Annotated in this window: 52 protein-coding genes, 2 tRNA genes and 3 pseudogenes (2 of these 57 running past the window's edge); 31 read left to right on the top strand and 26 right to left on the bottom strand. The window is 37.3% G+C overall.

Going from position 1 to position 57,671, the window contains the following annotated elements:
- The 9 genes from E4N78_RS07865 to E4N78_RS07825 all read right to left on the bottom strand — a co-directional run.
- Nucleotides 1–378, bottom strand: the start of a protein-coding gene (locus tag E4N78_RS07865) for an HD-GYP domain-containing protein (protein WP_370645031.1). Its footprint begins 642 nt before the window's first position; only the first 378 of its 1,020 coding nucleotides appear in the window; it begins with the start codon at nt 376–378; the stop codon falls past the left edge of the window.
- 138 nt (nt 379–516) lie between these two features.
- Nucleotides 517–1,173, bottom strand: a complete 657-nt coding sequence (gene tsaB / locus E4N78_RS07860) for a tRNA (adenosine(37)-N6)-threonylcarbamoyltransferase complex dimerization subunit type 1 TsaB (RefSeq protein ID WP_255810013.1) — start codon at nt 1,171–1,173, stop codon at nt 517–519.
- Nucleotides 1,174–1,248: 75 nt separating this feature from the next.
- Nucleotides 1,249–1,677 (bottom strand): tRNA (adenosine(37)-N6)-threonylcarbamoyltransferase complex ATPase subunit type 1 TsaE, encoded by a 429-nt coding sequence (tsaE, locus tag E4N78_RS07855; RefSeq protein WP_255810012.1) that lies wholly within the window; start codon nt 1,675–1,677, stop codon nt 1,249–1,251.
- Between the two features lie 8 nt (nt 1,678–1,685).
- Entirely contained in the window at nt 1,686–1,946 is a 261-nt protein-coding gene (locus E4N78_RS07850; RefSeq protein ID WP_255810011.1) for a hypothetical protein, read from the bottom strand.
- A gap of 23 nt (nt 1,947–1,969) precedes the next feature.
- Complete coding sequence (locus tag E4N78_RS07845) at nt 1,970–2,560, bottom strand: hypothetical protein (RefSeq protein ID WP_255810010.1); 591 nt, start codon at nt 2,558–2,560, stop codon at nt 1,970–1,972.
- Nucleotides 2,561–4,531 (bottom strand): flagellar filament capping protein FliD, encoded by a 1,971-nt coding sequence (gene fliD / locus E4N78_RS07840; protein ID WP_255810009.1) that lies wholly within the window; start codon nt 4,529–4,531, stop codon nt 2,561–2,563.
- A gap of 41 nt (nt 4,532–4,572) precedes the next feature.
- Nucleotides 4,573–4,944: a flagellar protein FlaG gene (locus E4N78_RS07835; RefSeq protein WP_255810008.1), complete on the bottom strand. Its 372-nt coding sequence runs from the start codon at nt 4,942–4,944 to the stop codon at nt 4,573–4,575.
- Nucleotides 4,945–5,133: 189 nt separating this feature from the next.
- Complete coding sequence (locus E4N78_RS07830) at nt 5,134–5,991, bottom strand: flagellin N-terminal helical domain-containing protein (protein WP_255810007.1); 858 nt, start codon at nt 5,989–5,991, stop codon at nt 5,134–5,136.
- A 283-nt stretch (nt 5,992–6,274) separates the two neighbouring features.
- The gene (locus tag E4N78_RS07825) at nt 6,275–7,135 is read right to left on the bottom strand and encodes a flagellin N-terminal helical domain-containing protein (RefSeq protein ID WP_255810006.1); all 861 of its coding nucleotides are present in this window, start codon (nt 7,133–7,135) and stop codon (nt 6,275–6,277) included.
- Between the two features lie 240 nt (nt 7,136–7,375).
- Here E4N78_RS07825 and E4N78_RS07820 point away from each other — a divergent pair, with 240 nt between their 5' ends.
- From E4N78_RS07820 to E4N78_RS07805, 4 genes are all read left to right on the top strand, one after another.
- Nucleotides 7,376–9,205 carry an NAD(P)-binding protein gene (locus E4N78_RS07820; RefSeq protein WP_255810005.1) on the top strand — a complete coding sequence of 610 codons (1,830 nt, stop codon included), beginning with the start codon at nt 7,376–7,378 and terminating at the stop codon, nt 9,203–9,205.
- Nucleotides 9,199–10,998, top strand: coding sequence for a [FeFe] hydrogenase, group A (locus E4N78_RS07815; protein ID WP_255810004.1), 1,800 nt, complete (start codon nt 9,199–9,201; stop codon nt 10,996–10,998). The genes E4N78_RS07820 and E4N78_RS07815 overlap by 7 nt, the downstream gene beginning before the upstream one ends.
- 100 nt (nt 10,999–11,098) lie before the next feature.
- Nucleotides 11,099–11,452 carry a hypothetical protein gene (locus E4N78_RS07810; RefSeq protein ID WP_255810003.1) on the top strand — a complete coding sequence of 118 codons (354 nt, stop codon included), beginning with the start codon at nt 11,099–11,101 and terminating at the stop codon, nt 11,450–11,452.
- Nucleotides 11,453–11,472: 20 nt separating this feature from the next.
- Nucleotides 11,473–12,459 (top strand): SPOR domain-containing protein, encoded by a 987-nt coding sequence (locus E4N78_RS07805; protein ID WP_255810001.1) that lies wholly within the window; start codon nt 11,473–11,475, stop codon nt 12,457–12,459.
- 5 nt (nt 12,460–12,464) lie between these two features.
- Here the strand turns inward: E4N78_RS07805 and E4N78_RS07800 are convergent, their stop codons facing one another.
- The 3 genes and pseudogenes from E4N78_RS07800 to E4N78_RS07790 all read right to left on the bottom strand — a co-directional run.
- A complete protein-coding gene (locus tag E4N78_RS07800; RefSeq protein ID WP_255810000.1) occupies nt 12,465–13,103 on the bottom strand; it encodes a tetratricopeptide repeat protein in 639 nt (212 codons plus the stop codon).
- A 14-nt stretch (nt 13,104–13,117) separates the two neighbouring features.
- Nucleotides 13,118–14,179, bottom strand: coding sequence for a uracil phosphoribosyltransferase (locus E4N78_RS07795; RefSeq protein ID WP_255809998.1), 1,062 nt, complete (start codon nt 14,177–14,179; stop codon nt 13,118–13,120).
- A 310-nt stretch (nt 14,180–14,489) separates the two neighbouring features.
- Nucleotides 14,490–14,762 (bottom strand): annotated as a pseudogene (locus E4N78_RS07790) (uracil-DNA glycosylase family protein); the annotation flags it as partial.
- A 75-nt stretch (nt 14,763–14,837) separates the two neighbouring features.
- On the opposite strand from E4N78_RS07790, the gene E4N78_RS07785 reads away from it, so the two are divergent.
- From E4N78_RS07785 to E4N78_RS07770, 4 genes are all read left to right on the top strand, one after another.
- On the top strand, nt 14,838–16,640 hold the full coding sequence (locus tag E4N78_RS07785; RefSeq protein WP_255809995.1) for an alanine--tRNA ligase: 1,803 nt from the start codon (nt 14,838–14,840) through the stop codon (nt 16,638–16,640).
- 98 nt (nt 16,641–16,738) lie between these two features.
- A complete protein-coding gene (locus E4N78_RS07780; protein WP_255809994.1) occupies nt 16,739–17,815 on the top strand; it encodes an MOSP complex formation periplasmic protein, TDE1658 family in 1,077 nt (358 codons plus the stop codon).
- Between the two features lie 14 nt (nt 17,816–17,829).
- Nucleotides 17,830–18,240 carry a transcription antitermination factor NusB gene (nusB, locus tag E4N78_RS07775; protein WP_255809993.1) on the top strand — a complete coding sequence of 137 codons (411 nt, stop codon included), beginning with the start codon at nt 17,830–17,832 and terminating at the stop codon, nt 18,238–18,240.
- A gap of 11 nt (nt 18,241–18,251) precedes the next feature.
- Nucleotides 18,252–19,916 (top strand): tetratricopeptide repeat protein, encoded by a 1,665-nt coding sequence (locus E4N78_RS07770; RefSeq protein WP_255809992.1) that lies wholly within the window; start codon nt 18,252–18,254, stop codon nt 19,914–19,916.
- Between the two features lie 20 nt (nt 19,917–19,936).
- Here E4N78_RS07770 and E4N78_RS07765 read toward each other — a convergent pair whose 3' ends face one another.
- The 4 genes and pseudogenes from E4N78_RS07765 to aspS all read right to left on the bottom strand — a co-directional run bounded on the left by E4N78_RS07765 (nt 19,937) and on the right by aspS (nt 25,992).
- The gene (locus E4N78_RS07765) at nt 19,937–20,467 is read right to left on the bottom strand and encodes a putative signal transducing protein (protein WP_002679344.1); all 531 of its coding nucleotides are present in this window, start codon (nt 20,465–20,467) and stop codon (nt 19,937–19,939) included.
- A 48-nt stretch (nt 20,468–20,515) separates the two neighbouring features.
- Nucleotides 20,516–23,053 carry a helicase-related protein gene (locus tag E4N78_RS07760; RefSeq protein WP_255809991.1) on the bottom strand — a complete coding sequence of 846 codons (2,538 nt, stop codon included), beginning with the start codon at nt 23,051–23,053 and terminating at the stop codon, nt 20,516–20,518.
- Between the two features lie 85 nt (nt 23,054–23,138).
- Nucleotides 23,139–24,221 (bottom strand): tryptophan--tRNA ligase, encoded by a 1,083-nt coding sequence (gene trpS / locus E4N78_RS07755; RefSeq protein WP_255809990.1) that lies wholly within the window; start codon nt 24,219–24,221, stop codon nt 23,139–23,141.
- A 7-nt stretch (nt 24,222–24,228) separates the two neighbouring features.
- A pseudogene (aspS, locus tag E4N78_RS07750) lies at nt 24,229–25,992 on the bottom strand (aspartate--tRNA ligase).
- Between the two features lie 126 nt (nt 25,993–26,118).
- Here aspS and E4N78_RS07745 point away from each other — a divergent pair.
- Nucleotides 26,119–26,610, top strand: a complete 492-nt coding sequence (locus E4N78_RS07745) for a hypothetical protein (RefSeq protein ID WP_255809989.1) — start codon at nt 26,119–26,121, stop codon at nt 26,608–26,610.
- Between the two features lie 205 nt (nt 26,611–26,815).
- Here E4N78_RS07745 and E4N78_RS07740 read toward each other — a convergent pair.
- Together E4N78_RS07740 and E4N78_RS07735 are read right to left on the bottom strand one after the other, a co-directional pair.
- Nucleotides 26,816–27,286, bottom strand: a pseudogene (locus E4N78_RS07740) (Rpn family recombination-promoting nuclease/putative transposase); the annotation flags it as partial.
- Between the two features lie 582 nt (nt 27,287–27,868).
- Nucleotides 27,869–28,618 (bottom strand): SIMPL domain-containing protein, encoded by a 750-nt coding sequence (locus tag E4N78_RS07735; protein ID WP_255809988.1) that lies wholly within the window; start codon nt 28,616–28,618, stop codon nt 27,869–27,871.
- Nucleotides 28,619–28,804: 186 nt separating this feature from the next.
- Here E4N78_RS07735 and ligA point away from each other — a divergent pair, with 186 nt between their 5' ends.
- From ligA to E4N78_RS07660, 15 genes are all read left to right on the top strand, one after another.
- On the top strand, nt 28,805–30,742 hold the full coding sequence (ligA, locus tag E4N78_RS07730; protein ID WP_255809987.1) for an NAD-dependent DNA ligase LigA: 1,938 nt from the start codon (nt 28,805–28,807) through the stop codon (nt 30,740–30,742).
- Between the two features lie 2 nt (nt 30,743–30,744).
- Nucleotides 30,745–31,353, top strand: coding sequence for a hypothetical protein (locus E4N78_RS07725; RefSeq protein WP_255809986.1), 609 nt, complete (start codon nt 30,745–30,747; stop codon nt 31,351–31,353).
- Between the two features lie 109 nt (nt 31,354–31,462).
- A tRNA-Thr gene (locus tag E4N78_RS07720) sits at nt 31,463–31,537 on the top strand.
- Nucleotides 31,538–31,543: 6 nt separating this feature from the next.
- Nucleotides 31,544–31,625, top strand: a tRNA-Tyr gene (locus E4N78_RS07715).
- Between the two features lie 76 nt (nt 31,626–31,701).
- Nucleotides 31,702–32,151, top strand: coding sequence for a YkgJ family cysteine cluster protein (locus tag E4N78_RS07710; protein WP_255809985.1), 450 nt, complete (start codon nt 31,702–31,704; stop codon nt 32,149–32,151).
- 39 nt (nt 32,152–32,190) lie between these two features.
- A complete protein-coding gene (locus tag E4N78_RS07705; protein WP_255809984.1) occupies nt 32,191–33,153 on the top strand; it encodes an MBL fold metallo-hydrolase in 963 nt (320 codons plus the stop codon).
- Complete coding sequence (locus E4N78_RS07700; protein WP_255809983.1) at nt 33,150–33,347, top strand: hypothetical protein; 198 nt, start codon at nt 33,150–33,152, stop codon at nt 33,345–33,347. Before E4N78_RS07705 ends, E4N78_RS07700 begins: the two co-directional genes overlap by 4 nt.
- 13 nt (nt 33,348–33,360) lie before the next feature.
- Nucleotides 33,361–34,383, top strand: a complete 1,023-nt coding sequence (gene mltG, locus E4N78_RS07695) for an endolytic transglycosylase MltG (RefSeq protein ID WP_255809982.1) — start codon at nt 33,361–33,363, stop codon at nt 34,381–34,383.
- A gap of 72 nt (nt 34,384–34,455) precedes the next feature.
- Complete coding sequence (locus tag E4N78_RS07690) at nt 34,456–35,571, top strand: glycosyltransferase family 4 protein (RefSeq protein ID WP_255809981.1); 1,116 nt, start codon at nt 34,456–34,458, stop codon at nt 35,569–35,571.
- A 58-nt stretch (nt 35,572–35,629) separates the two neighbouring features.
- A complete protein-coding gene (locus tag E4N78_RS07685) occupies nt 35,630–36,232 on the top strand; it encodes a phosphoribosyltransferase (RefSeq protein WP_255809980.1) in 603 nt (200 codons plus the stop codon).
- Nucleotides 36,229–38,442: a chitobiase/beta-hexosaminidase C-terminal domain-containing protein gene (locus E4N78_RS07680; RefSeq protein ID WP_255809979.1), complete on the top strand. Its 2,214-nt coding sequence runs from the start codon at nt 36,229–36,231 to the stop codon at nt 38,440–38,442. The genes E4N78_RS07685 and E4N78_RS07680 overlap by 4 nt, the downstream gene beginning before the upstream one ends.
- Complete coding sequence (locus E4N78_RS07675; RefSeq protein WP_255809978.1) at nt 38,442–39,038, top strand: ribonuclease HII; 597 nt, start codon at nt 38,442–38,444, stop codon at nt 39,036–39,038. Before E4N78_RS07680 ends, E4N78_RS07675 begins: the two co-directional genes overlap by 1 nt.
- Nucleotides 39,039–39,130: 92 nt before the next feature.
- Nucleotides 39,131–39,436, top strand: coding sequence for a YbaB/EbfC family nucleoid-associated protein (locus tag E4N78_RS07670; protein WP_010697334.1), 306 nt, complete (start codon nt 39,131–39,133; stop codon nt 39,434–39,436).
- Between the two features lie 17 nt (nt 39,437–39,453).
- Nucleotides 39,454–40,041: a recombination mediator RecR gene (recR, locus tag E4N78_RS07665; RefSeq protein ID WP_255809977.1), complete on the top strand. Its 588-nt coding sequence runs from the start codon at nt 39,454–39,456 to the stop codon at nt 40,039–40,041.
- Between the two features lie 12 nt (nt 40,042–40,053).
- Nucleotides 40,054–41,736, top strand: coding sequence for a diphosphate--fructose-6-phosphate 1-phosphotransferase (locus E4N78_RS07660; RefSeq protein WP_255809976.1), 1,683 nt, complete (start codon nt 40,054–40,056; stop codon nt 41,734–41,736).
- Between the two features lie 55 nt (nt 41,737–41,791).
- On the opposite strand, the gene E4N78_RS07655 is transcribed toward E4N78_RS07660, so the two are convergent.
- Nucleotides 41,792–42,787 (bottom strand): lipoate--protein ligase, encoded by a 996-nt coding sequence (locus E4N78_RS07655; RefSeq protein ID WP_255809975.1) that lies wholly within the window; start codon nt 42,785–42,787, stop codon nt 41,792–41,794.
- Between the two features lie 134 nt (nt 42,788–42,921).
- On the opposite strand from E4N78_RS07655, the gene lipA reads away from it, so the two are divergent.
- The 4 genes from lipA (at nt 42,922) to E4N78_RS07635 (ending at nt 46,933) form a co-directional block, all read left to right on the top strand.
- Nucleotides 42,922–43,773 (top strand): lipoyl synthase, encoded by an 852-nt coding sequence (lipA, locus tag E4N78_RS07650; protein ID WP_255809974.1) that lies wholly within the window; start codon nt 42,922–42,924, stop codon nt 43,771–43,773.
- A 2-nt stretch (nt 43,774–43,775) separates the two neighbouring features.
- Nucleotides 43,776–45,131, top strand: a complete 1,356-nt coding sequence (miaB, locus tag E4N78_RS07645; RefSeq protein ID WP_255809973.1) for a tRNA (N6-isopentenyl adenosine(37)-C2)-methylthiotransferase MiaB — start codon at nt 43,776–43,778, stop codon at nt 45,129–45,131.
- Between the two features lie 284 nt (nt 45,132–45,415).
- On the top strand, nt 45,416–46,270 hold the full coding sequence (locus tag E4N78_RS07640; protein WP_255809972.1) for a hypothetical protein: 855 nt from the start codon (nt 45,416–45,418) through the stop codon (nt 46,268–46,270).
- 3 nt (nt 46,271–46,273) lie between these two features.
- Nucleotides 46,274–46,933 carry a metallophosphoesterase gene (locus E4N78_RS07635; RefSeq protein ID WP_255809971.1) on the top strand — a complete coding sequence of 220 codons (660 nt, stop codon included), beginning with the start codon at nt 46,274–46,276 and terminating at the stop codon, nt 46,931–46,933.
- Here E4N78_RS07635 and E4N78_RS07630 read toward each other — a convergent pair.
- The 7 genes from E4N78_RS07630 to citD form a co-directional block, all read right to left on the bottom strand.
- Nucleotides 46,928–48,343 carry an NFACT RNA binding domain-containing protein gene (locus E4N78_RS07630; protein ID WP_255809970.1) on the bottom strand — a complete coding sequence of 472 codons (1,416 nt, stop codon included), beginning with the start codon at nt 48,341–48,343 and terminating at the stop codon, nt 46,928–46,930. The genes E4N78_RS07635 and E4N78_RS07630 overlap by 6 nt on opposite strands.
- Nucleotides 48,343–50,592 (bottom strand): TIGR03545 family protein, encoded by a 2,250-nt coding sequence (locus E4N78_RS07625; RefSeq protein WP_255809969.1) that lies wholly within the window; start codon nt 50,590–50,592, stop codon nt 48,343–48,345. Before E4N78_RS07625 ends, E4N78_RS07630 begins: the two co-directional genes overlap by 1 nt.
- A gap of 1 nt (nt 50,593) precedes the next feature.
- Nucleotides 50,594–51,112: a DUF2062 domain-containing protein gene (locus E4N78_RS07620; protein ID WP_255809968.1), complete on the bottom strand. Its 519-nt coding sequence runs from the start codon at nt 51,110–51,112 to the stop codon at nt 50,594–50,596.
- A gap of 37 nt (nt 51,113–51,149) precedes the next feature.
- The gene (glgA, locus tag E4N78_RS07615) at nt 51,150–52,625 is read right to left on the bottom strand and encodes a glycogen synthase GlgA (protein ID WP_255809967.1); all 1,476 of its coding nucleotides are present in this window, start codon (nt 52,623–52,625) and stop codon (nt 51,150–51,152) included.
- Nucleotides 52,626–52,754: 129 nt separating this feature from the next.
- Nucleotides 52,755–54,251 (bottom strand): citrate lyase subunit alpha, encoded by a 1,497-nt coding sequence (gene citF / locus E4N78_RS07610; protein ID WP_255809966.1) that lies wholly within the window; start codon nt 54,249–54,251, stop codon nt 52,755–52,757.
- A gap of 12 nt (nt 54,252–54,263) precedes the next feature.
- Entirely contained in the window at nt 54,264–55,133 is an 870-nt protein-coding gene (locus tag E4N78_RS07605) for an HpcH/HpaI aldolase/citrate lyase family protein (protein WP_255809965.1), read from the bottom strand.
- Nucleotides 55,123–55,386: a citrate lyase acyl carrier protein gene (gene citD, locus E4N78_RS07600; protein ID WP_253694748.1), complete on the bottom strand. Its 264-nt coding sequence runs from the start codon at nt 55,384–55,386 to the stop codon at nt 55,123–55,125. Before citD ends, E4N78_RS07605 begins: the two co-directional genes overlap by 11 nt.
- Nucleotides 55,387–55,570: 184 nt before the next feature.
- On the opposite strand from citD, the gene E4N78_RS07595 reads away from it, so the two are divergent.
- The 3 genes in view from E4N78_RS07595 to E4N78_RS07585 are tightly spaced (at most 3 nt apart) and all read left to right on the top strand, a layout consistent with a single transcriptional unit that may run on beyond the window.
- Nucleotides 55,571–56,605, top strand: coding sequence for a polyprenyl synthetase family protein (locus tag E4N78_RS07595; RefSeq protein ID WP_255809964.1), 1,035 nt, complete (start codon nt 55,571–55,573; stop codon nt 56,603–56,605).
- A gap of 3 nt (nt 56,606–56,608) precedes the next feature.
- The gene (locus E4N78_RS07590; protein WP_002671188.1) at nt 56,609–57,133 is read left to right on the top strand and encodes a tetratricopeptide repeat protein; all 525 of its coding nucleotides are present in this window, start codon (nt 56,609–56,611) and stop codon (nt 57,131–57,133) included.
- A gap of 3 nt (nt 57,134–57,136) precedes the next feature.
- Nucleotides 57,137–57,671, top strand: the 5' portion of a protein-coding gene (locus E4N78_RS07585; protein ID WP_255809963.1) for a TIGR00282 family metallophosphoesterase. The gene runs 269 nt beyond the window's last position; the window shows 535 of its 804 coding nt (coding positions 1–535); it begins with the start codon at nt 57,137–57,139; the stop codon falls past the right edge of the window.

The raw sequence follows: 57,671 nt of genomic DNA, 5'->3' as shown, positions 1-57,671 counted from the left end.
AAACATTACCCAGTATCCATTGAGCTTATTATTTTCAAAAAGAGGAAATATATTTGTCTTTGTATACATAGTTTTGCGGTATCTTGTTTTGTGTTTTAAAATACCTGACCATGAATAACCTCTTTTAGGGCTTTTTAATTTTCCTAAGAGGTCATCCAGTGTTGATTTTTCAAGGGTGTTTCCAAATATATTAAAAAAAGGCTTTTTTTCTATATCGTGATATCCTTCAAATAGGTGTTTGACTGCATCACTTATGTATAGTATTAAAAAGTTATTATCTAATAGCATTGAGCAAACTGTCGGAGTTGCAAGCAGTCCGACAGCGGTCTTAAATACTTCAGAGTTTTCACTACTATTTTTTAAATATAATGAATCCATAAGATCTTCAGTATCATCTTGAAAAATGTCATCGGTGAGTTCTTCTAAGTTTTCATCGATTTTATCCAGCGTTCCGATTTCTTCCGTACTTATAACATCTTCTTCGTTCATAATCCTGCCTCCTTTAATCCGTTATAATCAATACTCTGCATCACTTTTTCTCACATAAACAGGGCCGTCCCAATCCTCTACCTTTATATGGTTTTTGCCCGATATAAAACAATCAAGCATTAATTTTGATATAATCTCCGGATCAATTTCTATAAAAGTGAATTTATCCTCTTCAATCAACTGTATGATGCTTTCTTTAAATTTATCGGTTCCAAATCCGCAAATTAGGGTGTTTTTATTTTTATTTATTAGTTGAATGGTCTTTTCTGCAGATATATCGAGAGCTTGAGAAGACGGGATTTTGTCTTCAAACAGCTGAACATAAAAACAATCTCTTTTTGCATCGATGATAGATAAAAATTGTCCTTTTCCTGCATATTTGGAGCAGATAGCTTCCAATACGGGGATACAATAAAATTCGGCATTAGTTTTTAATTGAATTGCTTTTGCAGTGGAGTAGGCAAGCCTTAGGCCTGTAAAGCCTCCCGGTCCTTGAGGGCATACAATAACCTCTGTTTCATTTATGGAAAAGCCTGCTTCTTTTACTGCTGTTTCTATTGCAGGAATCAAAATAGATGAATGCCTTGCTCGAACCGGTGTAAAAATTGAGGTAAACACGCCTAATTCGCCTTGGGCTGTAATTGAAATAGATTTCCAACTTGTATCAATACAAACTATATTCATAAGTCTCCGTAGTCCCCAATAATAAACCGCTTCTTACATTATACTGAACTAATGCTGATATGACAAGGATAAATTTTAAATTATTTTAAAATAATTGCTATTTATTATAATTTTTCGTGAATTGTCTTCATTTACGATTATGTTTATATAAATCGTATTTGAAGGTAATACGGATTTTACTTTTTCACTCCACTCAATAACACAGACTCCTTCTCCGTATAACATTTCTTCAGTACCCAAATCTAAAAACTCTTCAACGCTGTCAAGCCTGTAAACATCCATATGATATAAATGAAGCCGTCCCGAGTATTCTGATATTAAAGTAAATGTGGGGCTCGTAACATCTTCTTTAATTCCTAAGCCCAGAGCGATGCCTTTTGTAAGGTATGTCTTACCGGCCGCTAATGTACCGTCAAGAGCTATAATATCTCCTTTTTTTAAGCATCTTCCTATTTTTTTTCCAAGCTCGATGGTTTCGGCTTCCGTTTTTACTATAAATTCCATGTTCTCTATTAAGGTAATTTCCTCATGTCAATCAAACGGCGAACACAGGCTTTTAATTCCATCATTATTTGCAATAGAGGATAATCTATCTTGTCTATCATCTGTACCTGTATTTCAGTTTCACCTGTAGGTTTATGCTCTACAAAAAATTCCACTTTCCCTTTTTGTTCTTTTCCCAATATCGTATAAACTGCTGTTCCGACATATTTTTGCCGGTAATATATGTGTGTATCTTCTTTTTCTATATTTTTTATTTCAGAAACAATCATCCTTTAAATCTCCGGTTAAGTTTTTAGCTTATTGATAATAAACTATTTCCAAGCTCTTTTACAAGCGGTGCTAATTCATATTCTGCAAGATCCGAAATCTCTACAGTATCCGTATTTTCTATTGCATTTATAATAGCATCTAAATTAGATGATATTTCTTTTTGATATTCACTTAATTTCTTTTCCCCAAAAGTAAAATCTTCGCTTATATCTGCAATATCAAATAATTTAGCCGTTTCATAAAATTTTGTTAAATTCAGTGAAAATTCTTCAATCACTTTAAGTACATCAGTACTATTTCCTGTTTGAACCTGTAAAGGTATGCCTTCAATTTTTTCCGCATCTTTTACAAACTCTTTTCCAAGTTCTTTTAAAAACTCTTTTACATCATTTCCGCTTGTGGTAAAAAGCTCAATATTAAGATCGTTTTGAATCGGTTTTTGAAAAAGCTCATCCAGTTCATTTATAGTTAATGCCTTTCCGTCTGCATATACTTGAGTAATGGTATTCTTTTTTTCCCTGCATGCAGCTTCTATATTTCCAAGCACGTCTCCTATAGTTATTTCATTATCGAATTTCAAGTCAAGTTCTTTTTCATTTAGCTTTATATTCATTTATTCATCCTTATTACTTTTTTTTAGAGAATCCGTAAAATTCTTCATTGTTTGAGATTGTTTTTGTAAACTTTTTAAAGTCCCATCCATTACGCCGTATTTTTTTTTAAGCGACTGCTCTTTTTCGGCCAGTTTTTTATCATAGTTTTCTATTCTTTTTTGCGAAGAGTCCATTTTTTGTTTGAGAGAGTCTGTTTGTATACCGAAAATACCGCCTCTTTGTGTATATGGGTTTATGTATTCATACATTGCATGAGCAAGTCCAGAGTCTATTAATATATCTCCATCCGAATCGAAACCGAAAAAAAGCTTAACCTCTTCCATGTTGTTGTTTAAAGCTTCATCAAGTTTTTTTTCATCGATTTCCAAATAGCCTCTCAGCCGGGACATATCTATTCCGCTTGATGAGTCAGACTTTGTAGAGATGCCCAACTGAGCCAGCATAAAAATTTTAGAATCATCATAAGGCTTGTAAGGCATGTTTATTGTTTGTCTTAAATTAGATTTTAAAGATGTTAATGTAGAATTTGCATACATTAAGCCAAGCTTTTTTTGAGCATCTTCGACTTCTGTTTCAGAAAGGTAGGTTAGCTCTTCTATTATTTCGGGCTTATTTTGTGTTAATATATTTATTTGAGCAAAAACACGGTTATATTTTGCTACAAGCTCAATAATGGCATTTTTGACGGCCTCTACATCCGGCTTTATGGTAAGTTTTTCCTGTTTTTCCGAAGATTCATGAGCATGAATGGTTACTCCGGGTATTAAGTCGTCTATATCATTTTTGTCTCTTTTAATTTGAATACCTTCAAAATTAACTATTGCATCCTGAGCTGTTGAAACGGGGTTTACAGGAGTACATTCTCCGGCTGCCTTTGGGTCTAATATTTTAATATTTTCAACAAAAATAGTCTTATTTGAGTTATTATTATTGATTGATAATGCTTTTACATCCCCATATTCAGCCAAAGGAATTGTAATTGTCTGAGTTTCTGCATTTTCAGAAAGAGAGGGTAGTGGAATAAAAACTCCGCGTGTAGATTCCAGCGATAAGATATTCATATCTACTTTAGAAGATGAGCCTACTGAAGAGCTTTTGATTTCAGCTTTATTTAAACCGTCTTGAGATGCTTCATTTTGTATTACTATACCCTTATAAGATATGGAGCCGATTTGTTCATAAATTTTACCGTTTTTTTCTTCGGTTTTTAGAGACTGAGGTTTTGCCGGATCTTTGACAGAGATTGTAAGTTCCATTATGTATTGGTCTTTAGCCTTTACATGTTCTGAAAAATCTATTTTTTGAGAAGATTCGGGACTTGTTTCAAGACTATTAACAGAAGTTTTTATAGCGGATGAATTGTTTTTCTTAACAAGCTCCATTTCAAGGGCCATGGATAAGGCATCATCTGCAAATTCCAGCCTGTTTTTTTCTCCGGTTATATTTGATGAAAATAAAAGGGATTTAGTGTCAGGCTTTACTTTTATTTCGCTTATGTTTAATATATCTTTTGCTTTGGAATTTACAAGATCTATAAAACCCTTATACTTACCGCCCTTCCAATTTACTGAAATGCTTTTTTCTCCTACTTTAAATGTGTATTTACCCTTTTTTATTTCAATATCTTTATTTATTTCTTTTGTTAAAAATTTATCGGCTTCTGCAATTTGAACTATATTGAGTTTTACGTTTTGATCCTTGGCTCCTCTTGATGCAACAGCTGTAAAGGATCTTTCATTAGATGATTCTGCTATTTTTTCTACGAATGGACTATTAAAGGAATATAAATCTCTTGCGGCATTACGTACTTCAAGTGAGAATTTATTAATTTGCCGCCATGAATCGTCCTGCAATTTCAGGTTTTCAAGCTTTTCTGCTTCTCTATCTCGAGGAATTCTTTCTTTTTTCATTAAAGCTTCAACGAGCTTTTCGTATGTACTGTTGACTCCGGGTATACTTAAATCGGACATCTAAACCCCTATATTTTAAAACAGTCCAGGGAAAATTCCGACTAAATGTTTTCATCAAATAAAAGGCCGACGGTTTCTCTTATTCTTGCTTGCAGTCTTTGTATTTCTTCTGATGGAATTTCCCTTATTACCTTGTCGGTATTTGTGTCAATTACCTTAATAACGATACGGTTTGTGTCTTTATTTACTCTAAATTGTAATTTTCTATCACACATATTACAGAGTTTTTGAATTTGTGCAACAGCTTTTGATATTTCATTAGGGTCAGCAAGAGCTTTTTGATCTTGGGTTTGTTCTGCTGCTTCCTTTTGTGCTATTACGTCGGATGCAGCCCTCATGGAGCCGTTAATTACGGTATCCCGTCGTGTTTGTAATGCTGCTTGGTGCCCTATGCCGCTTATTTCTATACTCATAAAAACCTCCTTGGTTTAAATAGACATCATCCGTGACATCAATAATATATTCAGCATCAACTCTTAGCAGTAAAAAAAGGAAGAAGAAGGGCGCATCTTCTTTCTTCCTAAAAATTCTAAAGGCTTTTAATTTTAAGAGATGACATCCGGTTATCTCTTATATCTTCGGCCTTTATAAGATCTGCTTTGTTATTGAAGAAGCCTAACAACGCTCTGGGGTTGTGCATTGGCCTGTGCCAACATAGCAGTTCCTGACTGGATCAAGATCTGGTTCTTTGTATAGTCTACAATTTCTTTAGCCATATCTGCATCTCGGACTCTTGATTCGGCAGCCTGCATATTTTCGGCGGCAATTGCGATGCCGTTATATGCCATTTCAAACCTATTTTGATATGCACCTAGGTCTGCACGCTGCTTGTTAATCTGTTTAAGAGCATTATCAAGGGTTCCCAATGCCATGTTTGCGCCGTCTACTGAAGACATTGAAATCATTGCATCTTCTCCGCCTTGCTGTGCTCCTATAATACCGAGTGCTGTAGCTGTCATTGTTCCTATATAGATCTTTTCTCTTTGATCCATATTTGCACCGACATGGAGCTGCATAGGTCCCGATACGGAATCTTGAGCGAAACGGCCTGTTAGGATATTCATTCCGTTAAACTGAGCATGGCTTGCGATTCTGTCTACTTCATCAACAAGCTGTGAAACTTCAACTTGAATCTGCATCCTGTCTTCGGCGGAATAAATGCCGTTAGAGGCCTGTATAGCCAACTCTCTTAATCTCTGTATTATATCTGTCGTTTCACCTAAGTAACCTTCAGTTGCTTGAATGAAAGAAACACCGTTTTGAATGTTCTGTCCGGCTTGGTTTAAACCTCTGATTTGGCTGCGCATCTTTTCGGATACGGCTAAACCGGAAGCATCATCACCTGCACGGTTGATTCTTTCCGCACTGGAAAGCTTTTCGATGTTTTTTGCGAGATGAAGTTCGTTGACTCCTCCCTGTCTCTGTGCAAACATTGCACTCATATTGTGATTAATAATCATATGACCCTCCCTGAAGTCCTATAGTTCAGCATCCTTTGCTGAAAAATACTCCTGTATTTTATAATTTTGCATAAAATTTTGCGCCTTTTATGTAAATTATAAACACAGTATTATTAACAATTTTATTCAAACTGCTAATAATACTGCGGTACAGGGCTTCATAAGGGCCGCCCATCAAGGGCATTTTTTCAAAGATCACTTAAGCGTGTAGGGGAAAGCCCCTGCACGCTTAACACATTATACTCTTATAATAAAAAAAATACAAGAGTATTTTACAAATTTGTTACCTTAAAAGAGACATTACAAGCTGGCTATTGTTATTAGCCTGAGCAAGCATTGCAACACCGGTATTTGCCAAGATTTGGTTCTTGGTATATTCTACCATTTGTTTTGCCATATCTGCATCACGGATTCTTGACTCGGAAGCTTGGAGGTTTTCAGCTGCGATATCAATACCGACAACCGTCAACTCCAATCTGTTCTGATATGCACCAAGATCGGCTCTTTGCTTGTTGATCTTTTTAAGACCTTCATCGATTGTTCCGATGCTCATGTTTGCGGCATCGGCTGTTTCGATAGTCATGATTTTTTCATCACCGACATTTCGGATACCGAGAGCTGCTGCCGACATTGTTCCAATGTATACACGCATTCTCTGATCCATGTTTGCACCGATGTGGAACCACATAGAACCTGTAACAACATTTTCACCTGTTTCGCGTGCAAAGCGGCCCGTAAGCATGTTCATACCGTTAAATTGGGCTGAACTTGCAATGCGGTCAACTTCGGCAACCAGCTGAGAAACTTCGACCTGAATCTGCATTCTGTCTTCGGCAGAGTAGATACCGTTTGAAGACTGAACAGCCAGCTCTCTGATTCTCTGCATGATGTCGGTTGTTTCCTGCAAGAAAGCTTCGGTTACTTGGATAAAGTTAATGCCGTTTGAAGCGTTTGCAGAAGCTTGGTTTAAACCTCGAATCTGGCTTCTCATTTTCTCGGAAACGGCAAGGCCGGAAGCGTCATCGCCTGCACGGTTAATGCGTAGACCGGATGAAAGTTTTTCGATGTCTTTACCGATGCGTACATTGGTAACACCCTGCGTTCTCTGTGCGAACATCGCACTCATGTTGTGATTGATAATCATAAGATATTCCTCCCTGGAATAATGTGTTTACAAAGCATCCTTGCTTTGTTTTGAGGATAAAAAACCCTCATTATCCATATTCGGCAGGGCTTATCTAAAACTTTAGCATTTTTTTGAAAAATATTTATTTTTTGTGACATTTAAAATAAAATCCTTGCTATTTTAATAAACATATTGTACAATTTAAAGGTATAAGTGGATTTAACTTAGGTTAATATATATTACATAAGGAGTATGCAAATGAGTAGACTTGAGATATTTTCACAAAATAGGTCTCAAATTATAATTGAAGAGCTATATAAAAATCTTCAGCATAGGATTGAAGCCAGTCCGCCCGGACTGTGTCCAGTTTACATAACACGAGCTTTTATTGAAATGTGCCATGCCCAAACTTGCGGAAAATGTGTTCCCTGCCGGGTAGGTCTTTTACAGTTAAAACATATTTTGACTGACGTTTTAAACGGAAATTCCACGATGGAAACGCTTACCCTTATTGAAGAGACGGCAAAATCGATAAGGGAAACTGCAGATTGCGCACTGGGCTATGAAGCTGCAGATATGGTTTATAAAAGTATAATCTATTGCCGTGATGACTTTGAAGAACATATAAAAAACGGAAGATGCGGCTGTATAACAACTCAACCCGTACCCTGTGTTGCTCTTTGTCCTGCAAATGTGGATATACCTGGTTATATTGCTCTTGTTAGAGATGAAAGGTATGCCGATGCAGTTCGTTTAATAAGAAAAGACAATCCTTTTCCTTCTACATGTGCTTTTATATGCGAACATCCTTGTGAACATAGGTGCCGTAGAAATATGGTAGATAGTGCCATAAATATACGCGGTTTAAAAAGAGTTGCTGTAGAATTTGCCGGAAAAGTTCCTCCTCCTCCAAGTGCCGCATCTACAGGGAAAAAAATAGCCATAGTCGGAGGCGGTCCTGCAGGGCTTACGGCTGCTTATTATTTGCAGCTTATGGGGCATCAAACAACGGTATATGAGATGCTGCCGAAATTAGGAGGTATGCTCCGCTATGGAATACCCAACTACCGTCTGCCTAAAGATAGGTTAGATGAAGATATAGAAGCAATCCTTGAAACGGGGGTTAACGTAGTTTACGGCAAAAAAATAGGAATTGATATAGATCTTAACGAGCTGATCAAGAATAATGATGCTGCTATAATAGCAATAGGAGCCTCAACAGACAAAAAATTAGGCCTTGAAGGAGAAGATGCCGAAGGCGTTATCTCTGCCGTTCAATTCCTTAGAGATGTAGGAATGGATAAAAAAATGGATCTGAAAGGTAAAAAAACTGCAATAATAGGGGGCGGAAACGTTGCTATGGATGCCGTACGCACAGCTGTACGCCTTAAATCGGAAAAAGTTACCTGCCTTTATAGAAGACGTATAGCCGATATGACGGCTCTCCCTGCAGAAATTGAAGGAGCTTTAGCAGAAGGTGTAGAAATGATGACCCTAAAAGCTCCTTCAAAACTTGAAGTAAAGAATGGAAAACTGGCAGGCGTTTGGGTTACTCCCCAGATGATCTCTAAAATAAAGGACGGCCGTGCTTCAGTTGTATCTACAGGGGAACCGGATATTTTTATTCCGTGTGAAGTGCTTGTTGTTGCAATAGGACAGGATATTGAGACTAAGCATTATGAAGCTTCAGGCGTACCGATTGATAGAGGTAAGCTTTTTACGATGCCCAGCGCAAGTTTCAGAGGAATGCCCGGTTTATTCTCTGGCGGAGACTGTGCTTCAGGACCTTCTACAGTTATAAAAGCTATTGCCGCCGGAAAGGTTATGGCTGCAAATATAGATGAATATTTAGGCTACAGCCACACTATAAGCTGTGATGTAGAAATTCCCATACCTAACATAGATGACCGCCTTGCCTGCGGAAGGGTAGAACTTGGCGAAAGAGAAGCCTCTGAAAGAATTAAAGACTTTGAAGGGGTTGAATTCTGTATGAGTAAAAAAGAGGCTTGTCAGGAATCGAACCGTTGTCTTAAATGTGATCACTTCGGCTTTGGAATATTTAAGGGAGGGCGTGAAAGATTATGGTAAATTTAACAATAGACAATATAAGAATAAATGTTGATAAAGACATGACAATTATGGAAGCTGCGGAGCAGGTAGGCATTCCTATTCCTAGGCTTTGTTTCTTAAAAGGAATTAATGAAATTGCAGCATGCCGCGTATGTGTTGTCGAAGTGGAAGGTAAGGAAAAACTTATAACTTCCTGTAATAATTCTGTTGAAGAAGGAATGGTTGTATATACCAACAGCCCTAAGGTTAGGCTTGATAGAAGAAGAACAGTTCAGATGATTTTGTCTCAACATGACTGTAAGTGTGCAACCTGTGTAAGAAGCGGAAACTGTGCCTTACAAACCCTTGCAAACGATCTTAATATTCAAGATATATTATATGAAGAACAGCTTGAACATCAGCCATGGGATAAGAATTTTCCTCTTATACGGGATTCAAAAAAATGTATTAAATGTATGCGATGTATTCAGGTTTGTGACAAGGTTCAAGGTCTTAATATCTGGGAATTGGAAGGAACAGGAGCCAGAACTACAATAAATGTTTCAGGCTCAAGGACTATAGCCGAAGCTGACTGCTCTTTATGCGGTCAGTGTATTACCCATTGTCCTGTGGGTGCCTTGCGGGAAAGAGATGACACGGAAAAATTCTGGAGGGCAGTTGCCGATCCTAATAAAGTGGTTGTTGTACAAGTGGCTCCTGCAATCCGTACTGCTTGGGGAGAACACATCGGCCTTGATCTAAAAGACGCTTCCGTCAACAAAATATTCGATGCCCTAAAAAGAATGGGGGCCGACTATGTTTTTGATACAAGTTTTTCTGCCGACCTAACCATAATGGAAGAAGCTTATGAATTCCTTGAGCGTTTTTCTAAGGGAGAGCTAAAAGATAAACCAATGTTTACCTCCTGTTGTCCGGGATGGGTTCGTTTTATAAAAAGCCAATATCCTCATTTGGTTTCTCATTTATCGTCGGCAAAGTCTCCTATGCAGATGTTCGGAGCTGTTATGAAGTCGTACTTTGCTGAGACACTTGGTAAAAAACCTGAGGATATTTTTTCCGTTGCAATTATGCCCTGTGTTGCAAAAAAAGGCGAGATTAACATGGAATTATTCTATGGTGAGTATGCAGGACATGATATGGACTGTGTTTTGACTACGAGGGAATTTGTAAGGATGATTAAGTCTGCTCATATTCTCCCCGAAACCCTTAAAGAAGCAGAACCGGATCAACTTTTCCATGATGTTTCAGGTGCGGGAATTATTTTTGGAGCTACAGGCGGTGTTATGGAAGCTGCCCTGCGTACAGCCTATTATGCAATAATGGGAGAAAATTGTCCGCCGGATGCTTTTAAGGTTGTAAGGAATTCCTCACAAGAAGTGTCTGGAATTATTGAAGCCTCTTTTACACTAAAAGAAAATAATTTGTGTATTGCCGTGGCCAGCGGGCTTGCCAACACCCGGCGGCTCATTGATTCTATCGAAGCAGGTGAAAAACATTATGATTTTGTAGAAATTATGGCTTGTCCCGGCGGCTGTGTAGGAGGCGGAGGACAGCCCATACATGACGGCTATGAATTGGCTTTTGAACGAGGGCAAAATTTATACTTTATCGATAAAAACTTAAAGCTTAGATATTCACATGAAAATAAGGATATAAAGAATTTATACAATAAATTCTTTGAAAAGCCGAACAGTCACAAAGCTCACAGTCTTTTGCATACGGATCATTTTTTATGGGAAATGCCTAGAAGTCCTAAACGGGATAGAAAAGGCTATGTTATAAGTAAAAATACAGTCATAAAGATACCGTAGAATAAGTGATTAAGAAAGCTGTTTTTTCCCTGTTGTTCTTTTTTTTATTTTATGTATACTATTCTTTTGAGCATTTTCAATGCTCAAAAGAAGGAACTATATGAACTGGAAACTGATTTATTTTTTGTTGATAGTATTATTTTTAGGCTTATTTGCAGGCTTTAACATGAAGCATTCTTGCGATGTTTCTTTGATTTTTTATACATTTGAAAATATACCCGTTTATGTAAGCAATATTTTTTCGTTTTTAATCGGGCTTATCTTAACAATTCCTTTTTTCTTTGGAGGTAAAAGGAAAAAAAATAAACCTACAAATGAAAAAAAAGAGACATTTACGGCAAGTGATGGTGTCGGAATAGATACTGTGGACTTGAAAAAGCCTAAAAAATCATGGTTTAAGCGTAAAAAAGAATCTAAAGCTTCAATTCCTGAAAATAATTCTGAGATCAAATGAGATAAGAGATAAAAGGGCTTATGGAATTTAATATAAAAAAAATATTATTTTTTTTATTGACTCTCTTTTTTTTAGATAGCCTGACTGCTCAAAATTCCTTGCCTCAAAATATTCAAAAGATTATCAAAAACGGTTTTACAAAAAAAACTCCTTTTGAGGCATCTTCGTTTATTGAAGCAGAAATAAAAAAGATTTCTTCAAATGAAGAAAAAATTATAGCTCTATCCGTTTTGGCCGACTATGAAGAAAGGTTCGATTTATTTTTACGAGCCGGAAGACACTATCTTGAAGCTGCGGAACTTTCTCCCGAGCCGGGAAGAAAGACTCTTTTAACCAAGGCTCTTGGTGCATATCTTTTAGCCGATAACATAAGCGAGTCATCCGAGCTTTGCCGGAACCGCTTGCTGCCTCTCATTGAAGCTCCATTTTCTAAAGAAGACATAAAAATTCTTGTTCTTTTTGAATGGCTTAAATTAAAATCGGATGAAAAGGCTTCTCTTGAAAATATAAAAAAATATGTTACCGATTCAAAATTCTCAGAATTTCATCCTGCCATGCTTTTAACTCTTTGGTGGGTAGATGGGGATAAGAAGGCTGAGAACACCCTCATAAAAAAATTCCCTAACAGTATTGAGGCGTCTGTTGTCCGAGGTGAGGCTTTTTTAAGCCCTAAAACATTTTGGTATTTAATGCCTCAAAATAGGGAATTTAAAGAATCTCTTGCAGATTCAGCTTCCGAATCCGTCTCATTAAGTCAAGGTGAAACCTTAGCTCAAAATAATGAAGAGCCGGCTGCAAAATTTTATCAAACCGGTTTTTTTAAAACCGAAAATTTTGCAAGAGGCCTTGCAGATGAGCTTAAAAAGAAGGGTTTTACGGTAACAATAAAAAAAGAGGAACGCGGAGAGGATGCTTTTTTTTCGGTTTTAGTAAAGGATGACGGCAAAGGAAACTTAATTACACGCCTAAAAAGCGAGGGATATGAAGCGGTTCCTGTTTTTGATTAAGTTTCTTACTTTTCTTCTTTAGGCTCTTTATCATCTTGCGTTGAATCTTTTTTTTCTGTTTTTTTATCTTCTTTTTTAATTTCAGGCGGATTTAAAAGTTTTTCTATTTCTTTTTCAAGTTCACTAATAGTTTTTTTGTCGTCATCTTGTGTAAATTTTTCTTTGGATTTATGAAGAAGTTCTTTTGCTTTTTCGTATTTTTTTACTAGAATTAAAATTCTAACATAGTTAAATAAATATTCGGGAGTTTCTTTATCTTCTAAATAAATCTTTTCATAAATTAAAAGGGCTTTTTCTTCTTTTCCGGATGAAACCAGAGCATAGGCATAGGCTGTAGATAGTTTTATGTTTTCGGGAGCTTTTTTATAGAGAGGTTCAATATATTTTAGGCAATTTTCCCATTCATTTTGAAGAGCATAAACTTGTGCCAAATTATATTGAGCTGCATTTTTATATTTTTCAGATTTTTCGGCTTTAAGATAATAATCTGCAGCCTTTGGGTAGTTTTTTATCTCTGCATAGCCTTGAGCAATTGAAAAATACTCTCCTGCAAGGTCCTCTTCAACAGCTCCCTTTGCAAAGGTTTTTGTAAAACAAAGAAAAAACAAGACTCCAAAAAAAACTATAAAAATATTTTTCCTCATTTTTTTAAAATCCTCTAGTTTCCTAAAACTGTTTTTTCTATCTGCCGCAGCTGAGAGCGGTAGAGCCCCGCAATATTTGAGCCGTAGTCTGCAAGGAGCTGAATAATGTTTCGGGGTGTTTCATCGGTATCGGTTCCATTTATCCTGTCTCCTGCATCGCCGAGGCCCGGCATGATATAGGCCGAAGCATTTAGGGCAGGGTCCATCCAAAGTGTGTATAGGGTACAGTTATCCAAAGCACGCACAATTCTCAGAGCACCCTTCAAGGCAGAAATTACATGAAAACAACTTATCGATTTCGGCTTTACGCCCAGTTTTTTTAGGTGTTTTACAACGGTTACGAGGCTTCCTCCGGTAGCATTCATAGGGTCGGCAAAGATAAGGTCCTTTCCGTCCAAATCTTTTAGGTTAAAATAAGACTTATCCAAATCAAGGATGTACTGCATATCGTCTTCCTTGCGGGAATCATCTCTTTTAATCTTAAAGAGGGCAAAGGGAGTTACATAGCCGTGCGAAGAATACTCTTCGATTTCTTTTGAAAGAATCATAGATGGGAGGAGGGCTCCTCTCAACATAACACACATAACAGTATTTTCAATTTTATGGTCAATGTCGGTTATCTTGTGAACGGCATAGTTTTGAACTGGAACCTTTACCGGAGTTTTTACTACAAGATAGTTTTTCTTGTCTTTTTGGTGTCCCTTATAAGCAAGCTTAAAAAGCATTTCAAAGGAACGCTGGGTATAGTATAAGAATTCGCTGTGTTCGGTTTTTATAGAGCGGAGTTTTGCAATAACTCTTGAAGCCTCGGCATGATTTTCATGTTCGGTATCAAAAGAGAAAACTTTAAGTTGAGGTATTTCCTTGCATATATTTTGCATAAGATGCCCCATCTCGGTATAAAGCCTTATAATCTCATCCTTGGCCTTTTCCTTTTTTTCGCCGTTTTCCTTTTCTAAAACAGTAAAATTTTCAATAGCTTCCTGATAAAGAACATTCATTTCGTTAAGATGCCTTAGATCGTCCTCAGTTAAATACCCGTCAAGAGCTTCTGCCCCCATAATTACCTTACCCATATCTACTCCCAGAAAAACTTTTTGCAGGAAGCCTCAGCTTCCGAAAAGAGTTTTTTCACGCAGTTTGTTTACAAACTGCATACAATATCGATAAACAGTGAGGCTGAATTTCTGCCGAACTGTTTATCACATCTCCTTAGTTAAAATCAGAGAAGTATAAAAGAAAATCGGTAAAAATTCAAGTACCATTTTTTTATTTAACCGCAAAGATACAAAGAGCGCAAAGAATTTTTTAATGGTGTTTTAATAATACATTCTTAAATTGACGCTAAAAATCGGACATCCATGTCCGATTTTTAGCGGGGTAAGATTACTTAGTATCGTTAAGTATATATTTATATAGTGCTTTTTTTATATCTATTGATACATTTTTTCTTGCAGGGCTGTGCAATGGAACAACACGGATTGGCCTTCCTTTAAAAGTATAATAATAGATATTTATTTTTTTACCTTGTTCTTCATGAGTTTCTGGTTCCTTGTTTTTATCTTGTTTTAAAATAGCATCGTCAGTTTTTACATAATATTTCTTAAAAAATTGTGTGTACATGTCTTTGGAAGTAAGTACAATTGTATCAATACCTTTTTTGTGATGCGGGTGCCCTGAAAATCATCAAAAGGTAATTGACAATTTCTGTTTTATTCCTTAAAATGCTTCCCTATGAATAAAAATATTACGATTGATGAACTGCGTTCAAAATATATAGACTTTTTTAAAAGCAAGGGACATGTGGAAATTTCGGGGAGGTCTCTTATCCCTGAAAATGACCCGACGGTTTTATTTACAACTGCCGGCATGCACCCGCTTGTCCCTTATTTAATGGGGGAGCCTCATCCTGCGGGAACCCGTTTAACCGATGTGCAAAAATGTGTGCGCACGGGCGATATAGATGATGTAGGGGATGCTTCGCACCTGACCTTTTTTGAAATGCTTGGAAACTGGTCTTTGGGAGATTATTTTAAAAAAGAATCAATCGCCTATAGCTTCGAATTTTTAACCGATGAAAAATATTTAGGTATTCCTATCGATAAACTTTCCTTTACGGTCTTTGAAGGAAATGAAGACGCTCCACGTGATGATGAATCCGCTTCTATTTGGGAAAGTCTTGGTGTTTCTAAAGATAGAATTTTCTTTTTACCCAAAGAAGATAACTGGTGGGGTCCTGCCGGTGAAACAGGCCCATGCGGTCCCGATACCGAAATTTTTATAGATACGGGAAAACCTGCCTGCGGTTCAAATTGCCGCCCAGGCTGTAACTGCGGTAAATATGTAGAAATATGGAACAATGTTTTTATGCAATATCATAAAAACATGGACGGCTCATATTCTCCCTTAAAAAGAAAATGCGTAGATACGGGAATGGGGGTCGAACGAACAGTCGCCATGCTTCAAGGAAAGCCTTCCGTTTATAATACCGAGGCCTTTACCTCAATTATTAAATCTATCGAAGACATAAGCGGCGTAAAATACGGCGATAACGAAAAAACCGATACCTCTATCAGAATTATAGCCGACCATGTCCGAACAGCCTGTTTTATTTTGGGAGACCCCAAAACTACGCTTCCGTCAAATATTGGAGCAGGCTATGTTTTAAGAAGGCTTATCAGGCGGGCTGTAAGGCACGGCAAAAAACTCGGCATAGACGGCAACTTTTTATCCGTTCCGGCTTCTGCCGTTATCGCTCAAAATGCCGGCTTTTATACCGAACTAAAGGAAAATGAAACTCTTATTTTAACGGAACTTAAGGCCGAAGAAGATAAATTCCTTGAAACCTTAAAAAAAGGCGAGGCCGAATTCGAAAAAATGCTTCCGAACCTTTTAAAAAATCCTAAAAAGATTATTCCGGGAAGAATGGCCTTTAAACTCTATGATACCTACGGCTTTCCTATCGAATTAACGGAAGAACTTGCCTCCGAATCGGGCTTAACCGTAAACAGGGAAGAATTTGATGAGGCTTTTAAAAAGCATCAGGAGCTATCCAGAGCCGGAAGCGAACAGGTATTTAAGGGAGGCCTTGCCGACCATTCGGAGCAGACGACGGCCTATCATACGGCAACCCATCTTTTGCACAAGGCTTTAAGAATGGTTTTAGGTGATCATGTTCAGCAAAAAGGTTCGAATATAACGGCTGAAAGGCTTCGTTTTGACTTTTCTCATCCCGAGCCAATGACGGATGCCGAAAAAAAAGAGGTTGAAAGGCTTGTAAATGAGGCTATCAAGGCCGATTTGCCCGTAACTATGGAAGTTATGCCTTTAGCAGAAGCAAAAAAAATAGGTGCGATGGCTCTTTTCGGCGAAAAATATGAGGATATTGTTAAGGTATACAAAATAGGAGATTTTTCTACCGAAGTTTGTGGAGGCCCCCATGTTGAAAGAACAGGTGTTTTGGGAAATTTTGTGATAAAAAAGGAACAGTCTTCTTCTTCAGGAGTCAGGCGTATAAGGGCTGTACTTGAACATTAAATGTAACTTATTGCCGAGCAATTTGTTAATAAGGCAAAACTTCGGCTTTGCCTTCTTTAAAATAATCATCCCCATATGGGATAATAGATGAGGATAAAATGAAAAAGAATATTTTTATTGCAGTTATGTTAGTTGGTTTTTTGGGCCTTTTGTCTGCCCAAAATGATTTACAGGTTATTGCACAGGTTAATCTTTTTAAAAAAGAACCTATTACCCTTGGCCAGCTTAAAAAGCAAGTCGCAAGTTTAGAGCTTGAAACTAAGCAAAAAACAAGTATTGAAGACCGTAAAAGTGTCTTAACAGCTTTGATGAACAGAACTATTTTGTTACAAGCTGCAGAAAAAGAAGGTGTGAAAGTTATGAATTCTGAGGTAGATGATTATTTTTCACAGGTAATAAGCCAAAATTTGGGTGTACAAATAACTGAAGCCGAATTTGCAAAAAAAATAAAACAAGAATATAATAAATCCTTAGACGAATTTACAAAAGAAAATACAGGAATGAATGTAAGTGAAGCAAAAAAGATGTTAAGAGAGCAGCTTTTAATTGAAAAATATGTTTGGTCAAAAAAATCCGCTGAAATTCAAAAACTTGCTACACCTCAAGATTCGGATATAAGAAAGGTTTATGACTTAAATGTACAGCAATTTTTACGTCCTGATATGATTAAGCTTGTTTTAATTAGCATTAAAAAAGATGGTAATGATGCTGCCGAAACTAAAAAAATCAATGAATTAAATGCCAAATTGAAAAAAAATGTTAAGGCCTTAGCTGAAATTGAAAAAAATGCAAAAAAAGAAGGGTATAATGTTCAATCAAGATATGCTTTAAAAAACGAATTGGGAGCACAAGCCTTAGGTCTTCAACATGAAGCTTTATTACAGATTTTTGAAAAAGATGTAAATTTCGTTTCAGATATTACGGATATGCCTGATAACCGTCAGTTTTTTTTAATAGCTGAAAAACATCCTGTAAAAATTTTAGGACTCAGTGATGTTATAGATCCTTCTCAAACTATTACAGTATATGAAGTTATAAAAAACCAATTAGTAGCACAAGGTCAGCAAAGGGCAATTCAAATAGTCAATCAAGAATTGATTAATGAGCTGCGCACCGATGATAATTGTAAAATTCTAAAAAAGGATGCAGATCTTGATGCTCTCCTTTCATGGTAATTGATAAATCTTAAATGAGTATAGGAAGACGCAGAGGACGGATTCTCGCTTTTCAAGCTCTTGTTGCTTGGGATATGGGCGGGGCCGTCCTTGATGATTTATTGACTTTTTCTTGGCAGACAGACGGATCAGCGCCCGGTTTGCATGATTATATTTTTCCTAAGATGATGGTTTTAGGAACGATAGAAAATATCTCCGAAATAGATAAGAAAATTGCGGAAAATCTGGATAACTGGGTCATTGAAAGGCTTAATTCTGTAGACAAAGCTATTTTACGCTTGAGTGTATATTCTCTTTTATATCAGAAAGATACTCCGGCCCCGATAGTAATAGATGAAGCTATCAATCTGGCTAAAGATTTTGGAACCGATGATTCTTATAAATTCGTTAATGCGGTACTTGACAGCATTAAAAATAAATCATAAAATTCATTAAGATGAAGCAATACAAAATAGTTATACAAGTTATTTTTTTAATTTTTTTAGTCTTTTCTTGTTCAGTAAAAACAAATGAGCAGACTTTTTCTGATGAGCTTTTAAAGGTTGATTCTTATATAATTAAAGGACAGTCTACAAAGGCCTTAAAAAGCCTAAGGCGTCTTCAAAAAAAAGCTGTTACTTCATCAAACTATATAAGTATTGTAAAAAGACAGTTAAGATTGGATTCAATTCCGGATGCTATAAACTGCTTGCAAAACGGTATAAAGAATTCTCCCGCTTCTAATGAACTTCCGGCCTTATTAATTTCAATTCTCATAGACGCCGGCCGTTATGCTGATGCTCTTCCTTATTGTGAACTTTTAAAAGGTACTCCATATGCTTCCTTGGGAGCCGAGGCTTCAATATTGTCGGACATTGCATTAAACGCTTTTAATTCGGATTTTTCTCTCTTAAAAGCTGCATACAAAAAAACCGAAAATCAGGTCTTTTTAAAAAATGCCGCTATTTCATTGGCTTCTGCAGGGCGTTTAAGGGATGCTTATAATTTACGCTACGAAATTTCTCAAGATAAAGCTCCGGAAAGTCCTTTTTTTTGGAGCTGTATTGCTTATGATTTAGGTGTTTTTGAGCCTATTTTCGGCGATTTATATTTTTCCCTTGTTTATGCGGATAAAGACGGCGGCGAGGGTAAAACGGCTGAAAATGCACGGCTTCATCTTATGCTTGCTGCCGATGCAGCCTTCGGTCAAGGTGATACGGAGAGGGCTAGAGCCTTTTGGCAGGCTGCGGCCGACAGAAGTCCCGAATCCTCTCCCATAGTATTTTATGATTTGGCATTAACGGCCCCTGATGAAAAAGAGCGTGTAGATCTTTTGATAGAATGTATAGACTTATACCCTAATTTTTATCCTGTAATTGCCAGATATGTTAGAGAAGCTCTTGCTATGAGAGAATTTGATAATCAAGACGAGATAACGGCTTACCTTGAATCTAAGGGGTTTTATTCACTCAAAATGGAAGAGACATATTTTTCTTCCCCTAAAATGACTTATGCACCGGAAGATTTGTTAAAAAGAGCTATGAGCTTTACAAATTTTGATCCGAAATTTATTTTAGAAGAATTCAGATATCATCAGATAAAAGACAAAAGCCCTTCTTCACAGGCTCGGGGAAAGGCGGACATGTGGAAAATTATTGAAAAGTATGGAAAAGAACCGATTATTCGTGAATATGCAAAATGGTATTTTGCTAAGTCCGGTGATTTTAACGCTTGTTTTAGTATTGCCGATATAGAAAAAAGGCCTGAAGATTCTTTTTATTCGGGACTGGCCTCAGCTATGAGCGGTGATTTTGAAAAGGCTGTTTCATACTTCGCCGTTTCAGCTCAAGTTCCGGCCTATGCTTATGCATCAACTGTAAATGCTGCCTATATGTATTATATGTCCGGTAACACGGAAGCAGCCGTTAATTCATACAGCTTTGCAGCATCTATGACCAAGGATAAAAAAAGACAAAGTATGCTGCACTATGAGATTGCTTCAATCTTTTATGAAAGAAAGGCCTATGACAGGGCTATGAGCGTCTTAGGTTATGCCTTGGAATTAAATCCTAAAAACTATCAGGCGGCATCTCTCTTAAAAAAATTAAAAGAGCTTAATTAATCTTTTTCGAGTTTGAAAGATTAATCTTCTTCTTCAAGTTTAAAAACCACTATCCCTGAGGTTTCATGTTTATCGGGTATAAAACTTGATGCAAATAAAACGGTAATTACAGCCCCCATTTTATCCGCCATTCCTGAAACCTTTCCGGATAAACGCTTGTTTTCTGCATATTCTTTTACGATTTTAAATGCATCATCATAATCTTCACGAAGAATATAAAAGTCGGTATGGTTAAAGCCTGTAACTCCGTATCCTACAAGAACCGAAGCTACATGTTCGTTTTCAACACGGTATGGAATATGTTCACTTTGAAATAATGATTTTATCATCATTAAGTCTTCTTGATAGAACAAGTGCATAAATTTGACAGCCTTTTTTCCCGATTGGACAGCTTCAAAAAAAGCATCTTCCATTTCAACTACATCATCTAAGGCTTCATCTTCTGCAGCAGTTCCGTCGTTTAATTTAACCCCTTCCGAATTCTCTTTCCACGATTTTTTTAAAAATAAAAACACAAAAATACCGCTCAAAACAGCAACTAACCACCACATAAAACCTCCAATCAGGCCTCAAAAAACCTCAGTTTTTAGAGGGTTTCATTAAATCATCTTATTCATTTTTCCGTAGATATTGCGGACTATTATTTTTTGGTCTTCGTTAAAATTTTCTCCTGCAAGGTCAATCAGGCTTTGGAGGGATACGAGGCTTTCGTGTAAGGCCGTATGAAAACCTCTTGAAGTTTTAAACCAAAAATGTCCTGTTCCGTCACAAAAGAGGGTTATAAAACCCAGCTGCTTTGTAGTCTTTTTTGCTATTGTAGTTCTAAATAAGAGGTTTAAGGAATTTACAAGGGCTTCCAAATCTTCTTCAATAAAATAATTTTTATTTTTGTCAAAGTGCTTTTCATCTTCGGTTTTTTCTATCTGTTCAATATTAAAATTATTTACCACATTTAAAATTAAGTCCATCTTTTCGCCTGAGAGGAGTTCGCTCTTATTGATTTCTATTTTTCCCCGCAAGCCCTTTAATTGCTCCAAGGCTCCGTTTTGATTTTCTTCACTGTATTTTTTGCGGAGAGTCTCGGCCGTAATTTTAAATTCTTTCCAAGGAAGAATAAGGTGTTTTTTGCCCTTTATTTTTTTGATAAGATAGCGAGTTCCTTCGATAAGAACGCTTTCTTCTTCCGGCTTTTTCTTTTCTTCTTTTTGTTCTGCCCTGTGTTCGTCTTTTTCTTTTTTTGACCTTTTATCCTTCCTTTCTAAAAGGGCAGGGGCAACCTCTTCAATTATCTTTTTTGAAAGAGGAGAAACCGACATGGCATACATGCGCGAAGTTCTGACTATTTCGCCTGCAACTATAAACTGTTCTTTTTCCTTGTACATGCAGGAGCCGGGGTGGATAAAAATCTTTTCTGTTGTGAGGGAGCGGTAAGAGTCCCTTCCCTGAGCCGAGCATACAAACTGAATCATTCCCTTGGCTATAGCCGTAAGGTAGTGTTCCATTTTTCCGCCCGAAAGAATCGGTACTCCCATATCCGAAACTATGAGTTCAAGCTGTTCTTTTATGTTGGCTATTTCGGCCATTACCCTGTCATCTAGATAGTGAATTTTACAAAACCTTTCTTTATCGAGGGCTTGAGAGTACATTCTAAAAACCTTTAAGAATGAGGCAAAATCTCCGAGGGGTTCATCAAAAAGGGCGTGAGCCTTGCGGGCTTCAATTTCTTCGCCTTCAGGAAAGATGACGGGGCTCCGTGCCGATAAAAAGGCCGCAGCGATTAAAACCTCTTCTACAAGGTCGGGGTATCTTGTAATTGCTTCAACTATGATTCGGGATTGCCTTGGAGCTAAAGGGAAAAGACACATCATTTTTCCTATGCTGCTTAAAGAGCGGTCGCTTTCTAGGGCATCTAGCATGTTTAGGGTGTCTATGGCTCCTATTATGCCTTTTTTACCCGGAGGCGAAATAAAGTCGAAATTTTCAAAGTCTAGAATTCCCAGTTCCGCCATACGCATAACAACCTCGGATAGGTCTGTACGGTAGATTTCTTCGAGGGTATAAAGCTGCCTTGTTTCAAAGTCCTTGCGGGTGTAAAGGCGGTAGCATACGCCTTCCTGAGTTCTTCCGGCTCTGCCCCGTCTTTGATTACATGAGGCCTTAGATATGAGGGTTTCATCCAAACTTGAGGTAAAGGTAAAAGGATTATAAAAGTTAAGTTTTGCAAGCCCCGAGTCTATAACGGCAGCAATGTCATTTATCGTTATGGATGTTTCCGCTATGTTTGTCGATATAACAATCTTCTTTTTTCCGAATGGCGGGGATTTAAAAACTCTTTCTTGTTCTTCTTTGCTTAAACGGCCGTAGAGGGGGAGAATAAAAAGTTTCCTGTACCACGGTTCTTTTGAAAGTCTTTCAATGCAGTCCTTGATAGCTCTTTCCCCCGGAAGAAAAACCAGAATGGCACCGCTCCGTCCTTCACTTAAAATGCGGCCTACAATCGAGGCTATCTTGTCCATCAAGGCCGTTTCCGCTTCTTGGGTATCGGTAGAAGCCTTAACCGCGGGGGGGTCAAAGATCAGGGTAACGGGGTAGGTGATGGCATCTATTTTGATTACGGGGCATCCGTCAAAGTACATCGAAAATAGATCTGTATTTATTGTGGCCGACGAAATTATAACCTTAAAATCCTTGCGCTCCGTTATTATCCGTTTTAAAAGTCCCAAGATAAAGTCTATGTTTAAGCTACGCTCATGAGCTTCATCGACCAAGATTACGGAGTACTTGCTGAGCCATGGATCAAGTTTTAGTTCCTGTAAAAGAATGCCGTCGGTCATTATTTTTATTTTCGTATCGCTTGAAGTCTTATCTTCAAACCTCATCTTATATCCGACAAGGCCGGGCATCGGCTCTTTAAGCTGTTTTGAAATAAATTCGCTCACCGAAAGGGCTGCAATACGCCTCGGCTGGGTAACGCCTATCATACCTGAACGGCTGTAGCCTGCTTCATGTAAAATAACCGGCAGCTGGGTAGTCTTGCCTGAACCCGTAGGGCTTTCTACAACGATTACCTGATTGTGCTCAAGCATTTCCAATATTCTGTCTTTTTGTTCGTATACCGGTAGATTTTTATATTTCATATATTGAGTATTATAGCTTATTTTGTAGGAGGCTTCAAGTATGATAAATTTACTATAAAATTTCTTAAGTTTAATTTAAAAAATATCAATCTTTTATCATTCCCTCAAAATAGTTTATTTTCATTGCAGAGCGTACTGAATGAGTTGTAGCTGCGGCTTTTTCCCTTGCTTTTTTGGTGCCTTCAATCAGGATTTGATAAACGGAAGGGAGGTCTTTTTGAAAGGCTTCTCTTCTTTCCCTGATGGGCCTAAGTTCTTCCTGTAAAATATTGTTTAAGAATTTTTTAATTTTAACATCGCCTAGGCCGCCTCTTTGGTAATGCTCCTTAACCTCATTCAAGCATAAATAATCGCTCCAAAACTCAGGAAAGTGCTCATTTCGGGCAAAGGCGTCAAGATAAGTAAATACCGGATTCCCTTCAACCTTCCCCGGATCTTCAACACGGAGGTGATTCGGGTCTGTAAACATTCCCATTACCTTCTTTTTGATTTCTTCGGGGCTGTCCGAAATATAAATACAGTTGCCGAGCGACTTACTCATTTTAGCCTTTCCGTCGGTTCCGGGAAGCCGTCCGCAGGTTTTGTTTGCAGGCAAAAGCTCCTTGGGCTCTACCAAGGTTTCCCCGTAAAGAGAATTAAAGGAGCGGACTATCTCGCGCGTTTGCTCAATCATCGGCATCTGGTCTTCGCCTACAGGAACCGTATTTGCCAAAAAGGCCGTAATATCGGCTGCCTGACTTATAGGGTAGGTTAAAAACCCTACAGGGATACCAGTGTTTCCGCCGGCGTTGGCACCTGTGTTAAAGCCTCTAAGCTTAATCTCATTTTTTACCGTAGGGTTCCGTTCGAGACGGGCCAGGGTAACGAGATTCATATAATAAAAGGTAAGCTCGCAAAGTTCAGGGATTTGAGTCTGCACGAGGATTGTCGATTTTTGAGGGTCTATTCCGCAGGCAAGATAATCCAACGCCACTTCGATAACGCTTGTACGCACTTTTTCAAGATTATCCGCATTGTCGGTTGTAGCCTGCGCATCGGCAATCATAATATAAATTTCGTCGTACTTGCCCGAATTCTGCAAGGCTACTCTGTTTTTTAAGGAGCCTACATAGTGCCCTATATGAAGTTTTCCTGTGGGTCTATCCCCGGTCAAAATAATGTTTTTCATTTAAACCTCATTCCTTAATAACCAAATGGAGTTCATCCAGCTGCTTTTGGTCTACTTCGCTGGGGCTGTCGTCCATGGGGCTTACTGCAAAGGAATTTTAAGGGAAGGCGATTACTTCTTTTATCGAGGTTTCGCCTGCCATAATCATCACTATGCGGTCAAGTCCCGGAGCAATGCCGCCGTGTGGCGGGGCACCGTATTTAAAGGCTTCCGTTAAAAAGCCGAACTTCTTTTCTGCTTCGCTTTCGTCAAAGCCGACAATCTTAAAGATACGCTTTTGCAGTTCGGGATTGTGGATTCTTATGGAGCCGGAGGCTACCTCATATCCGTTTAAGACCAGGTCGTAAAGATCGCCTTTTACGGGTTCTGGGTTTTCTTCCATTGTTGCAATATATTTTTCTTGAGGAGCCGAGAACATGTGATGAGCCGGATCCCATTTGTTTTCTTCCTCGTTCCATTCAAAGAGGGGGAAGTCCACAATCCAAGCAAATTTAAATTCGGCAGGGTTTAAAAGGCCTAAGTCCTTTCCGAGCTTGCTTCTGACGGCTCCCAAGGCCGTACAGGCAATCTTGTACTTATCGGCTACAAAAAGAATTAAGTCGCCTTTTTCGGCTCCGAGTTTTGAGCAAATTTCCGCTTCCTTTCCTTCAAAGAATTTGGAAATACCGCCTTCAAGCTTTGCACCGGCTTCCGTTACCTTAATCCAAGCCAAGCCCTTAGCCTTGTATATTTTGGCTGCGGCTTCAAGCTCTTCAATTTTTTTGCGGCTATAGGCTTCCGCCTGTCCTTTTACAACCAAGGCCTTGACGGCTCCGCCTGAAGAAATAGCATCTTTGAAAACTGCAAAGTTTCCGATTTCGGCCATAAAAGCTGCATCCTGCATCTTCATTTCAAAACGGAGATCGGGCTTATCGGTACCGTAGACATCGATAGCTTCATCGTAGCTTATGCGTTCAAAGGTTTTTGGAAGGTCTACATTTATGCTCTTTTTAAAAGCATACTGCATCATCCCTTCGGTTAAGCTTAAAACATCTTCGCGGGAAGCAAAGCTCATTTCAAGGTCGATTTGAGTAAACTCGGGCTGTCTGTCGCCTCGGGCATCCTCGTCGCGGTAGCAGCGTGCAATCTGAAAATATTTATCAAAGCCCGATACCATTAAAATCTGCTTATAAATCTGCGGAGATTGGGGTAGGGCATAGAATTTTCCCGGGTAAAGGCGGGAGGGAACCAGATAGTCGCGGGCTCCTTCCGGCGTGGACTTAATAAAGGTCGGGGTTTCAATTTCCAAAAATTCTTTTGAAGTTAAAAACTCGCGGACAGCAAAGGTAAACTTGGAGCGCAACATAATGTGTTCCTGCATAGCCTTTGAGCGCAAGTCCAAATATCTGTATTTAAGCCGTAAATCTTCGTTTGCATTTGTTTTTTCGTCAATCTGAAAAGGAAGCACCTCGCTTTTTGAAAGCACTTCAATCTTTAAGGCCTTAACTTCGATTTCTCCCGTTGCCATTTCCTTGTTTATCATAGAATCGGGGCGCGGCCTTACAAGCCCCTCAACGGCAATACAGAATTCCTGCTTGAGGCTTATAGCAAGAGCTTTTAATTCTTCGCTTGCATCATCGTCCACAACCACCTGAGTCAAACCGTAACGGTCGCGTAAATTTAAAAAAGTAATACCGCCGTGATCCCTTTTTCGGTGAATCCAGCCGTTTAAAACAACAGTTTTTCCTGCAAAATCCTTATTTAAGCCGCCGCAGGTTACGGTTCTTTGCATTTTTTCCATAATTGAATATTATAGTTAAAATACAAAAGCTATGCAAGAGGGAAAAAATCATAAAGATTTTTACTCTTGTAAAAGTTTTGTGTTTAGTTTATTATGAAAATATTGGAGAGAAGGTAAATGAACTTAAACATATTGATTATTTTATATCTTGTATTTTTTATATTGTTGATAGTCTTTCATTTTATTCCTGTAGTTTTTGGAAAGCACATAGCCGGTAAAGCAAAAGCGATGGGTAATAAATTGATTTCTTTTAAAGGGAAAATATCAAAAAAGCAAAATCTAAGCCTTGCGCTTTTTGCATTTCCTGCAATAACTTTTTCTTATAGTGCTATAAATAAAAATATAATTGTAGGCTTAATCGGTTTATTTTTAAGTATACTAATGCTTATTTATATAATGGCTAAGTATTCAAAAGCAGCCGGTGTTTACGAAAACGGGATTATTTACGGGGACTTTTTGACATGGGATAATATCCATTCTTGGAAAACTGAGAACAACGGAAAAATATCTCTTCTTTTACAAAACGGCTTTAGTATAACTATTGAAGAGAAAATAGATACCGAGGCCTTATCAAAAATTTTGACGGAAAAGTTGGACAGGAAAATATAGATTATTGATAAGTAAATCCTGTATAAAAAATATCAGCAAGGTAGTTCTTAAAAATGATAAGGAAAAACTTGATTACAGTTTCTTAGATTTATATGACCAATTTTTAATTGAAATCCCTATACCTATACTTTTTTCCGAAAGGGTAGTTTTGGAAATATATTTTTAAGGCAAAAAATAGCTGATGCCGCAAAAAGCCTTGATTAAATTACAGTTTTTCTATTTCAGATTCGGAAAGACCTGTCATTAATAAAATTTCAGAAATTGGATAGCCTCGTTTTTTCATAAGTTTAGCGGTTTGTTTTACGCCTTCAGAAAACCCTTTATACCTAGCGTCCATCTCAAAAGTAGACATCAACCTGTATTCTTGTCTTGCTTGTTCGTTTTCTTTTATTGTTTGTATCACTTCTTCTATCCTCCTTGTAAATTCACTCTTTGTTTTACCTGTTTTAAGGTATTCTAAAAATCCTTTTAATGCTTTATTTTTAGCGTTATTAAAGGCATCTGCATTTATTATAACCTTTCGTGAACCGTCTTGTAAAGGGGTGTTTTTATCCTCTATACAAAGATTTTCAAAGGTATAAATTGGCTTATTTTTGCCTATTGCATCAAAGGTACAGATAAAAATTATAAAGCTGTCATTTAAATTGTTATAGAAATTCCCCTTATTCAAGATAGTAAATTAGAAAAATATTTTTGTAGTCAATGCCATTAAAAAAGTCCTTTGCGGTATTTGTATCTTGGCGGTTAAATTATCAATAAAATTTAATTCTTTTTAAAATTTTTACTATCTATTGCAAACCGCAATGACTACGCTTTTAAACGAGTCTTAGGAGTGGAAGAAGGTTCAATACAAGCTCCTAAAATAAGCGTTGCTTGTATTGAACTTAAAGTTTTGCCATAGGCAAAACTTTTGATATTTTAAGAACTTTTTCATTTCATTACAAAAGTGTCTAAAAAATAATGCTCAGGATTTGAAAATCCTTGCGCTTATTTTTTATAGGAAAACAAAGATATTCTTCAGAACTTGCTGGAATGTATATTGAACATTCCGCCTGAGGATATCGAGAGAATGGGTATTGATATCGAAAAAATAGCTGAAGGAACTGGGCTAAGCAAAGAAGAAATAGAAAAGTTATAATTTATTAGGGGAAGAAGGACTAGCCGTTCAGAGCAGGCTTAGCCTCGAAGCTCCGCTGGCTGTAGGCCTTGAAGCTTCGCTGGCTGTAGACCTCGAAGCTTCGCTGGTTGTACTATATAACTACTCCAATTCAAAGACAACACTTATTTCCGCAGAAACTTCAATCTGTCCCATGGGAGAAAAATTTCCTCCTGCTGCCTCATAATCGGCGGCTTCTTTCATATTTTGGGCAGCATAATTATAATAGTTTCGTTGGAACATACCTGTAGGTTCCTCGCTTATGCTGATTATTTTTCCTAAAGAAAGAGGTTTTCCGCCGTTGGGGGCTGCCTTACAAAGAAGGAGAGCTTTTTCTTCAGCTGCTTTTACGGCCTCAGCCCTTGCCTCATCCATTAGTTTTCTCATATCGGCAACCGAAAAGCCTACATTGTAGATTCTATCGACCCCCGTATTTAAAAGGTCGGTTAAAAAGACTTCGTAATCTTCAATCTTTGTAAGAAGAACGGCTATGTTTTGTACCACCTCATAGCTGTCAAAATATTCATCACCGTTGTCTCTATATCTGGATCTAGGGTTAATATTTACGCGTTCAATACTTATATTTTTTTGTTCGATTTTATATTTTTCAAAAAGTTCCTTTAATTTTAAAATTGCCGCATCATTTTTCTTTTTTGCTGCGGATAAGTCCCTATCCTTAGAAAAAACCGAAAACGAAATTGAAACCTGATCAGGAGATTTTGAAATAGAGGAACGTCCTGTAACGCTTATAAAACGCTTTTCGCTTGCTTGAGGACTGCATGCTCCAAATAAAACAAAACCGATACATAAAACGCCGATAAGTTTTATGCCCTTAATAATAGAATCTTTCATAAAAGCCTCCAAAAAAATCAAGCACTTACAAAAAGGCAAAAAAGCCCTTTATTAAAGTACACTAAAAATAACAAAGGATTCGTATTTAAGGTTACTGTTTTTTAAATCGTCAAAAGCTAATTGTCAATTTTAATTTTTTTTGATAAAATCAAAAAGGATTGACAAGGTTATCCTTGGAGAAAAATTATGGCAAAAGAAAAAAAAGTTTTAGACCTTGAAAAGACTATAAAAAAACATCAAGACCTTTATTATAATGCCCAGCCTGAAATTTCGGATGCGGAATTCGATGCTCTTTGGGATGAATTAAAAGCACTGGATCCTCAAAATAAACTTTTTTTTACGGTTCCGCCGGAATCTACAGATGGGTTTGCAAAGTCGGAACATATTATTCCTATGGGAAGTCAGGAAAAGGCTGCCGATCCGCCTTCATTTGAAGCTTGGGCCTTAAAGATGCCCTTTAAAGAATACATAGTTCAATATAAAATGGACGGAGCAAGTCTTGAGCTTCAGTATGAAGAAGGCCATTTTGTGCGAGCTGTTACCAGAGGCGACGGAAAAATCGGGGACGATATAACCGATAATGTACTTAAAATGAAAGGGCTGATAAAAGATATTACTGTAAATGCAGGGCCTGCCGATGGGGCTAAACCCTTTTCAGGGGGAATAAGGTGCGAGGTTATAATGCTCCGTTCCATTCACAAAAAATACTTTAAGGATAAGGCTAATTGCCGAAATGCCGCCAACGGGCTTATGAAAAAAAAGAACGGAGAATTGTGCGAACATATAAATCTTTTTGCCTATGATGCCGTTCAAGGAAGTATAGGCCGCCCTTTTACGGGAGATGCCCCCTTTAAAACCGAGTCCGAAAAACTCGTCTGGCTTAAAGAAGCGGGCTTTAATTGCGTTGAAGTAAAATACTGTAAAAGCATTGATGAAGTAATAGAATATAGGGCTCATGTTATGGATATCCGCCCTTCATTGGACTATGACATAGACGGCCTTGTAATCAAAAACGATACAATCGATCCCGAGGACATGAAAAGAGCCCGCCCAGAAAAACAGATAGCCTTTAAGTTCAGCTTGGAAGAAGCGGTTACCGTCCTAAAAGAAATCGAATGGAGCGAGTCGGGGGCTACCTATACCCCCATAGCCCTTATCGAGCCTGTACGCCTTGCAGGCACTACGGTAAAAAGAGCAAGCCTTGCAAACCCTAACATAATCAAGGCTCTAAACTTAAAAATCGGAAGCAGGGTAGTGGTAACCAAGAGGGGGGAGATAATCCCCAAGATAGAAGCTCTTGCAGAAAATCCTCCTAATGTTAAAGAAATAGAATATCCAGATACCTGTTCCGTATGCGGCACACCTCTTAGCAATGAGGGTTCAAGGCTTTATTGCCCCAACATGAGCTGCCCCAAACTTATTCATCACCGAATAGAAAAATGGATAAGCGTTCTCGATATAAGGGATTTCGGGATAACCCTTATAAAAAGGCTTTTTGAGATGGGACGGGTTAATTCAATCACCGATTTATATACCCTCACTGTCGAAGAACTGGCAGCTATAGACCGCATGGGAAAGCTCTCTGCAGAAAAGGTTTATAAGGCTCTTCATTCCAAAAAAGAAATAAGCTTAACCGAATTTATTGCAGGCTTCGATATTGAAGGAATCGGCGAAACAATGGTCGAAAAGCTTGAAGAAGCGGGTTTTGATGATTTGGATAAAATCCTTGCAGCCTCGGAAGCCGACTTTGCAAATGTTTATCAGTTCGGGCAGGTTCTATCCCATACCTTAGTAACAAACCTTTCGATCTTAAAAGATGAGATGAGAGGATTGATAGATAAGGGGTATATAAAAATTAAACCTCCTCTTACATCGGAAGAGGGGGCTGTTTTAAAGGGGATGAGTTTTTGTTTTACAGGGGAACTTAACAAGATGAAGAGGGCTCAAGCTGAAGCCTTGGTAAAAGAAAAAGGCGGAACTGTAAAATCTTCCGTTGTAAAGGGTTTAAGTTATCTTGTAACCAATACACCCGATTCTGGTTCATCTAAAACCAAAAAAGCCCAAGAATTGGGAACAGCCATCATAACCGAAGAGGCTTTTTTAAATCTTATTGGGAAGGTCTAGCCTTGTTAAAGAGAAAAAAAAGAGTTTTAATTATTTTTTTATCCGTTTCTCTTTGGTTTTTTTTAATCTTTGGACTGACGGACTTTTATAATTATAAATTAGGTTCTATCAAACAAAAACTGTCTAAAACAAATTTAAGTATTTATAATACGGGAACAGTGATAAAAACATTCGGACAAAATGCCGAAACGGTAAGCGCCGTTATTTCTTTTTTTACACCTAACGGAAATCTTATAAACAGTTACGAAAGAGCTTGGCATGGATGGGAGCTTAATCTTGAATGTATAGTTTTTACTTTTGAATCGGGTTCAATAGTATTTCCTTACCGGCTTTTTTCGAATGAGTCTAAATACGGTACCGGTCTAAAACTTTTCGATTATTATAACCGAAAGGGCTATCCTGCGATTTATGATTATTCTTTTTTTTCGAATGAAGAAAAAGAACTTATAAAAAGCCTTTACGGATATGCAGTTTTTTCTCCCTATCTTTTAAAAGTTTTTTCTTATGCAAAGATAAAAACCATAAGTTTACATAATTTTAAGCCTGATACGGAATATCTTTTATATGCCGGCTCTGATGGAGAAATAAAATTTATAAAGGGCTGCCTTTAAAAATAGCGGTTTTTATAATACCCCAAAATTAAGGAAAATTATCTGAAATTTCGGGTAAAACCTCTTGACAAAATCCGGCATATCGAGTAAACTTGCTCTTGTTGTCTATGCCAACTTAGCTCAGCTGGTCCAGAGCACGTGATTTGTAATCTCGGGGTCTAGGGTTCGAATCCCTAAGTTGGCTTTTTATGGGGAGTTTCCCGAGCGGTCAAAGGGGGCAGACTGTAAATCTGTTGGCTATGCCTTCCAAGGTCCGAATCCTTGACTCCCCATTTTAGGGATTGTTTTAAATCTTTTGATAAAAAAGAGCTTGAAACAATCCCTTTTTTGTTTTATACTATTAACTATATGGATAATAAATTCTGGAAAGACGGTTTAAATTTTTCATGCACAAGGTGTTCGGCCTGTTGCCGATTCGATCCGGGATTTGTGTTTTTGTCCGAACATGACCTTTCGAGATTACTGGAATGGATTTCTATGTCGAAAGATGAATTTATAAAAGTGTATTGCCGCTGGATTCCTAAGGAGGACGGTTTTGAGTACCTGTCCTTAAAAGAAAAATCCAATTATGACTGTATACTTTGGGATCAGGGTTGTAAGGCTTATACTGCCAGACCTCGTCAATGCTCGGATTTTCCGTTTTGGAATTCGATTTTAAGTTCAAAGGATATGTGGGATATAAATGCCCAATATTGTCCCGGTATGGGGAAGGGTGAATTTTATTCTGCAAAAAAGATTGAAGAGATTCTTACAAGGCGTAAAAATGAGTCTTGTATAAGACGTAAAACAGAATCTTGAAGAAATGAGGATTAATCTAAGGAGCTTTTTGAGGTATTTATGCTTGTAAAATTTTGGGGTGTTAGAGGCTCTCTTCCGGCTCCTCTTACGCCGGCTCAGGTTCAAAGTAAGATTTCGGCTGTAGTTCAAAGGATAACTCTAAAAGACATCGAAAGTCAGGATTCAAGGGAGCGTTTTTTAGCATCTCTTCCAAAATGGCTCTTCGGTACAATCGGTTCCAATACATCCTGTGTTGAGGTTGAAACCAAAGACGGTGAACATCTGATTTTTGATGCAGGAACAGGAATAAGGGAGTTAGGAATCGATTTAATGAAAAGACCCGATTACGGAAAGAATACGACATATCATTTGTTTGTTTCACATTTTCATTGGGATCATATTCAAGGGCTTCCCTTTTTTAATCCCGCCTACGATCCTCGAAATAAGATAATTGTTTACAGCACTCGAAAAAAAGCAAAAGAGTTTTTAGAAGATCAAATGAAATACCCGTATTTTCCTATTTCGATGCTTGGGGAAGACGGTTTCGGTGCTTCTTTTGAGTTTAAATATATTGAGCCGGATCAAAAATATGTTGAAATAGGAGATACGAAGATAGGCTGGCATCGAGTACGCCATCCGGGAGGATGTACTGCCTATTCCATAATCGAAAACGGGAAAAAAATAATTTATTCCACAGATACGGAACTTCGTCCGCGGGATTTTGAACGGAATGAACAAAATGCCGAATTTTATACCGATGCCGAGATGTTAATAATAGATGCCCAGTACACCCTTAGCGATTCAATTTTAAAAGAAGGTTGGGGGCATTCTACTTTTTCTGTTGCAATAGATTTTGCAGCCGGCTGGAATATAAAAAGCATTGCGCTATTTCATCATGAGCCTACATATCAGGATAAAAAACTATTTTCGCTCAAACAAGCTGCCGACTGGTACAGAGATTGTTCCAGTGCACCGGATATAGAAATTTTTATAGCTCAAGAAGGAAAATCGTTTTTAATATGATTGAACCGGAATTACCCTCATATGTTTTTTCAGATGATGAATTAAAGTATTTGGCTCTTTATTTTAGAAAAAACTCCGATTCCATTCCTAAGGTATTGGAAAGGCTTTCCGAATTTGCCGAATCATATGTATATTCAACAATGACAATAGGGGAAGCTGAATCTTTTTGTGAAAAAGCCCTTATTGGAGGTTAAAGGATTTTACTCTATGAAAACTAAAATAAAAATAATAATTATACTATTGGCCATTGGTATTATCGCTGCAGGAGGGATTCTTTTTGTATTAAGTTTTAATAAGCCTCCTTACGGTATTACAGAACCAATCGTAATATTTAAGGTAAACCGCGGTACATCTGCAAAAAAAATCATAGATGATTTAAAGGCTAAAAATCTTATACGCTCGGAATATTATGCTTATGCATATCTCCGCTTTAAAAAGCTTAATTTAAGGGCCGGAACTTATCAAATAAAACCGGACATGACAACACAGGATATTTTACATAAACTTACAGAAGGTTCCCAAGCCCTAAAAAAAATCACTCTGCCTGAAGGCTTAACATTAAAAAAGACAGCTCAAGTTTTTGATAATGCAGGCTTTATAAAAGCTGAAGAATTTATATCCATAACAACAGATCAAGCCTTTTTGCAGCAAAATGGAATTATAGCAAATACGGCTGAAGGTTTTTTATATCCTGATACCTATTTTTTCGGAGAAGAAGATACTCCTGAAATGATGATAAAAATGATTATCAAAACTTTTTGTGAAAAAACTTCATCTATTCCGAATTTTCCTAAAGATTTTAACGAAATTTATAAAAAGGTAATTTTAGCCAGCATTATTGAACGGGAATATCAAGTACCTGAGGAAGCCCCTATAATATCAAGCGTGTTTACAAATAGGCTTAAGATAAACATGGGACTTCAATCATGTGCAACAGTTGAATATATAATTACCGAAATTAAAAATAAAAAACATCCTAAGCGTCTTTTTTATGAAGATTTGGAAATTGAAAATCCTTATAATACCTATATTTATGCCGGGCTTCCTCCGGGACCTATTTCAAATCCAGGTTTTACGGCTTTAAATGCAGCATGTAATCCCGCTAAAACGGATTATTTTTATTTTCGGTTAATAGATCCGGATACGGGAAAACACATTTTTACTAGAAGCGTTCAAGAACATAATAAAGCCGGAGAAAACTTAATCTTAAAAAAAGCGGCAGGGCAGTAAGATTGAAATTTTAATACTTATAGAATAAAATTATTATATGTGGTATAATTCTTAAGTTCGGAGGAATTTGTTTTGAAAATTGGAGTTGACACATTCGGATGTGATCATGGCCGCTCAGGAATAGGCTCTTATATATTATCTATTGTAAAAAATTTACCCAAAAATGATTACGAGTTTGAGCTTTTCGGCCCCGAACTTGATAAATATACTTATACATCGGATATAGATTACGTTTCGTTTACAGGAGTGGACATTGCAGATACAAAATTTTCCGAAAAACTTTGGCACTTTAAGAATTTAAATCCGTTTATAAAAAAACAAAAATATGATGCCGTTATTTATCCTGCGGGTATTGATTTATTGCCGCCTATTTTTACCGTACCGTCAATTTTAGTTATACAAAGCCTTTTATCAGCCGATTTAGGTGCAGTTGCAAAAATAGGGGTAAAGCGGACTTTAAAAACTTCTTCAGGAATTATAAGTCCTACAAAATATATTAAAACCGATTTAGCTCAATTCGGCGTTCTTGATTCAAAGGTCAGGGTTATATACAATGGAATTGATAATTCGTTATTTAAGCCTATAAATAATGATAAAGACAGCGTTTTAATACAGCCCTTTGCTATTCAAAAACCTTACATCATTTATGCCTCCCGCATAACACATAGCCAAAAATGCCATGTAGAATTAATAAAGGCCTTCGCCTTATTTAAAAGACAAACAGGTTCTCCTCACCGGCTTGTAATTGCGGGCGCGGATGGCGATAATTCAGAAGCTGTACATAATGCAGTAATACAGTCCGGTTTTTCTTCAGATATTTTGCTTACAGGCTATTTTCCGCATGAAAGCCTTCCTCAGCTTTATTCTTCTGCAGATCTATGCGTTTTTCCTTCAATGATAGAGGGAGTAGGTTTGCCCGTTATCGAAGCTATGGCTTGCGGTATTCCCGTTGCTTGTGCAAAAGCGGGAGCCCTTCCTGAAGTAGCCGGAGACGCTGCAATATTTTTTAATCCGAAAGATCCTGAAGAAATAACAAGAGCGATTTCTTCTTTGGTCGATTGCGATAAAAATGCCTCCACTAGAAAAAAGGTAATCGATAGAGGGCTTGAGTGGGTAAAACAATACAATTGGGTAAGTACTGCTCATCAAACAATTGAGTATATGGACTCTCTATTAAAAAATAACTAAAAATATATTGAAAAATATGCCGTAAAGTGATATAATCTCCTAACTATATGAGGGTTCTATGAAAGAATTTTTAACTTACAATACGGTAAGAGATAACGGCTTAATTCTCGCAAGAAAGATGTATGATGAGGGATATATTCCCGATATTATTTATGCTTCTATGCGCGGAGGCGCATATTTGGCTAATGTAATAAGTGAATTTTTTAAAATAGCCTATAAAGATGAGAAAAAAATTTTATACTCTACAGTTGTTGCTCACTCATATTCAGGTGTTCATGATAATGCAGATGTTATACTTGACGGCTGGACATTCCCGCCGAGTAAGTTAAAACCGGATGCTTCCGTTTTGTTGGTAGATGATATTTTCGATTCTGGCGCAACGGTAAATTATCTTGTAGCTGATTTGATTAAACATGGATTAAAAAGAGAAAATATAAAAATTGCAGTCCATGACTATAAGTATTTCCACAATAAAAATGAACAGTATGAATATCATCCGGATTATTGGTGCCGAAAACATGATATTTATACCGAAAAAGACAATATATGGATTCATTATATGAGTCATGAATTAGTAGGTTTATCAGTTTCGGAACTTGAAGAAAACTATTATTCAAAAAATCCGTTATTGCGTTCCGTTTTTAAAGGATTGATAAATTGAAGATAATAAAAGCTCCTATTACTTTAAAAATAAGTTTTATTATAACCTTTTTTTTATTTTTTTCATTTAAGCTATGCTGCGATGAATTTGAAGATTTTGAAATAAGACAAAATTATCAAGAAGATGGGATAAATATTTCAGTAAAATACCCTGAAAATATAAGCGAAGATCCTGTTTCCGCTTTTTACCGTTTTTTTATTCCTGTAAATAACTTATATAAAAGCGGAAAAATAAAAAAAGGGGAATCTATTTTTATTCCTTTTGGAGCCGAGCTTTGTGTTTGGGCTCAGAGCAGCTCTGGAAAATTAAGCGAAACTTTTCATTTAATTGCTGAAGCTCCGGATCAGCAAAAACTTTTAAATGTTTTGAGTCCTCAAGAGGGTGTTTGGAATGAAGTACAAAAACTGATAATCAAAGCTCCGGCCAAAACACAAATTATGTATTCAATTGATGGGAGCGACCCTTCAGAATTCGGTCTTTTGTATACTGAGCCTATAATTCTTGAAAAAGACGGTAAAATCGATTTAAAAATCAGGGTAGTGGGAGAATCAGGGCTTATAACCGAAAAAGAAATAAAATATACTGTTGATCCTTCAGGTTATCCTTCACCTAAAATATCTGATATGGACTATAATGAAGATAATCTGCAAAACGGTAATTCTTATGATATCTTAAATTGGTATTTTATAAATTTTTATTTTGAATCTCCGGTTTATTATTTGATAAAGGATGACGAAAAAAATGATGAACCGTCTTTATCAGAACTTTTAAATGTTTATGACGGCCCTATTTTTACAGATAGGACTAAAGACCGGTTTTTATACTGGACAAACAAGGATTTTCAAGACGGAAAAATAAATAAAATATTTTTACCTCGAAAACCTTTATTATCTTGGGTTCCAAATGAACCTGTAAATAGAAATATTGAACTTAATTTCGATGATAACCGTTATACATATTTTTTTGAAGTAGGAGACGGTAAAACATTTTTATTGCCTACAAAAAAATCCGAACGATTTACAAAAGACGGTTCAATGATTTTCGACTCCGGAATAAGACAAGAACGTTTTTTTGATGTAAAAATAAGAGCTTTTTATGAAGACCGTTTTCATGGTGAATTTAAAACGGCTTTTACTATCGATAAACTTCCGCCGGAAAGACCTGAAGCCGTTTTTAATCCTCCGGTGTCTCCTACAAATACAAGCGTAAAAATAAATTTAAAACCGGTTTCGGATGCCGAGATTGTTACCGAAATAGAGCCGCCCCTTTTTACCTCATTAAAAAATGAAATTACTTTAACAGGAAGTTTAGGAGAAAAAACCGTTTATTCGGTACATATTTACAGCAAAGACAAAGCAGGAAATAAGAGTGCGCCTATCACAAAAGAATTTATCATCGATAGAAATGCCGTTTATGTTGATTATAATTCTAAAGTAAAAAACTCCGATGGAAATCCCTTAAAACCGTTTTCTTCCATTTATGAAGCTGTAGATTCTATAAACAATATTTCATTTTTAAAAACAAATACAGTGAGTTCAGAAAAATGGAAAATTTATGTAAGAGGGGATTGTATTTTAAATGAACCTATTTTAATTACCCGTAATATAAAAATTTCTTCAGCAAGCTCACGGTCTTCAATCCATGTTTCAAAAAATGCCGGCTTTATTGTAATAGGCGCCAATTTTGAAATTGAAAACTGTGATATTTTTAGAAGGGAACCCAGTGAAGAACCGAGAGAAGTTCCCGTACTTTATGCAGATAAGGCAGAAATAAAATTAAATAATGTAAAACTTCAAGCCGTTGAAGGCGGACCTATTTTAAAATCATTTTATGCTCATTTGGATATTTCGGATAGTACAATCATTTCGGAGCAAAGTAACCATTGCCTTATTTTTAATATAAATAATTCTTCAGCTGTCTTCAAAAACTTAGATTTTACAGGAGCCGGATTTTCCATTGCTGCAATTTCTTCAGTCAATTCAATTATTGAAATGGATGATATAAGATCTTCATTTACGCCTGAGTTTACAGCCCGTTTTTTAGAAGCTTGGAATTCCGAAATATCTTTAGGAAGGCTTAATCTTATCCGTTTACCTGAAGCCGAAGCAAACAAGGATACCGCTATTTGGTATAATAAGAATTCAAAAATGGATATAAAATATCAGCCTATTATACAAGGTTTTTCAAAATCTATTATGAGGGAACCATAATGTTATGCGGTATAGATGAGGCAGGAAGAGGCCCCCTTGCAGGCCCTGTTACGGCAGCTGCCGTTATCCTTCCAAGCAGCTTTGATTTTTCAATTTTAAAAGATTCAAAAAAACTGACAGAAAAAAAAAGAGAAGAAGTGCGTAAAACCATATATGCCGACCCAAATGTTCTTTGGTCTATCGGCTGGGCATCCAATTACGAAATAGATGAGATAAATATCTTGCAGGCAACTTTTTTGGCAATGGAAAGAGCTTATGAAGGCCTTTATTTAAAACTTCAAGAATTCTGTAAATTAAACAGTGATAAATTTATAGAACCGGATATTATTGTTGACGGTAACTTTATTCCAAATATTAAAAATTGTTCTTCGATTAAGGCTCTCGTAAAGGCTGATGATTCCGTTTATGAGGTTATGGCGGCTTCTATTTTAGCAAAGACTGCAAGGGATAAAATGATGATACGCTACTCTTGGATTTATCCGGAATACGGATATGAAAAACACAAGGGGTACGGAACCAAAAAGCATATAGAGGCAATTAGATTTAACGGCTATAGTCCGATTCAGCGCAGATCTTTTTTTGTAAAAAATTTGTAAAAATATTTATAAATAGCTTACTTGTATTATTTATAAAAAAATGTTAATCTATTAATGGTATTATATAAAAAGTATTTGTGAGGAGTAACAAATTGAATCCTTTTGATATTATGAAAAATGCAAAAGAAATCCAAGCAAAAATTGCTAATATTAAATCCGACCTTGATCAAGAAGTTGTTGAGGGGGTATCAGGCGGAGGTCTTGTAAAAATCCGTTTAAAAGGCAGTTTTGAAGTTGAATCTATCTTCCTCGATCCTATAGCTGTAGATAATCGTGATGTTCCTATGCTTCAGGATTTAATCAGGGCTGCTCATAATGATGCAGTGGCAAAACTAAAAGAACTTTTACAAAATAAACTTGGGCCCCTTGCAAGTCTTGCAGGCGGTTTACCTTTTTAAAAAGAGGTATTAAATTAGTGAATGCTATTGATTCCGTTATAGATTCATTTTCCCGTCTTCCGGGTATCGGTCATAAGAGTGCTGCCCGCATCGCCTATCATCTTCTAAAACAGGGCCATGCGGATGCCTTGCGTTTAGCGGAAGCTGTTTCTACCTTGCATGATAAAATTCATCCTTGTAAGGTCTGCGGTTCTTATACCGAAGATGAGATTTGTTCTATTTGTGCGGATGAAACAAGGGATAGAGCAACTATCTGTGTAGTAGGCTTTCCTCAGGATGTGAACACAATTTCTTCAATCCCTGAATATCGAGGCTTGTTCCATGTTCTGGGCGGACTTATAGCTCCCCTTGAAGGTATAGGCCCCGATCAATTACATATAAGCGAGCTTATAAGACGTATTCATGAAGGCGGAATTACCGAGGTTATTCTTGCAACCAACCCTACGATTGAAGGCGATACCACAGCCCTATACATTCAAAAAATATTGCAGGACTTGCCTGTTAATATAACGAGGCTTGCCTCAGGCTTACCTGTCGGAGGCGATTTGGAATATGCTGACCGTTTGACCCTTGCAAGAAGTTTAAACGGGCGCATTAAATTTTAAAGGAGAATAAAAATGAATGAATCCACAATGCAGAGATTGCGCTATCATTACGAACCGAAAATCCCAAAAGTATTTGCGGAACCTTTGAGTTTGATTAAGCCGGAAATAGGAGAGGCTACACATGCACAATCTGACCAGGCGGAATTAAAAGAGATATTCCCACATACTTACGGAATGCCCATTATCAGATTTGTAAAGGGAAAATCGGAAGTAGAGCATAAGCCCTTAAAATTCGGTGTAATTCTTTCGGGGGGACAGGCTCCCGGAGGTCACAACGTAATTTCCGGTCTTTTTGATGCCCTAAAAAAAGGCAATGCAAATTCCAAACTTTACGGATTTTTAAGCGGCCCTGAAGGTTTGATAAAAGGACGTTATGTCGAAATAAAAAAAGCCTTAATCGATAAGTACAGAAATACGGGCGGCTTTGACATAATCGGCTCAGGAAGAACAAAGATAGAAACTGAGGAACAGATTGAAAGTTCGATTCAAAACGTAAAAAAATTAAAGCTGGATGCCCTTATCATAATCGGAGGAGATGATTCGAATACAAATGCGGCTTTTTTGGCAAAATACTTTATTCAGGCAAAGTTAAATACAAAGGTTATAGGCGTTCCTAAAACAATAGACGGCGACTTAAAAAATCAATACATCGAAACTTCCTTCGGTTTTGATACTGCAACAAAACTCTATTCGGAGTTAATCGGAAACATTTGCCGAGACGTAAATTCCGCACGTAAATATTGGCATTTTATAAAACTCATGGGCCGCTCCGCAAGCCACATAGCCCTTGAATGTGCTTTAAAAACTCAGCCCAATGTCTGCTTAATCGGTGAAGAACTGGCCGAAAAAAAAGTTACCTTGAAGCAGGTTACGGATTACATTGTGGATATAATTGTAAAAAGATCTCAAAAAGGCGAAAACTTCGGGGTTGTTTTGGTTCCGGAAGGAATTATAGAATTTATCCCTGAAATGGATGAATTGATTGAAGAAATAAATGATATTATGGCCGAAAAGACTTCAGCCTTTTCAAAGCTAAAAACCTTTGCAGGAAAAAAATCTTGGCTTCAAAAACACTTGTCCAAAAAAGCTTTTGCTCTTTTTGACAACCTTCCTGAAAACATTTCTTTACAGCTTTTAATGGATCGAGACCCCCACGGAAACGTTCAAGTTTCCCGTATTGAAACTGAAAAGCTTTTGATAGATTTGGTCACCAGAAAAATAACCGAGATGAAAAAGGAAGGTACATATAACGGAAAATTCAGTACCTATGCTCATTTTTTCGGATATGAAGGGCGCTCTGCCTTTCCTTCAAACTTTGACTCGGACTATTGTTATACCTTGGGCTTTACAGCCTTTTTATTGGCACTTAACGGCTTTTCAGGCTATATAGCTTCGGTTAAAAACCTGACTGATGAGGTAGAACATTGGCTTCCTTGCGGCGTGCCTCTTTCCATGATGATGAATATGGAAAGAAGAAAGGGTAAGATGACTCCGGTTATAAAAAAATCCGTAGTCGATCTAAATGGTAAACCTTTTAAAACCTATGAAAAAAATAGGGATAAGTGGGCTGTCGAAACCCTTTACCGATTCCCCGGAGCAATTCAATATTTCGGTGACCTTGAAGTATGCGACATACCTACTAAAACCCTCTTACTCGAAAAAGGAAATTTAAAAGAAAAGAGGAAGAAAAAATAAATTGATTAAAAAAAAGCACCGATTAAAAACCGGTGCTTTTCTAATTTGGAAGTTTTTACTTAAAAAACATTCCGATAAAATCTTTTTTTTCCAGATTTCCGAAGTAGGGTGTTAAATCAGTGTTTCTAAGTTTTTCTGTTAAAACACTTTCGGAATACTCGCAGCCGTTTAAAAGTTCTTCCAGTTCTGCCTTATCGGCTGTACCGAAAAAATCCCCGTGAATTTTTAAAGAATTTATTTTCATGTTTTCGACATTAAAAAATACTTCGATACTGCCTATTGGAAAACGCTCGTAGTGAGAATATTCTGCCTTGGGAGATGCTCCGTAATTCCATTCTTTGCGAGAAAATCTTTCCTCATAAATTTTCATAACACCTTTAAGTTCTTCTTCCGAAAGTTTATATTCGATAGGCTCTTGGTTTTCAACTTCAAAGATTGCTTTTAAAAGTTCGTCTTTAAATTGATCAACTGTAATATCCCGTTTTAAATAGGGCTTTATGTTTGTTACCCTTGAGCGGACGCTTTTTACGCCTTTAGATTCAAGTTTTTCTTTTCGGACAGTCAAAGCTTTGGAAAGGGCTTCCATTTCCACATTAAAAAGAATGGAACCGTCGCTTAAAACCCGTCCCTGCCAAACTGATTGAGAGGCACCGATACATTTTTGTCCTTCAATCGTAACATCGTTTCTGCCTGAAAGCTCTGCATCAACTCCGATTTTTTTTAAAGCATTTACAATCGGGATATAATATTTTTTAAAATCAATCTTTTCGTTTCCTTTTGTTTTTGTAACAAAAGAAAAGTTTAAGTTTTCGAGGTCTTGATAGATGGCCCCTCCGCCCGTAATGCGTCTGACAACCTTTATACCGTTTTCATTTATATATTTTTCGTTTATTTCCTGATAGGTATTTTGATTTTTACCTAAAAGAATAGTAGGGCTGTTACTCCATAAAAAAACATATTCCTCATTTTCCAAAGGGAGGTTTCTAAAGCAGTACTCCTCAAAGGCCATATTATATTCGGGGTCATGTGAATTGTTCACTATGTATTTCATGGAAAGCTATTATAATAAAAAAATAATTTTATGCAAGAGATTGATAAGTCAATATTTAGAATGTTCCAAGTACCTAGACTTTTTTATGATTTTAACCTATAATCAATAAAATTATAAATTTTAAGGCTGGGTTTATGACTTGTAATCAAAGAAAACCTGATTGGTTAAAAATAAAACTTCCTACCGGAGAACTTTCACAAGAAGTGTCGAATACAATAAAAATACATAAATTAAATACTATATGTACCAGCGGCAAATGTCCCAATCAGGGAGAGTGTTGGAGGTGCGGAACTGCAACTTTTATGATTTGCGGAAATATCTGTACGCGTGCATGTAAATTCTGCAATGTGCCTACCGGTTGCCCATTGCCCCTAAATCCTAATGAGCCGATGGAAATAGCTCAATCGGTTGAAGCTTTAAAATTAAAACATGTAGTTTTAACCTCGGTAGATAGGGACGATATAAAAGATTTCGGAGCTTCCCACTGGGTAAAGGTTATAAGAGCCGTAAAACAAAAAACACCGAATGTTACTATGGAAGTTTTGATTCCCGATTTTCAAGGCCATGAAGATTTGGTATCGATGATTATCGAAGCAAAACCGGAGGTAATTTCTCATAATCTTGAAACGGTACGCAGGCTTTCTCCCCATGTCAGAAGCAGGGCTACATATAACACCTCTCTCAAAGTTTTAAAACAAATTGCAGACTCCGGCTTGGTATGCAAATCCGGTATTATGTTGGGGCTTGGTGAAACAAGGGATGAAATTTTAGAAACGATGGACGATTTACGCAAAATAAACTGCAAAGTTATGACCATAGGCCAATACCTTAGACCCTCTGTAAAAAATATTGAGGTTAAAGAATATGTAAGGCCTGAAGTCTTTGAAGAATATAAACAAATAGGCTTGGAAAAAGGCTTTTCTTTTGTGGAAAGCGGACCCCTTGTTCGTTCCAGTTATCATGCCGAAAAACATGTGTTGAGCTAAATATGACTTACTTTTTTGAAACATACGGCTGTCAGATGAATCAGGCTGAATCCTCATCAATGGAACAGATTCTGCTCGAAAAGGGGTGGACGAATTCCTCCGATGTCGAACACTGCGATTTACTTATAATAAATACTTGTTCCGTACGCATAACTGCCGAAAACAGGGTTCTGGGAAGGCTGGGACATTTTTCGGGCTTGAAAAAAAAGCGTAAATTTTTTGTGCTTTTAATAGGCTGCATGGCTGAAAGGCTTTATACAGAAATACAAAAGGAATTCCCGCTCATCGATTATGTTGTCGGAATGTTTGAACGCAATCTTCTTCCTCAAATTTTTGATGAAATTAAAGCCCGCCTTAGAGATGATAATTATATGGCGGAGTTTACTCATAACAATATCGAAGAAAAACCCGTGTCGGGTTATTATTTCGCGCCTCTTTCCCATTCGCCGAAGTCCTTTCAAAGCTATGTGCCCATTATGAACGGCTGCAATAATTTTTGCACTTATTGTATTGTGCCCTATGTTCGGGGCAGGGAAGTTTCTCGTCCCGTAAATGAAATATTGCAAGAAATTACCGAGCTTTCATCAAGGGGAGTAAGGGAAATTACCTTGCTCGGCCAAAACGTAAATTCCTATAAAGGAGAAGACGGGGAGGGTAGAGTAATCGATTTTCCAAAACTTTTAAGTCTTATAGCGAAAGAAGCGGATAAGACAGATATGATAAGATGGATACGCTTTATGTCGAGTCATCCTAAGGATATGTCCGATGCCTTAATCGACACAATCGCTGCCGAAAAAAGACTTTGCAAACTTGTTCATCTTCCGGTTCAGCACGGCTCCGATACAATTTTAAAAAGAATGAACAGGATTTACACGGTTGAACATTATAAGAACAGAATAAAACGCTTAAAAGAAAGCATACCGGATATAGCCTTGAGTACCGATATTCTGATGGGCTTCCCCGGTGAAACCGAAGATGATGTAAAGGCTACATTGGATTTGATGCAGGAAATAGAATTCGATTCGGCCTTTATGTATCATTATAATCCGCGTGAAGGAACAAAGGCTTTTAATTATCCTGACAGGATTCCTGAAGAAATAAAAATAGAAAGATTGGGCCGTGTAATTGACTTACAGTTAAAAATTACGGCAAAAAAAATGAAGGCAAAGCTCGGCAAAAAGGTAGATATCTTGGTTGAATCCCATTCGAGAAATGAAAGGTCTGAACTTTTCGGACACACCGAACAAGGAGAGATGACCGTAATTCAGGGCAATCCTCCCGAATCCTTAATCGGAAATTTTGCCCATGCAGAACTAAAAGAACTAAAAGGAAAAACATTTAGAGCAAATCTTAATTAGATAAAATCTTAACATGTATACATTTTTATACTGAATTATTAAATTATTGTAGAAATAATAATACATCTTAATAAAAAATATGGCTAACTCTCGACTAAATGGACTCACAAAACACCTCTATAAGACTTCCTATAATGTATGTTCTGTCTACTTGTATAGGATTTTAATTGAATTGGGGTGATTTTAAAAGTTTTTATCTCCTCTTTTCTTTATCTTAAAATTTTGATATACTTTTCTTTGTATTTATAAGCCCCTTTCATTAAAAGGAAAATTGGAATTTTATTATGAAGAAAAAGCTTTTATTTTTTTTGATTTTTATAAGTATACTGTTCTCAACCTTTATTACTTCTTGCAGCAATAATAAAGAAAAAGAAATCGTTTACGAAAAAATAAAACCTAAAAGGATTATAAAAAATAATATCCTCATTGTTCTTGGAAAAGATTATTATGAACGGAAAGATATTTTAAAATATCTTGAAAATGAATATGCTCTTGGGAGTTCCGATTCTCATGTTCAAGTTTTACCCTATTCCGATATGGTAAAAGCGGCTAAACAGCCCCGTCTTAGAATGATTAACGAAAAGATTGAAGAACAAAAAACCACAATACTTATTTCTATAGGTATACCTGAAGGCGGAGGCCGTTACCTGATTCAGGCTGCGGAGAATAATCCTAATCTTTCAATAATAAACCTTTTGCCCATGGACGAAATTCTCCCATTAGAAGCGGCTTCGGATATTGTAGTTGACTTTCAAATTCCTAAAGAGATAATGAATGAGGAAAAGGATTTTTTGATAAGCGATAATGAGGTTATGCTCTTACTTGTAGCAGCTATTTTTGCCGGTGAAGATATAAATGCTCATAACAAAAACATAAAGATTTTTCCGATTGAGGAATTTCAACAGGCTTTTTTTACGGCACAAACAATTTTGGGCAAGGAGCTTTTTACTAATCATTATACAATTAAACCGTATACTGATTCCGATACGGGACTTCAATCTCATAGATACCTTTTAATTTATAAGGATTTTGATGAAAGTCAAGAAACGGATGTTTCGGATGATAAAGAAAACTCAGGAGAAAATGAAACGGAAAATGACGGCATTATAAATCCGGATAAGCTTGAGGGAGGTGCTTAACCGGTGAATTCTTTGGAGTACTTTAATAAAGGGATTTTTGCATCTCCTGAAGCTCTTGAAAAACTAAAATCCGCCGAAAAAGCACGCCTTATTTTAATTTCGGACACACACGGTAATGTAGATACTATAATCGATATTTTAGGCCGCGAGGGAAAAAAATCCGATGCCGTTTTATTTTCGGGAGACGGCCTTGCAGATTTTTTAAATTATATAACGATTTCACAATATGAAAAAGAGCTGATGGAATGTATGCCTCCTGTAGCAGCCCTCGTTATGGGAAATTGCGATTCAAAAAAATATGTTCTAAATTTAGATGCCGTAAAACCGGGAGCGGATTTCGGCTTTAAAAAAAATCCCGAACAATATTTGGAATTTTTTGAATTTATTTTTTTAGAGGCTTGCCGTAAAAAAATTCTTTTAACCCACGGGCATGAATTCTATGTAGATTTTGAATTAAATACCCTTTTAAATTTTGCACGGCAGCAAGACTGTTCGGTTGCTGTTTTCGGCCATACCCATGTACCATTGAGTAAAGAAATAAACGGAATATTTTTGATAAATCCGGGCTCTGCCTCAAGACCTAGAATGGGCTCAAATAAGAGTTATGGAATTTTGACAATGAGCAAAAATACAAAACCGTCAATGGAATTTAAAAATTTATAAAGCCGATATTTTTTCTTCTTCCAATTGTTTTAAGATTTTTTCATCCAGTTTTATGGAAAGATTTTTTTCATGGGTAGGAAGAACGGTTCCTTTGGGTGCATTTTTTGCTCTGCGTAAATGTTTTACCTGAGTGGTATACAAATCTGCTTGTCCGTTTTTTCTCGCCTTTGAATAAAAGACTGCGAGGTTTCCGGCCTTAATCAAAACAGACAAAGGTATACTCTTCCCTGCCCTAGCCTTTATAAAAACATAGCCGCCTGCATAATCCCTTGTGTGAAGCCAAAGGTCAGCCCCCTTAACAAAATGACGCAAAAGCTCATCATTTTCGGCTGCCGTTCGGCCTACTAAAATAGTCCACCCTTCCGAAAAGAATTTTAAGCCCGGAGCGGTTTTCGTATTTTTTGCTTTTTGCTGAACCGGAATTTTTTCTTTTTGAAGAATTTTTTGAATTAAATAAGGGTTTTCTTCCGTTTTAATTTTTTCTATTTTTTCTTTTAGTTTTTCTATTTCTTTTTCGGCCGATATAATATCTTCTTCCAAGGCATCTAAACCCGAAACGGCTTTTTTATATTTTTCGTAATATAGATTTGCATTTTCTTGGGGTGTTTTTAGAGGATCCAAAGTAATATTTATTTTTGCACCGTTTTTTGTGTAATCTTCAAGTTCTATAAATTTCATTCCCTTTTTTATCAGATGAAGGTTTGAAAAAAGCAAATCTCCTGCATTTTTTAAACTTTGAGCGTTTAAAAATTCTTCCCTTTTTGCTTTAAGTTTTAAAAGAGCTTTTTCGATTTTTAATATCTTAGTTCCGTAAAGGTTTTCGGCCTCGTCCTGCAGGGCTTCTTTTGAAACCTTTGGCGCATTATTAATATACCATTCTTCGACAGCCTCATTAAAACTTTTTGTTTTGTCATACTCGCGAACACAATAATCTTGTTTTTTAATTTTTTGAGGTTCGGGAGTCAGCCAAGTTTCGCCTGAGATTTCGCCCTTCTTGGGCCGGCGGTAAAAAGCGTCGATTATAAGGTTATTTTCATCGGTTAAAACTATGTTTGCAGCCCCGCTCCACAGCCTTAAATATAAAAAAAAGTCCCCTGCTCCGCTTGCAATGTGAAGACGTATGATTCTGTCTTCGTTTAGTTGTTCCGCTTTTAGGATTTTTCCGCCCTTGATTCTGGATTTTAAAAGCTCCATAAAACGCATAGGCTTATCGAATTTAGGAATTTTTTTATGTGTAGAATGAAGCCGGCATGCTCCGGCATCAAGAGAAATAAAAAGAGTAAGAGGCTTATCCTTATATAAATAAAAGACCAAGGCTGTATAAGAGGGCTGAATTATTTTTTGAATAAAATAGCCCTCTAGTTTCAGCTCTTCAAGAATTAGATCTATTTCTTTATTGTTTAATGACATTAAAATCCGAATCCTTTTAAAAGATCTTTTACCCTGTTTTCTGCTTCTTTTTTTACCTCGTTTTGCACTTCCTGTATTTTTCCTGCAGCAATATCTTTTATACGTTTTTCGGCTTCAGCCTTCTTTTTGTCTAAGATTTTTTCGTAATTTTTTACATCATCAAGAAGTTTTTTAGCCTTATTTGCTGCCGACATAAAGGTGTCGATTTCTTTTTTATAAGTTTCTTTTTGTTCATCAAGCCACTTTTGTCCCTGCTTTAAAAGCTCTGCTTTTACTTTTTCAACCTGACGGGCGAATTCTTTTTTTAAGGCTGCCGCTATCTGATCATCGACATCCGTATCGACATCAAGGGTAAAACTTTCTCCCTTATTGATTGTAAGGGTTGTTTTTACGTTTATCTTTTTTATATCTGATAGAATGTTTTGGTAGATTTCAAAAACAAAGCCCGGTTCAAACTTTTGCACTGTAAGAATGCTTTTCATGATTTCCATATTTGCATTGATAACTACATCCTTATCTTTAGAAACCTTTACACCGCCTCCGGTTTTTAAGATACCTGTAAGAGAAGGAACGGCATCTGCAGGAGAAGGAATATCCATATCCAAGCCTTCAAATGTAAAATCGGTATCGACGAGCTCATTTGTATAAGAACGTAAATCGATTATACCCTCTGCAGTTTCTTTTAATTTTCCATGGGCTGCACTTAAATTAATTGTAAGAGGAATACCGAGTTTATCGTAATCATTAGTTATAGCCTTAGCTCTTCCTCCGATTTCAAAGACATCCTTTTCAGGATGATGACCTGAAAGCGAAATATTCCGTATCAAGAAAGTCGGAACCGAATCCTTGCCGAAGATAAAGGTTTTGCCGGGAAGGCGTTCCATAGTTTTCGATTTTTGAGCTAACGTAAGTTCCTTTTCTTGTTTAGGCTGTTTTTGAGAGCTTTGTAAAAGTTCCATTCCCTGAACAAAATAAGGATAATATGTTCCAAGAGTATTTACTATAAAAGTGTTTATAAGATCGGCAACCAGTTTTTTACCGGTATCGATATTGATAGATTTTATTTGTCCTGCAATGTTGTTTAAACGGTTTAAGTCATTTGTAACAGCATTACCTGCTTCCCGTGCCAGCTTATCAACATCATTTATATCGTTTTGAACATCATTAAAAAGACGGTTTGCTAAATCAAAATCATCCTGCCCTGTTTTAACTACTTTTTGGATAATTTCGATCAGCTCTTGAAGCTGTTTTATATCGTTAATCTTATTTATATCTATGGCCATTAGTTTTTGAACAGACTCAATGGTGTCTAAAACCTGTTTTTCTACATCGTCCTTAGTCTTAATCCATTTTTGAGCCATCGGATCTACGGAATTTATAATTTTCTCGGTAATTTCAGGAGTTTTAAAAGCGGCTTTTTCGCGTTCAAGAATTTTTCTAGGATCTATTTTATCTTGAACGGCTTTTAAACCGCTGTCAACGGATACTTGGGATTGCGCTTTTTTAAGTTCAGCATTTATAAGTTCCGTAATTGGGTTAGGCTTCTTATTGGGATCTGCAGGTTTTGGTTTTTTTGGAGGCAAGGCTCCGGAAGTCGTTCTTTCAGTATTCCATGTAAAACCTTCAATCGCCATATTTTCTGCAACAAATTTTCCGCGGCTTAATTCCAGAAGGTTAAAATAAAAGTCTATATTTTGGATTTCAAATAAATTGCGCATGGGTTCTTTTTTATTTGCAACCTTATATCCTTGGATTCTAAACCTAGTGTTAAACAAGTCGAAGTCTACAAGGCTTACCTCACATTTTGCACCGAAAGCAGCTTCAGAGCCTCCGACTACAATTTTTTTTGCCAATACATTTCTAAAAATATATACAAAGAATAGAACTGCAAAAATGCAGGCTAAAGCACCTAGCACTGCCGGAAAATTTACCCTTCCCTTTTGCCTGCCTATTTCCAAAGCTATTTTGTTTATTCGTTTTAATTGAGCCTTATCGTTTATCTTTGTTTTGTCGAATTCAAAGTACTCTTTGTTTGTTTTTTCATCGATACTTGAAACTATAAAACCTTGAATAAAATCTTTATCTGCCGGAACAAAAAGCTTTTTGTAGATTTTCCGATTAAGAGATCTTTTTGTATAACGCTTTTTAAAAAGTCTTTTTACCTTTTCAAGTTTTTTAGCCTCTTTTGCGGCCTTCTTTGCCGCTTTAAGTTCATCTTTTTGCAATGATTCATTATTTGTATCCGTCATATTAAAAATTGTCCTTTATATCAGATATTTTTGTTAAGTGGCGAAGAAGCGGTATCTTACCTAACAAGCCGACGCCCTTTACATTTACAGCAGGCTGCATATATTTTCTATACTTTGCTACTATAATTTTTGTTAAGATGTATACGGGAATATACAGTATAAGTCCCCAAATTATGCCCCCTAAGACCATTGTGTTCGAAAGCTTAAAAAGAGCTACAAAAGGAATGTTTTCTAAGGCGATAAAGATGGGGCGTAAAAATGATAATTGAACAGCCCAAAAACCTATATTGTTTATTATTATATCCATAAAGGGAGTTACAAAGCCGAATAAAATAAAAGATATAAAAAAGGCTCCTTTATTTATGCGGATAAAAATAGATAAAAAAAACAAAAACGTAAAGGTTAAATTATTTTTAGGTAATATTGCCAAAAAAAGGCCTAAGGCGACGGCATGAGCTATATCACCAGGATGAGCATTTGCATTAATGGATTTAAAAAATGAAGTTACATATTTTATCATAGAAATACGGTTTTAAACCTCCTCCTTTTTATTTAGTCTATAGCATGGAAGCTTTTTTTTCAATAGCATCAGCATATACTTTTAAATATTTTTCCGCCGATATATTCCAGCCGAACTCTTTACCCATTGCCTTAGTTCTCATCTTTTTTATATGATCTTTTTTATTATACCATGCATAAGCTGCCCAGCCGACCGTATCGTAAATACTTTGAGGACTTAAGTATTCAAGCACAAAACCGGTTCCATCTCCTGTTTCTTCATTATAGTTTTCTACAGTGTCTGCGAGCCCTCCCGTCTTTCGGACTATGGGCAAGGTTCCGTAAAGAAGGGAATACATTTGGTTTAAGCCGCATGGTTCATATCGTGAAGGCATCAAGAAAAAGTCGCTTCCGGCTTCGATTAGATGGCTTAATTCTTCATTATAGCCTATATAACATTTAAAATTGGGAAGCCTTTGTGAAAGGAAATTGAGCTCTTTTTCGCACCAAGCCTCTCCTGCACCTAAAACAACCATTTGCAGCTTTATATCCGAGCATATCTTAAAGGCCGAACCGTACATGGGTCCGAAAAGCTCTGAAATACCCTTTTGATCGACCAATCGGCTTATCATGCCGAATACCGGAACGGAAGGATTTATTTCGAGACCGAATCTTTCCTGTAAAACGGCCTTATTTTTTCCTTTTTCTTCAAGGGTTATAGAATTGTATCGGTAAGGAATATACTCGTCTTTTGAAGGATTCCAGATTGAGGTATCTACCCCGTTTAAAATTCCTGTCAGTTCTTTTTCTCTGTAACGCAAAATACCGTCCATCCTAAAGCCGAATTCGGGGCGTTTAATTTCTTCCGCATAGGAAGGAGAAACGGTTGTAAGCATATCGGAAGAAACAAGGGCAGCTTTTAAAAAGTTTATTCTATCCCAGTCTTCAAAACCCGTAGTATAAAAATCGTTCCAATCAAGGCCGGTATCGGGAAAGGTATGCTTTGAATAAACACCTTGGTAACCCATATTATGAATTGTAAAAACACTTGCCGTATTTTTAAATTCCGTATTTTTTTCGGTAAAGCGTAAAAGCACGGGCACCAAGCCTGCAGCCCAATCATGAGCGTGTATAACATCGGGAATCCATGCCTGCTTTCTGCAAACTTGAAAAGCGGCATGAGCTAAAATAGAAAATCTTTTCGTATTATCGGAAAAATCAGGCTCAAAAGATGAACCGTAAACTCCATCCCTGCCGAAGGCTTGTTCATGGTCTATAAAATAAACCTTAACCTTTGAAGAAGGCAGGTGAGATTCATAAACTCCTACCCAGTGTTCATAAGACCCTAAATGAACAGCCATAGCCCCCGGAATTTGTTTTAAGTTTTTTCGATCTATTTTATAATAACGAGGCATTACAACCCTTACATCATGTCCTTTTTTTGCAAGAGCCATCGATAAAGCTGTAACGGCATCAGCCAAGCCTCCTACTTTTGCAAATGGAACAAGTTCGCTTGTAACCATCATTATTTTCATAAGCTTCCTCCGTTATAATAATGATAACATAGTTGGTAGTATTTTTAAAGAGTAAAATCCGAATTTATAGAATAATTTTATAATAGGCGGTGCCGATTAAATAGAGTAATTTAATCGGCATCTCTATTTTTAAACCTTATTTATGACATCTAAAACGGTACCGTCACGGTAGGTGCTTATTCCCACCACTTCGCCGGAACGGGGCTTAACTTGAGGTTTTCCTGTAAAGGATTCTGCAATTTCTTTTAATTCTTCGATAGTTTTAATTTCAAGATTTGTTTCCGCCTTCAGCTTTTTAATTAAATCTGCATGGCGCGGATTAATTGCAATACCTCTATCAGTAACAAAAACATCGATTGTTTCTCCCGGAGTGGTTACGGTGCGGACCTTATCGACGAGACAAGAAATGCGGGCATTAAAGAGCTTTGAAACGATTATTGAAAGTTTTGCTCCTGCTGCCGTATCGGCATGTCCTCCCGAACCTCCCAATATTATACCGTCGGAACCGGTGGTTACGTTTACGTTATAGTCCAAATCTATTTCGCTTGCACCGAGGATAACGACGTCAAGCTTTCCTGCAACATGGTCGGGATTGTTAGGGTTTGCATAAAGGTCGGCTGAAATCTTGTGATGGTTTACATTTTTTTCGGTAGAATCTACGGCCGAAAGGTCAAAGCACTGAACATCATAAAGATCTTCAAAAAGACCTTCTTCAAGCATCTTTACAAAATAGCCTGTAATTCCACCACAGCCGAAACTTCCCTTTATGTTTTTTTCTTTCATTGCTCGGTGCATTTCATCTGCAACAGCAAGGGAAATACCGCCTGCTCCGGTCTGCATACTAAAGCCGTTTTTAAAAAGACCTGAGTGTTCAATAAGAGTGCGGCAGTCGCGGGCTATTTTTAAGCCGATCGGATCTTTTGTAATCTGAGTTGTTCCGCTTACAATACCTGCAGGGTCTCCTATTTTATCTACCTCTACCACCATGTCGACAAAACGGCCTTCAATGTCTGGTCTTTTAACCTTTGAAACTCTTGTATCGGTAATGGCTATAGTTTTTTTTGCCATTTGAGCATCGGCTACGGCATAACCTAAGGAACCGCAAAATGACCTTCCTTCGGAGCCCGAAATATTTCCTTGATCGTCTACACAAGGCGAGGCTAAAAAGGCAGCGTCTATCGTAACCTCTTTTTCTAAAATCATTCTGGGTCGTCCGCCGTGTGTCGTCATAATTACGGGCTTTTTACACTTACCGTAGCTTACAGCCTTTGCAACAGGCCCTGACATATAGGAGGTAATAAGTTGGGTAACCGTTCCGTCTTCCATAAGTTCAACCAAAATCTCATGGCAGGGGAAAATCGAAGAAGCCATTACGGTCAAATCTTTGATTCCTCTTTTTTTAATTTCCCTCATTACCATATCAAGAACATAGTCGCCGTTTCTAAGGTGATGATGAAAACTTATAACCATTCCGTCATGGAGTTTAAGCTCATCAAGGGCTTGGGCTAAGGTTTTCCCTAAGGCGGGTTTTACATTTTTTGTAAGCTCATATTTTGCATTTTTTTTATTTACAAAGGCTCCCTTAAAAGGATTGTCCAAGCCTTCTCTTCCAAGTATGTTATTCATATCTCTTCCTCCCTATTTTATCAAGCCCCAGTTTTTGGCAGAATCATAAAGAGCTTGAGCCCTCTTGATAACCGGTAAGTCGACCATCTTTCCCTTAAAGCTGAATACGCCTAAGCCCTTTTGTTTGGCTTCTTCCGCAGCCTGTAAAATAGCCTCGGCTCTTTCAATTTCGGCACTTGAAGGAGAAAATATTTTATGAATCTCTTCGACCTGACGGGGATTGATAACCAAGCGGCCCGAAAATCCTATGCTCTTACTAAAGGCCGTATCGAGCCTTAGCCCCTCAAAGTCTTCTACATCCGTAAAGGGTGTATCAAGGGAGTCCAAACCGTATGCATGGGCGGCTGTCGTCAAACTAAAGCGGGCGTATTCCAGTTCTTTTGAAAGACGGGTACGCTGAATTCCCATATCGACCGAATAATCTTCGCCGCCTAAAAGAAGGCCTTGAATTAGCGATGAGGCCTTGGCTATCGAATTTACATCCATAATTCCGCGGGCCGATTCTACCAGCATAAGAAAGCTGAAATTCTTAGTGATATTGTGAGCCTTTTTTATCTCGTTTATTTTTTGCTCGACCGAGTGAACGGCATCGACCGAAGCCTTAGGAATTACGATTCCGTCGGGAAGAACCGGAATAATTGCCTCCAAGTCCTTTTCCCAATAAGGGGAGTCGATGGGGTTTATTCTTACAGTGATTTCGGAATAGGTAAACTTTAAAAAGGAAAGAGCATTCCGCACCAGAGTACGGGCCGAGTCTTTTTCATCAAGAGAGACGGCATCTTCCAAATCGTAAATGATGGAATCCGCTCCCAAAATATCGGCCGATACCAACATTCCCGGATTATTACCGGGCATAAAAAGCATACTTCTTCTATTCTTCATTTGCGCGCCTCAATGCTGTTTCTACACGGGCCTTGATTGTACAATCTAAGGCACCCTTGTCTTCGATAAAGAGCTTGGCATTTTTTACTTCAAACTCATCCAATACTTCCTGCACCGTTTTTTTAATTTGTGCACCGAATTCGTTTAAAACAGAGCTTTTTAAGTCAAGTTCAAGTTTTTCGGAAGGAACAATACGGACAAGGCAATCATTTGATTGGAGTGTTCCGCAAACCGCTTCTCGTTTTATTTGCATAGATACCCCTTAAAAATTTGATATGATAAGTATTATAACAGTACATGAAGTATAAGTCAATCTGTCTGTAGACAGTCTGTAGACTGTATGCCGCCTGTCTTAAAAGTTATGTAAAACTAAAAGGCTTGATAATTTTCTGAGTATAGATTGTCAATTTTCCATTTTTGTGATATATTGTGAAAAGATGATGGAATTAAAAAATAGGCTTGAACATATCGAAAAAACTCTCGATTGTTTTTTGCCCGAAAAAATAAATTCTTTGTGGATTTCTCAAAGTTTCGGCGAATTAGCTTACGGCTTGCCGGCCGGCTTTTTTTTGAATATCATCAATCCTGTAAGGGATTTGGTAAAACGCGGAGGAAAAAGGTGGAGGCCCCTTCTATGCGTTCTTTCATGCGAACTTGCGGAAGGCGATCCCGAAAAGGCCTACCCCCTTACCCCCCTCATCGAATTTTGTCATACGGCAAGCCTCGTCCATGACGATATAGAGGATAAATCCGATACCCGCAGAGGTGCTCCTGCGGCTCACATAAAATATGGGCTTGATACGGCTTTAAATTCCGCCTCATGGCTTTATTTTGAAGCCCTTAATCCCCTGATAAATTATGAAGTTTCAGAATCCGTGAGGGCCGAAATATACTCGCTTTACTCGCAAAATTTAAGAAGGCTCCATTTAGGGCAGTCTATGGACATAGGCTGGCATTCAAATCCCGATATAATTCCGTCAGTCGACGAATACATAACTATGATAAGCCTAAAAACGGGCTCTCTTGCAAAGTTGGCAGGAGAATTAGGCTTTATAGCTGCCGGTAAACCTATCAATGAAGTTCTGGAATACGGAAAACTTATGACCGATATGGGTATAGGTTTTCAGATCTTGGACGATGTAAAAAATATTACCGAAGGCAACGCCGGTAAAAGGCGGGGCGATGACATAGTTGAAGGCAAAAAAAGCCTTCCTCTAATTTTTTATACGGAAGAAAATCCTGAAGGTGCCGAAAAAATAAAGCTTTTATTTAAACAGGCTGCAAAAGAAGGCATAGAATCTCCAGCAGTCGAAGCCTCGATTTCGGCTATTTGTTCTTCAAAGGCTGTAAAAAGGGCAGAAGATTACGGCAAAAAGATTGTAGAAGCTTCATTGATAAAGCTTCAAAATAATTACAAACAAAACGAAGCAAAAGAACTTATCTTCGATTTGTTTAACACGATATTGAGGTAGAAAATGCAAGAATCGGCTCAATTTTTTAACGATACGGGAGTGAGCATGTCTATGCAGGGCTTTCACAATGAAGCTATAGCCTGCTTAAAAAAAGGGCTTGCCCTTGAACCCGATAACAGCCTGATGTGGCTCAACCTAGGTTTGAGCTACTATGCCGCTAAAAGACAAAACGACAGTAAGTTTGCCCTTTTTCAATCCTTAAAATACAATCCCTATGAGGCTGACGCTTGGGATTCATTAGGGCTTGTTTTATTTGAAACGGGAGACATCGATCAGGCAGAAAGAGCCTTTGAAAGCGCTATAAAACTGGAGCCCGAAAACGGAAGGGTTTGGAATAATTACGGAACGGTTTTGTTTAATAAGGAAAACTATAGGGCTGCACGGAGAGCCTTTGAATCGGCCGTTACACTTGACCCTGAAATGGGAGATGCGGTTTTTAACTTGCGTGATACCTATCTTGAACTGGGAATGAATGATTTGGCTGAAAGATGCAATAAAATTTTAAAAGAGATGGATTATCAAGAATAAATAATGAATATTTTATATATTGCCGAAATTACAGGCAAGGCCGGTGTATGGCTCGTAAAAACACAACTTTCAAATTTAAAAGAAAAATATAAGGCCGATTTTGTTATTGCTAATGCAAATTCGGCTACGGGCTCGGGTGGGCTTGGAAAACAGCATGCCGTCTACTTAAAAAAACTCGGTATCGACTGTATCACTTCAGGAGATTTAATCTTTCAAAAAAAAGACTTGGTAGATGACCTTCCTAAAACACCCCATGTACTACGCCCCTTTAATTTGCCGTCGGAATCTCCCGGCAACGGATGGAAGATTTTTAATTTAAAACCAAACAAAAAAATAGCCGTCGTTTCAGTCATCGGCAGAATAGGACATCACAAAATAATGGCTGAAAACCCCTTTACTGAAACCGAAAAACTTGTTTCCCGATTAAAAGAAGAAGCGGATATCATCTTTGTGGATTTTTCCTCTTTTGCAACAGCAGAAAAACAAGCCCTAGGCTTTTTGCTTTCAGGCAAGGTTTCAGCCCTGATCGGATCGGGAA

The sequence above is a fragment of the Treponema denticola genome, from assembly GCF_024400535.1.
GTDB classification, from domain to species: domain Bacteria; phylum Spirochaetota; class Spirochaetia; order Treponematales; family Treponemataceae; genus Treponema_B; species Treponema_B denticola_C.
The sequence above is the reverse complement of the archived record's forward strand: the minus strand, read 5'-3'. Positions and strand labels throughout refer to the sequence as shown.

What these genes read in the sequence shown, in the direction of transcription:
- E4N78_RS07820 (WP_255810005.1), top strand. Translation starts at nt 7,376, where the DNA reads ATGAGTAGACTTGAGATATTTTCACAAAATAGGTCTCAAATTATAATT.
- E4N78_RS07675 (WP_255809978.1), top strand. Translation starts at nt 38,442, where the DNA reads ATGTTATGCGGTATAGATGAGGCAGGAAGAGGCCCCCTTGCAGGCCCT.
- E4N78_RS07760 (WP_255809991.1), bottom strand. Translation starts at nt 23,053, where the DNA reads ATGAAATATAAAAATCTACCGGTATACGAACAAAAAGACAGAATATTG.
- citF (WP_255809966.1), bottom strand. Translation starts at nt 54,251, where the DNA reads ATGAATAACATACTTGGAAGAGAAGGCTTGGACAATCCTTTTAAGGGA.
- lipA (WP_255809974.1), top strand. Translation starts at nt 42,922, where the DNA reads ATGACTTGTAATCAAAGAAAACCTGATTGGTTAAAAATAAAACTTCCT.
- E4N78_RS07685 (WP_255809980.1), top strand. Translation starts at nt 35,630, where the DNA reads ATGAAAGAATTTTTAACTTACAATACGGTAAGAGATAACGGCTTAATT.
- E4N78_RS07710 (WP_255809985.1), top strand. Translation starts at nt 31,702, where the DNA reads ATGGATAATAAATTCTGGAAAGACGGTTTAAATTTTTCATGCACAAGG.
- tsaB (WP_255810013.1), bottom strand. Translation starts at nt 1,173, where the DNA reads ATGAATATAGTTTGTATTGATACAAGTTGGAAATCTATTTCAATTACA.
- E4N78_RS07850 (WP_255810011.1), bottom strand. Translation starts at nt 1,946, where the DNA reads ATGATTGTTTCTGAAATAAAAAATATAGAAAAAGAAGATACACACATA.
- E4N78_RS07765 (WP_002679344.1), bottom strand. Translation starts at nt 20,467, where the DNA reads ATGTGGTGGTTAGTTGCTGTTTTGAGCGGTATTTTTGTGTTTTTATTT.
- E4N78_RS07595 (WP_255809964.1), top strand. Translation starts at nt 55,571, where the DNA reads ATGATGGAATTAAAAAATAGGCTTGAACATATCGAAAAAACTCTCGAT.
- mltG (WP_255809982.1), top strand. Translation starts at nt 33,361, where the DNA reads ATGAAAACTAAAATAAAAATAATAATTATACTATTGGCCATTGGTATT.
- E4N78_RS07780 (WP_255809994.1), top strand. Translation starts at nt 16,739, where the DNA reads ATGAAAAAGAATATTTTTATTGCAGTTATGTTAGTTGGTTTTTTGGGC.
- E4N78_RS07660 (WP_255809976.1), top strand. Translation starts at nt 40,054, where the DNA reads ATGAATGAATCCACAATGCAGAGATTGCGCTATCATTACGAACCGAAA.
- E4N78_RS07745 (WP_255809989.1), top strand. Translation starts at nt 26,119, where the DNA reads ATGAACTTAAACATATTGATTATTTTATATCTTGTATTTTTTATATTG.
- E4N78_RS07825 (WP_255810006.1), bottom strand. Translation starts at nt 7,135, where the DNA reads ATGATTATCAATCACAACATGAGTGCGATGTTCGCACAGAGAACGCAG.
- E4N78_RS07795 (WP_255809998.1), bottom strand. Translation starts at nt 14,179, where the DNA reads ATGGGTAAGGTAATTATGGGGGCAGAAGCTCTTGACGGGTATTTAACT.
- E4N78_RS07810 (WP_255810003.1), top strand. Translation starts at nt 11,099, where the DNA reads ATGAACTGGAAACTGATTTATTTTTTGTTGATAGTATTATTTTTAGGC.
- E4N78_RS07845 (WP_255810010.1), bottom strand. Translation starts at nt 2,560, where the DNA reads ATGAATATAAAGCTAAATGAAAAAGAACTTGACTTGAAATTCGATAAT.
- glgA (WP_255809967.1), bottom strand. Translation starts at nt 52,625, where the DNA reads ATGAAAATAATGATGGTTACAAGCGAACTTGTTCCATTTGCAAAAGTA.
- E4N78_RS07800 (WP_255810000.1), bottom strand. Translation starts at nt 13,103, where the DNA reads ATGAGGAAAAATATTTTTATAGTTTTTTTTGGAGTCTTGTTTTTTCTT.
- E4N78_RS07770 (WP_255809992.1), top strand. Translation starts at nt 18,252, where the DNA reads ATGAAGCAATACAAAATAGTTATACAAGTTATTTTTTTAATTTTTTTA.
- E4N78_RS07640 (WP_255809972.1), top strand. Translation starts at nt 45,416, where the DNA reads ATGAAGAAAAAGCTTTTATTTTTTTTGATTTTTATAAGTATACTGTTC.
- trpS (WP_255809990.1), bottom strand. Translation starts at nt 24,221, where the DNA reads ATGAAAAACATTATTTTGACCGGGGATAGACCCACAGGAAAACTTCAT.
- citD (WP_253694748.1), bottom strand. Translation starts at nt 55,386, where the DNA reads ATGCAAATAAAACGAGAAGCGGTTTGCGGAACACTCCAATCAAATGAT.
- fliD (WP_255810009.1), bottom strand. Translation starts at nt 4,531, where the DNA reads ATGTCCGATTTAAGTATACCCGGAGTCAACAGTACATACGAAAAGCTC.
- E4N78_RS07735 (WP_255809988.1), bottom strand. Translation starts at nt 28,618, where the DNA reads ATGAAAGATTCTATTATTAAGGGCATAAAACTTATCGGCGTTTTATGT.
- E4N78_RS07815 (WP_255810004.1), top strand. Translation starts at nt 9,199, where the DNA reads ATGGTAAATTTAACAATAGACAATATAAGAATAAATGTTGATAAAGAC.
- miaB (WP_255809973.1), top strand. Translation starts at nt 43,776, where the DNA reads ATGACTTACTTTTTTGAAACATACGGCTGTCAGATGAATCAGGCTGAA.
- nusB (WP_255809993.1), top strand. Translation starts at nt 17,830, where the DNA reads ATGAGTATAGGAAGACGCAGAGGACGGATTCTCGCTTTTCAAGCTCTT.
- E4N78_RS07830 (WP_255810007.1), bottom strand. Translation starts at nt 5,991, where the DNA reads ATGATTATTAATCACAATATGAGTGCAATGTTTGCACAGAGACAGGGA.
- E4N78_RS07700 (WP_255809983.1), top strand. Translation starts at nt 33,150, where the DNA reads ATGATTGAACCGGAATTACCCTCATATGTTTTTTCAGATGATGAATTA.
- E4N78_RS07805 (WP_255810001.1), top strand. Translation starts at nt 11,473, where the DNA reads ATGGAATTTAATATAAAAAAAATATTATTTTTTTTATTGACTCTCTTT.
- E4N78_RS07620 (WP_255809968.1), bottom strand. Translation starts at nt 51,112, where the DNA reads ATGATAAAATATGTAACTTCATTTTTTAAATCCATTAATGCAAATGCT.
- E4N78_RS07655 (WP_255809975.1), bottom strand. Translation starts at nt 42,787, where the DNA reads ATGAAATACATAGTGAACAATTCACATGACCCCGAATATAATATGGCC.
- E4N78_RS07605 (WP_255809965.1), bottom strand. Translation starts at nt 55,133, where the DNA reads ATGAAGAATAGAAGAAGTATGCTTTTTATGCCCGGTAATAATCCGGGA.
- E4N78_RS07705 (WP_255809984.1), top strand. Translation starts at nt 32,191, where the DNA reads ATGCTTGTAAAATTTTGGGGTGTTAGAGGCTCTCTTCCGGCTCCTCTT.
- E4N78_RS07835 (WP_255810008.1), bottom strand. Translation starts at nt 4,944, where the DNA reads ATGAGTATAGAAATAAGCGGCATAGGGCACCAAGCAGCATTACAAACA.
- E4N78_RS07625 (WP_255809969.1), bottom strand. Translation starts at nt 50,592, where the DNA reads ATGACGGATACAAATAATGAATCATTGCAAAAAGATGAACTTAAAGCG.
- ligA (WP_255809987.1), top strand. Translation starts at nt 28,805, where the DNA reads ATGGCAAAAGAAAAAAAAGTTTTAGACCTTGAAAAGACTATAAAAAAA.
- E4N78_RS07785 (WP_255809995.1), top strand. Translation starts at nt 14,838, where the DNA reads ATGAATAAAAATATTACGATTGATGAACTGCGTTCAAAATATATAGAC.
- E4N78_RS07590 (WP_002671188.1), top strand. Translation starts at nt 56,609, where the DNA reads ATGCAAGAATCGGCTCAATTTTTTAACGATACGGGAGTGAGCATGTCT.
- tsaE (WP_255810012.1), bottom strand. Translation starts at nt 1,677, where the DNA reads ATGGAATTTATAGTAAAAACGGAAGCCGAAACCATCGAGCTTGGAAAA.
- E4N78_RS07630 (WP_255809970.1), bottom strand. Translation starts at nt 48,343, where the DNA reads ATGTCATTAAACAATAAAGAAATAGATCTAATTCTTGAAGAGCTGAAA.